General features: G+C 66.5%; 53 protein-coding genes (2 of these 53 cut by a window edge). 27 read left to right on the top strand and 26 right to left on the bottom strand.

What is annotated here, in order from left to right; translation table 11 throughout:
- Positions 1-815, bottom strand: the 5' portion of a protein-coding gene (gene pncB / locus H3H36_RS08320; RefSeq protein ID WP_182216163.1) for a nicotinate phosphoribosyltransferase. Its footprint begins 379 nt before the window's first position; only the first 815 of its 1,194 coding nucleotides appear in the window; the start codon lies at positions 813-815; its stop codon lies beyond the left edge, outside the window.
- Positions 816-859: 44 nt separating this feature from the next.
- The gene (locus H3H36_RS08315) at positions 860-1,729 is read right to left on the bottom strand and encodes a cysteine hydrolase family protein (RefSeq protein WP_182216160.1); all 870 of its coding nucleotides are present in this window, start codon (positions 1,727-1,729) and stop codon (positions 860-862) included.
- Between the two features lie 85 nt (positions 1,730-1,814).
- Between H3H36_RS08315 and H3H36_RS08310 the strand changes: the two genes are divergently transcribed.
- Both H3H36_RS08310 and H3H36_RS08305 read left to right on the top strand, forming a co-directional pair.
- Complete coding sequence (locus H3H36_RS08310; protein ID WP_182216158.1) at positions 1,815-2,300, top strand: GNAT family N-acetyltransferase; 486 nt, start codon at positions 1,815-1,817, stop codon at positions 2,298-2,300.
- Positions 2,301-2,368: 68 nt separating this feature from the next.
- Positions 2,369-3,316 (top strand): LysR family transcriptional regulator, encoded by a 948-nt coding sequence (locus H3H36_RS08305; protein ID WP_182216156.1) that lies wholly within the window; start codon positions 2,369-2,371, stop codon positions 3,314-3,316.
- A gap of 97 nt (positions 3,317-3,413) precedes the next feature.
- On the opposite strand, the gene H3H36_RS08300 is transcribed toward H3H36_RS08305, so the two are convergent.
- Together H3H36_RS08300 and H3H36_RS08295 are read right to left on the bottom strand one after the other, a co-directional pair.
- Entirely contained in the window at positions 3,414-3,725 is a 312-nt protein-coding gene (locus H3H36_RS08300) for a chaperone modulator CbpM (protein ID WP_182216153.1), read from the bottom strand.
- 3 nt (positions 3,726-3,728) lie between these two features.
- Positions 3,729-4,658 (bottom strand): DnaJ C-terminal domain-containing protein, encoded by a 930-nt coding sequence (locus tag H3H36_RS08295; protein WP_182216151.1) that lies wholly within the window; start codon positions 4,656-4,658, stop codon positions 3,729-3,731.
- Positions 4,659-4,816: 158 nt separating this feature from the next.
- On the opposite strand from H3H36_RS08295, the gene H3H36_RS08290 reads away from it, so the two are divergent.
- The 3 genes from H3H36_RS08290 (at position 4,817) to H3H36_RS08280 (ending at position 9,254) form a co-directional block, all read left to right on the top strand.
- On the top strand, positions 4,817-6,247 hold the full coding sequence (locus tag H3H36_RS08290; protein ID WP_182216148.1) for an MATE family efflux transporter: 1,431 nt from the start codon (positions 4,817-4,819) through the stop codon (positions 6,245-6,247).
- Between the two features lie 109 nt (positions 6,248-6,356).
- Positions 6,357-8,567 (top strand): S9 family peptidase, encoded by a 2,211-nt coding sequence (locus H3H36_RS08285; protein ID WP_182216146.1) that lies wholly within the window; start codon positions 6,357-6,359, stop codon positions 8,565-8,567.
- Between the two features lie 192 nt (positions 8,568-8,759).
- Positions 8,760-9,254, top strand: a complete 495-nt coding sequence (locus H3H36_RS08280) for an Hcp family type VI secretion system effector (RefSeq protein WP_182161270.1) — start codon at positions 8,760-8,762, stop codon at positions 9,252-9,254.
- A 62-nt stretch (positions 9,255-9,316) separates the two neighbouring features.
- Here the strand turns inward: H3H36_RS08280 and H3H36_RS08275 are convergent, their stop codons facing one another.
- From H3H36_RS08275 to H3H36_RS08265, 3 genes are all read right to left on the bottom strand, one after another.
- Positions 9,317-9,514, bottom strand: a complete 198-nt coding sequence (locus H3H36_RS08275) for a CsbD family protein (protein ID WP_182216144.1) — start codon at positions 9,512-9,514, stop codon at positions 9,317-9,319.
- A 118-nt stretch (positions 9,515-9,632) separates the two neighbouring features.
- Positions 9,633-10,274: a class I SAM-dependent methyltransferase gene (locus tag H3H36_RS08270; RefSeq protein ID WP_182216142.1), complete on the bottom strand. Its 642-nt coding sequence runs from the start codon at positions 10,272-10,274 to the stop codon at positions 9,633-9,635.
- 66 nt (positions 10,275-10,340) lie between these two features.
- Positions 10,341-12,422 (bottom strand): M13 family metallopeptidase, encoded by a 2,082-nt coding sequence (locus H3H36_RS08265; RefSeq protein ID WP_182216140.1) that lies wholly within the window; start codon positions 12,420-12,422, stop codon positions 10,341-10,343.
- A 247-nt stretch (positions 12,423-12,669) separates the two neighbouring features.
- On the opposite strand from H3H36_RS08265, the gene H3H36_RS08260 reads away from it, so the two are divergent.
- Positions 12,670-13,497, top strand: a complete 828-nt coding sequence (locus H3H36_RS08260; protein ID WP_182216138.1) for an HDOD domain-containing protein — start codon at positions 12,670-12,672, stop codon at positions 13,495-13,497.
- 192 nt (positions 13,498-13,689) lie between these two features.
- Positions 13,690-13,974: a flagellar protein FliT gene (locus tag H3H36_RS08255; protein ID WP_182216136.1), complete on the top strand. Its 285-nt coding sequence runs from the start codon at positions 13,690-13,692 to the stop codon at positions 13,972-13,974.
- Between the two features lie 426 nt (positions 13,975-14,400).
- On the opposite strand, the gene H3H36_RS08250 is transcribed toward H3H36_RS08255, so the two are convergent.
- A complete protein-coding gene (locus H3H36_RS08250) occupies positions 14,401-15,570 on the bottom strand; it encodes a type IV pilus assembly protein FimV (RefSeq protein ID WP_182216134.1) in 1,170 nt (389 codons plus the stop codon).
- A gap of 116 nt (positions 15,571-15,686) precedes the next feature.
- Here H3H36_RS08250 and fumC point away from each other — a divergent pair, with 116 nt between their 5' ends.
- Positions 15,687-17,084, top strand: coding sequence for a class II fumarate hydratase (fumC, locus tag H3H36_RS08245; protein ID WP_182216132.1), 1,398 nt, complete (start codon positions 15,687-15,689; stop codon positions 17,082-17,084).
- Between the two features lie 7 nt (positions 17,085-17,091).
- Here the strand turns inward: fumC and H3H36_RS08240 are convergent, their stop codons facing one another.
- The gene (locus H3H36_RS08240; protein WP_182216130.1) at positions 17,092-18,231 is read right to left on the bottom strand and encodes a hypothetical protein; all 1,140 of its coding nucleotides are present in this window, start codon (positions 18,229-18,231) and stop codon (positions 17,092-17,094) included.
- A 178-nt stretch (positions 18,232-18,409) separates the two neighbouring features.
- On the opposite strand from H3H36_RS08240, the gene H3H36_RS08235 reads away from it, so the two are divergent.
- Together H3H36_RS08235 and H3H36_RS08230 are read left to right on the top strand one after the other, a co-directional pair.
- The gene (locus H3H36_RS08235; protein ID WP_182216128.1) at positions 18,410-18,628 is read left to right on the top strand and encodes an RNA-binding S4 domain-containing protein; all 219 of its coding nucleotides are present in this window, start codon (positions 18,410-18,412) and stop codon (positions 18,626-18,628) included.
- Between the two features lie 157 nt (positions 18,629-18,785).
- Positions 18,786-19,076, top strand: a complete 291-nt coding sequence (locus tag H3H36_RS08230; protein WP_182216126.1) for a DUF883 domain-containing protein — start codon at positions 18,786-18,788, stop codon at positions 19,074-19,076.
- A gap of 25 nt (positions 19,077-19,101) precedes the next feature.
- Here H3H36_RS08230 and H3H36_RS08225 read toward each other — a convergent pair whose 3' ends face one another.
- The 7 genes from H3H36_RS08225 to H3H36_RS27510 all read right to left on the bottom strand — a co-directional run bounded on the left by H3H36_RS08225 (position 19,102) and on the right by H3H36_RS27510 (position 25,311).
- Positions 19,102-19,572 carry a DoxX family protein gene (locus tag H3H36_RS08225; RefSeq protein WP_311196603.1) on the bottom strand — a complete coding sequence of 157 codons (471 nt, stop codon included), beginning with the start codon at positions 19,570-19,572 and terminating at the stop codon, positions 19,102-19,104.
- Between the two features lie 102 nt (positions 19,573-19,674).
- The gene (bufB, locus tag H3H36_RS08220) at positions 19,675-21,366 is read right to left on the bottom strand and encodes an MNIO family bufferin maturase (RefSeq protein WP_182216124.1); all 1,692 of its coding nucleotides are present in this window, start codon (positions 21,364-21,366) and stop codon (positions 19,675-19,677) included.
- A gap of 27 nt (positions 21,367-21,393) precedes the next feature.
- Positions 21,394-21,669: a BufA1 family periplasmic bufferin-type metallophore gene (locus H3H36_RS08215; protein ID WP_182216122.1), complete on the bottom strand. Its 276-nt coding sequence runs from the start codon at positions 21,667-21,669 to the stop codon at positions 21,394-21,396.
- A gap of 371 nt (positions 21,670-22,040) precedes the next feature.
- Positions 22,041-22,241 carry a YjfB family protein gene (locus H3H36_RS08210; protein ID WP_182156023.1) on the bottom strand — a complete coding sequence of 67 codons (201 nt, stop codon included), beginning with the start codon at positions 22,239-22,241 and terminating at the stop codon, positions 22,041-22,043.
- A gap of 75 nt (positions 22,242-22,316) precedes the next feature.
- Positions 22,317-22,853: a molybdopterin-guanine dinucleotide biosynthesis protein B gene (gene mobB, locus H3H36_RS08205; protein ID WP_182216120.1), complete on the bottom strand. Its 537-nt coding sequence runs from the start codon at positions 22,851-22,853 to the stop codon at positions 22,317-22,319.
- Between the two features lie 64 nt (positions 22,854-22,917).
- Positions 22,918-24,363 carry an esterase-like activity of phytase family protein gene (locus tag H3H36_RS08200; RefSeq protein ID WP_182216118.1) on the bottom strand — a complete coding sequence of 482 codons (1,446 nt, stop codon included), beginning with the start codon at positions 24,361-24,363 and terminating at the stop codon, positions 22,918-22,920.
- Between the two features lie 96 nt (positions 24,364-24,459).
- Positions 24,460-25,311 carry a general secretion pathway protein GspB gene (locus H3H36_RS27510; protein ID WP_182216116.1) on the bottom strand — a complete coding sequence of 284 codons (852 nt, stop codon included), beginning with the start codon at positions 25,309-25,311 and terminating at the stop codon, positions 24,460-24,462.
- Between the two features lie 142 nt (positions 25,312-25,453).
- Here H3H36_RS27510 and H3H36_RS08190 point away from each other — a divergent pair, with 142 nt between their 5' ends.
- Positions 25,454-25,876: a MarR family winged helix-turn-helix transcriptional regulator gene (locus tag H3H36_RS08190; protein ID WP_182216114.1), complete on the top strand. Its 423-nt coding sequence runs from the start codon at positions 25,454-25,456 to the stop codon at positions 25,874-25,876.
- Positions 25,873-27,615: a chloride channel protein gene (locus H3H36_RS08185; RefSeq protein ID WP_182216111.1), complete on the top strand. Its 1,743-nt coding sequence runs from the start codon at positions 25,873-25,875 to the stop codon at positions 27,613-27,615. The genes H3H36_RS08190 and H3H36_RS08185 overlap by 4 nt, the downstream gene beginning before the upstream one ends.
- Before the next feature lie 38 nt (positions 27,616-27,653).
- On the opposite strand, the gene H3H36_RS08180 is transcribed toward H3H36_RS08185, so the two are convergent.
- Genes H3H36_RS08180 through H3H36_RS08170 form a run of 3 tightly spaced genes read right to left on the bottom strand, consistent with a single transcriptional unit; the run spans position 27,654 to position 30,225 of the window.
- Positions 27,654-29,474 carry an AAA family ATPase gene (locus H3H36_RS08180; protein WP_182216109.1) on the bottom strand — a complete coding sequence of 607 codons (1,821 nt, stop codon included), beginning with the start codon at positions 29,472-29,474 and terminating at the stop codon, positions 27,654-27,656.
- Between the two features lie 18 nt (positions 29,475-29,492).
- Complete coding sequence (locus tag H3H36_RS08175) at positions 29,493-30,020, bottom strand: hypothetical protein (RefSeq protein ID WP_182216107.1); 528 nt, start codon at positions 30,018-30,020, stop codon at positions 29,493-29,495.
- A gap of 19 nt (positions 30,021-30,039) precedes the next feature.
- Positions 30,040-30,225, bottom strand: a complete 186-nt coding sequence (locus tag H3H36_RS08170; RefSeq protein ID WP_182216105.1) for a hypothetical protein — start codon at positions 30,223-30,225, stop codon at positions 30,040-30,042.
- A gap of 296 nt (positions 30,226-30,521) precedes the next feature.
- On the opposite strand from H3H36_RS08170, the gene H3H36_RS08165 reads away from it, so the two are divergent.
- Both H3H36_RS08165 and H3H36_RS08160 read left to right on the top strand, forming a co-directional pair.
- Positions 30,522-30,938 (top strand): hypothetical protein, encoded by a 417-nt coding sequence (locus H3H36_RS08165; RefSeq protein WP_182216103.1) that lies wholly within the window; start codon positions 30,522-30,524, stop codon positions 30,936-30,938.
- Between the two features lie 131 nt (positions 30,939-31,069).
- The gene (locus H3H36_RS08160) at positions 31,070-32,401 is read left to right on the top strand and encodes a head GIN domain-containing protein (protein ID WP_182216101.1); all 1,332 of its coding nucleotides are present in this window, start codon (positions 31,070-31,072) and stop codon (positions 32,399-32,401) included.
- Between the two features lie 84 nt (positions 32,402-32,485).
- Here H3H36_RS08160 and H3H36_RS08155 read toward each other — a convergent pair whose 3' ends face one another.
- Positions 32,486-32,767 carry a hypothetical protein gene (locus tag H3H36_RS08155; protein ID WP_182161225.1) on the bottom strand — a complete coding sequence of 94 codons (282 nt, stop codon included), beginning with the start codon at positions 32,765-32,767 and terminating at the stop codon, positions 32,486-32,488.
- A gap of 304 nt (positions 32,768-33,071) precedes the next feature.
- Between H3H36_RS08155 and H3H36_RS08150 the strand changes: the two genes are divergently transcribed.
- The 12 genes from H3H36_RS08150 to H3H36_RS08095 all read left to right on the top strand — a co-directional run bounded on the left by H3H36_RS08150 (position 33,072) and on the right by H3H36_RS08095 (position 46,464).
- On the top strand, positions 33,072-33,953 hold the full coding sequence (locus tag H3H36_RS08150; RefSeq protein WP_182216099.1) for a glucosamine kinase nucleotide-binding domain-containing protein: 882 nt from the start codon (positions 33,072-33,074) through the stop codon (positions 33,951-33,953).
- Positions 33,954-33,956: 3 nt separating this feature from the next.
- Positions 33,957-34,691: a GntR family transcriptional regulator gene (locus tag H3H36_RS08145; protein WP_182216097.1), complete on the top strand. Its 735-nt coding sequence runs from the start codon at positions 33,957-33,959 to the stop codon at positions 34,689-34,691.
- Positions 34,688-35,785, top strand: coding sequence for an N-acetylglucosamine-6-phosphate deacetylase (gene nagA, locus H3H36_RS08140; protein ID WP_182216095.1), 1,098 nt, complete (start codon positions 34,688-34,690; stop codon positions 35,783-35,785). The genes H3H36_RS08145 and nagA overlap by 4 nt, the downstream gene beginning before the upstream one ends.
- A gap of 5 nt (positions 35,786-35,790) precedes the next feature.
- Positions 35,791-36,804, top strand: coding sequence for an SIS domain-containing protein (locus H3H36_RS08135; RefSeq protein ID WP_182216094.1), 1,014 nt, complete (start codon positions 35,791-35,793; stop codon positions 36,802-36,804).
- A gap of 19 nt (positions 36,805-36,823) precedes the next feature.
- The gene (locus H3H36_RS08130) at positions 36,824-38,083 is read left to right on the top strand and encodes an ABC transporter substrate-binding protein (RefSeq protein WP_182216093.1); all 1,260 of its coding nucleotides are present in this window, start codon (positions 36,824-36,826) and stop codon (positions 38,081-38,083) included.
- A 1-nt stretch (position 38,084) separates the two neighbouring features.
- The gene (locus H3H36_RS08125) at positions 38,085-38,948 is read left to right on the top strand and encodes a carbohydrate ABC transporter permease (RefSeq protein WP_182216092.1); all 864 of its coding nucleotides are present in this window, start codon (positions 38,085-38,087) and stop codon (positions 38,946-38,948) included.
- Positions 38,945-39,754, top strand: coding sequence for a carbohydrate ABC transporter permease (locus H3H36_RS08120; RefSeq protein WP_182216091.1), 810 nt, complete (start codon positions 38,945-38,947; stop codon positions 39,752-39,754). Before H3H36_RS08125 ends, H3H36_RS08120 begins: the two co-directional genes overlap by 4 nt.
- Positions 39,751-41,244 (top strand): beta-N-acetylhexosaminidase, encoded by a 1,494-nt coding sequence (gene nagZ, locus H3H36_RS08115; protein WP_182216089.1) that lies wholly within the window; start codon positions 39,751-39,753, stop codon positions 41,242-41,244. Before H3H36_RS08120 ends, nagZ begins: the two co-directional genes overlap by 4 nt.
- A gap of 43 nt (positions 41,245-41,287) precedes the next feature.
- Positions 41,288-42,595 carry an MFS transporter gene (locus tag H3H36_RS08110; RefSeq protein ID WP_182216086.1) on the top strand — a complete coding sequence of 436 codons (1,308 nt, stop codon included), beginning with the start codon at positions 41,288-41,290 and terminating at the stop codon, positions 42,593-42,595.
- Between the two features lie 4 nt (positions 42,596-42,599).
- The gene (locus H3H36_RS08105; RefSeq protein WP_182216085.1) at positions 42,600-43,769 is read left to right on the top strand and encodes an ABC transporter ATP-binding protein; all 1,170 of its coding nucleotides are present in this window, start codon (positions 42,600-42,602) and stop codon (positions 43,767-43,769) included.
- Between the two features lie 134 nt (positions 43,770-43,903).
- Positions 43,904-45,214 (top strand): tetratricopeptide repeat protein, encoded by a 1,311-nt coding sequence (locus tag H3H36_RS08100; protein ID WP_182216084.1) that lies wholly within the window; start codon positions 43,904-43,906, stop codon positions 45,212-45,214.
- 134 nt (positions 45,215-45,348) lie between these two features.
- A complete protein-coding gene (locus tag H3H36_RS08095) occupies positions 45,349-46,464 on the top strand; it encodes an acetyltransferase domain-containing protein (protein ID WP_182216083.1) in 1,116 nt (371 codons plus the stop codon).
- On the opposite strand, the gene H3H36_RS08090 is transcribed toward H3H36_RS08095, so the two are convergent.
- A complete protein-coding gene (locus H3H36_RS08090; protein ID WP_182216082.1) occupies positions 46,412-47,467 on the bottom strand; it encodes a glycoside hydrolase family 18 protein in 1,056 nt (351 codons plus the stop codon). The genes H3H36_RS08095 and H3H36_RS08090 overlap by 53 nt on opposite strands.
- 110 nt (positions 47,468-47,577) lie before the next feature.
- Positions 47,578-50,271, bottom strand: a complete 2,694-nt coding sequence (locus tag H3H36_RS08085; RefSeq protein ID WP_182216081.1) for a TonB-dependent receptor — start codon at positions 50,269-50,271, stop codon at positions 47,578-47,580.
- Positions 50,272-50,634: 363 nt separating this feature from the next.
- Between H3H36_RS08085 and H3H36_RS08080 the strand changes: the two genes are divergently transcribed.
- On the top strand, positions 50,635-51,375 hold the full coding sequence (locus tag H3H36_RS08080; protein ID WP_182216080.1) for a GntR family transcriptional regulator: 741 nt from the start codon (positions 50,635-50,637) through the stop codon (positions 51,373-51,375).
- A gap of 98 nt (positions 51,376-51,473) precedes the next feature.
- Here the strand turns inward: H3H36_RS08080 and H3H36_RS08075 are convergent, their stop codons facing one another.
- The 4 genes from H3H36_RS08075 to H3H36_RS08060 all read right to left on the bottom strand — a co-directional run.
- Positions 51,474-54,209, bottom strand: a complete 2,736-nt coding sequence (locus H3H36_RS08075) for a M16 family metallopeptidase (RefSeq protein WP_182216078.1) — start codon at positions 54,207-54,209, stop codon at positions 51,474-51,476.
- A 195-nt stretch (positions 54,210-54,404) separates the two neighbouring features.
- Positions 54,405-54,854, bottom strand: coding sequence for a CBS domain-containing protein (locus H3H36_RS08070; RefSeq protein WP_182216076.1), 450 nt, complete (start codon positions 54,852-54,854; stop codon positions 54,405-54,407).
- 143 nt (positions 54,855-54,997) lie between these two features.
- Complete coding sequence (locus H3H36_RS08065) at positions 54,998-55,342, bottom strand: DUF3579 domain-containing protein (protein ID WP_182216075.1); 345 nt, start codon at positions 55,340-55,342, stop codon at positions 54,998-55,000.
- A 245-nt stretch (positions 55,343-55,587) separates the two neighbouring features.
- Positions 55,588-56,306, bottom strand: the 3' portion of a protein-coding gene (locus tag H3H36_RS08060; protein ID WP_182161188.1) for a CobD/CbiB family protein. It continues 241 nt past the right edge of the window; the window shows 719 of its 960 coding nt (coding positions 242-960); its start codon lies off the right edge, out of view; its stop codon occupies positions 55,588-55,590.

Below are 56,306 nucleotides of genomic sequence, written 5' to 3'. Positions count from 1 at the left end.
AGGTCGAAGTCGTCGAGGAAGGCATCCATGCCCACCACGTCCGTCAGCGCAATGCCCAGGTCGCCCCGGTATTCCTGCACCCAGTCCTCCAGCGCCGCCTTCTGGAAATCGCGCAGCCGCACGCCGAAGGCCTGGAACGACTGCATGTATTCATGGGCCATGGTGCCGATCGGCACCAGCCCGAACTTCTTGGCCAGGTAGACGTTGGAGGTGCCCTTGAAATACTGCGGCACTTCGGTCGTCAGCTTGAACACCACCTCATCATGCCAGGCCGACGAAAAGCGGCGCCGCAGGCCGAAGTCGGAAAACTCGAACGGATGGCGCAACGCCGGCTGCACGCTGAATGCCTTGAGCCGGGCGATCTTGGCCGCCAGCCGCTGGCGCCCTTCGGCCAGCGCGCCGTCGCGTTCAAAGCGGCGGAAATACAGCTCGTTGACGATGTAGAGCACAAAAATCTCGAACGCCATCACGTGCACTTGCGGGCCGGCCGCGTGGATCACCAGCGTATCGCCGTCCGTGCTGACCTGGATGAACTTGCGCTGGAAGCGGAACACGGTGAGGAAATCGACGAAGTCGCTTTTCATGTAGCGCAGCGTGCGCAGGAAGTCGAGCTCGTCCTCCGCGAACGACAGCGTGCACAGGTGGTCCAGCTCGCGCTCCACCTCCTCCTTCAGTTCGGCCAGCGGAAACACGGGTGTGTTGCGGCACACGAATTCGTACTCGGTGTGGGAATTCGGGTGACCATGCAGCAGCGCCTGCCACATGGTGAATTTGTACAAGTCAGTTTCCAGCAGGCTGCGGACGATGGGCGTCATCGGGTGTATCCAAAAAATTGAAGATCAGCCTGCATCTTACGCCACTAGCGCCCCGCGTTGAGCAGCAACTCCTGCAGCACGTCGCCGGACTGGGCCAGCCGTACGCCGCGGGCCTGCATCGCGGCCAGGAACTCCTGGTAGGCCGGCTCGAAACCGGCAACCGGGCTCATGCAATCGGTCAGCAGCACCAGCTTGCCCAGCCGATCGTCGCCGAACTGCTGCACGATGTGCTCGGTGGTGGCGCGCACGCAGTGGCTGCCGGCTTCGCCGGCGATATAGACCTGGTCGGCCTCCGCCAGCGAGGTGATCAACGCCGCGTTGACCTGGGTGGCGGGGTCGTCCGGGTCCGGCACTTCGGCCTGCACGGCCGAATAATGCTCGGTCCACGGATTGGCACCTTTGTGCACCTTGGCCACGATGGACTGGGTGGCGTCTTCCCAGCGGTTGTAGGCGGCGCGCACGTCGTCGTGCACATTGGCGCCCCAGCTGCCGATCTCGCAGTGCACGGGCCACGCCATCAGCTGGTAGCGTCCGACCGCTTCCAGCGCGTCCAGGTAGGCCAGCGCACGCGGCAGCGCGGCCGGCTGGCGCGGCAGGAACGTGCCGCCACGCACATCGGCCGCCGCAATCTGCGTGAACGGCGGCACCGGGCTACCGTCATGGGTCAGCCAGAACGTGGGGTGGGCAATGTCGAGCCGGTGATGGGAATCGAGCGTCACGGTGATCGCCGTCAGACCGTGGCGGCCACGGTTGATCAGACCGGCCAGGCGCAGCATGTCCTGGTGGGCGCCCGGCACGGGCAGCGCGGGCGCACAGGGCTGGCGGGTAGCGGGATTGTCCGGCAGATAACCAGGGGGCAGATCGCAAAAATCGTTCTGCGGATCGATGACGAGCAAGTGCAGCTGGCGTTTCATGTCGTGCTCCCTGGAGGGCCGAGAATTCAATATAAACAATATTACAGTATGATACACGGCACCACCTCCACCACCACGGCGCACCATGGAAACCACGCCCCCAGCAGACCCGCGCAGCAATCTCACCATTCGCCCCGTGCGGCCGGCCGATTTCGCGGCCTGGTCCGTGCTGTGGGCTGGCTACAATGCCTTCTACGGCCGCTCCGGCCCCACGGCGCTGGCAGCCGCCATCGTCGAGACGACGTGGTCGCGCTTCTTCGACGCCAACGAACCCGTGCACGCCCTGGTGGCCGAGCGCGACGGCGAGCTGCTGGGCCTGGCCCATTACCTGTTCCACCGCAACACCATCCTGATCGAACCGATCTGCTACATGCAAGACCTGTACACGCTGGACACGGCCCGTGGCCAGGGCGTGGGCCGGCGCCTGATCGAAGCCGTGTACGCCGGGGCGGCGCAAGGCGGGGCCAAACGCGTCTACTGGCACACGCGGGAGGCGAACAGCACGGCGCGCGCCCTGTACGACCAGGTGGCCGACTTCCCCGGCTCGGTGGTGTACAGCAAGACCTTGTAAGCGCCGTGCAAGCCGGTTAGCATCGACGGATTCATACAATCACCGTCGATCACATCGACTTCCTGAATATGCGCGACCCCGGCCTGCCCTCGCTCGAACAATTGCGCGTCTTCATCGCCGTGATCGACCATGGCGGTTTTGCCCATGCGGCACGGGCCCTGCACCGCACCCAGTCCGTGATCAGCTACACCATCGCCAACCTGGAGGAACAGCTCAACGTGGTGCTGCTGGACCGCGGCAAACGCAAACCCGTGCTGACGGAAGCGGGCAAGGCGCTGCTGGCCGACGCGCGCGCCGTCTCGCTCAAGGTCGACAGCATGCGCTCGCGCGCCAAGGCGCTGTCGTCCGGGCTGGAGGCGGAAGTGTCGCTGGCGGTGGAAGTGGTGTTCCCTACCTGCACGCTGGTGCAGATCCTGCACGCGTTCCAGCGCGCGTTCCCGACCGTGGCGCTGCGCCTGCGCATGGAGGCGCTGGGCGCCATCGCGGAACTGGTGCTGAACGGCGAATGCCACGTCGGCATCAGCGGCTGGATGCCCAACCTGCCCGACAGCATCGAGCGCCAGCACCTGGGCCACATGACCATGGTGCCGGTGGCCTCGCCGCTGCATCCGCTGGGGCAGCTCAAGGGCAAGATCGCGAGCGCCGAATTGCGCGAACACACGCAACTGGTGATCACCGACCGCAGCCAGCTCACCAAGGGCCAGGATTTCGGCGTGATGGCGCTGCGCGACTGGCGCCTGGGCGACCTGGGCGCCAAGCACGCGCTGCTGCGCAGCGGTATCGGCTGGGGCAATATGCCCGAACACATGATCCAGGACGACCTGGCGGCGGGCCTGCTGGTGCGGCTGGACCTGGCCGAAGGCAGCGCCCAGCAGTTCCCCCTGTTCCTGATCCATCGCGGCGACCGGGAGCCGGGCCCGGCCGGCAAGTGGCTGATGCAACAATTCCTGGCGGCGCAAGCGACCGGCGCGCCCGTCACGGACAGCGACTGGCGGCCCGGTCCCGCGCCCGCATAACGCGGTTGACGCGGTTGACGCGATTGATGCCCTTGATGCGGCTGGCATGCTTTGCACACCTGGCGAACCAGGCACGCCAGGCCGCACGCGCGGCGCCCTAGCGCAAGCCGGCCGTGCGCATCCTGGCCCGCAGGCGCCGGATCTCGTCGGACAAGTCGACCACCAGCGCGGCCACGTCGTCATTGGCGTCGAAGTCGCACTCGACCTGGCGCAGCCGGCGCGCCCGCACCAGGTCCACGCTGGTGAAGCGCCACGCTGCGCTTTCCTCGGGCGCACTGTCGAGCAGGATGCCGGTGCGCACGCGCTGCACCACCCAGTCCGGCTCCACGTCGCAGGCGCGCGCCAGTTCTTCCAGCGTCAGCGCCACGTCATCGAGCAGCACGCCGCTGAGGTTGTTGTTCTGCCCCATCGCCTATCCTCCCCGCGGTTTGAAAGCCAGGTCGCGCGCCATCGCCTGGTACAGCTCGCGCGCCCGGGCGCTGTCGGCCGGCGGCAGCACCACCTCCAGCAGCAGATACAAGTCACCGGCCGGATTGCCGGGAATCCCACGCCCACGCAGGCGCAGCTTGCGCCCGGCCTGCGAACCGGCCGGCACCGTCACCGTCACCTTGCCCGACGGCGTGGGCAGGTTGATCTCCGCCCCCAGCGCCGCCTCCCATGGCGCCACCGGCACCGTCTCGTACACGTCGCGCCCGTCCACGCGGTAGCGCGCATCGGGCGTGAACTGGATTTCCAGGTACAAATCACCCGGCCCGGCCGCACCGGGCTGCCCCTGCCCGCTCAGGCGCAACTGCTGGCCCGCCGTCACGCCCTTGGGAATGTTGACGCTCAGCGTGCGCTCGCGCGTGATGATGCGGTCGTGCGCGTCGCGTTCGGGAACGTAAAGCGTGATGTGGCGGGTAGCGCCTTGATAGCTGTCGGCCAGGTCGATGGCGATGCTGGCGTGGCTGTCCTCGCCGCGGGTGGGCGCGGCACGGCGGCGCCCACCGAGGTGGGCGAACAGGTCGGCGAAGAAGTCGCTGGCGCCGGCGCCGCCATTGCCAAAGCCGTTGCCGGCGAAGTCGCCGGTGCCGTAGGTGCGGCTCCAGTCCGGCGGCGGCCGGAATTGCTGGCCGGCGCGGTAATGGTGTCCTTGGCCCAGCTCGTCGTAGGCGGCGCGCTTTTCCGCGTCACCGAGCACGCCGTAGGCTTCGTTCAGCTCCTGGGTCTTCTTCTGCGCGTCGGGTTCCTTGCTGACGTCCGGATGGTACTTGCGCACCAGCTTGCGGTACGCCTTCTTGATCTCATCCTCGGTGGCCGTCTTCTTCACGCCCAGCGTCTGGTAGTAATCCTTGTATTCCACGGTTCACACTCCCGGTGGTTGGCAGCAGCACAGGCTAGCATACTCCGATTGACGGTGTTTTCACTCCGCGACATCAAGCCGCGGTGCCGCCAGCCGAAGCTTCGGCAGGAGCGGGGTTTTCTTAGTAAAATCGTACGTTTCCCCATCCTGGTGCATCCATGTCCTATTCCTTCACCTTACCCAATATGCGTGCCGAAGCGGCGGCCCTGTGGCGCCTGGCCTGGCCCGTACTGGTCGGGCAACTGGCGTCGGTGGGCATGGGGGTGGCCGACGTGGCCATGACGGGCCATGCCAGCGCCGATGAACTGGCCGCCGTGTCGCTGGGCGCGTCCGTGTGGTCGATCGTGATCGTCACGGTGATGGGCATCATGATGGCCATTAACAGCATCGTGGCGCACGACGTGGGCGGCGATGAGCTGGGCAAGATTCCGCACGCCGTGCGCCAGTCGCTGTGGATGGGGCTGGGCGTGGGCGTGCTGGCGGCCGCGCTGGCCAACCTGGCCACGCTGCTGTTCGACCACCTGTACCTGACGCCGCACGTGCAGGCGCAGGCGTCGCGCTTCGTGCACGTGATCAGCATCGGCCTGCCCGCGTTCGCCGCCTACCGCGCGCTGTACGGCTACAGCGCCAGCATCAACCACACCAAGCCGGTGATGGTGATCGCCATCCTGGGGCTGTGCTTCAACGTGGTGGTCAACTGGCTGCTCATCTTCGGCAAGCTGGGCTTCCCGGCGCTGGGCGGGGTGGGCTGCGCCGTGTCCACGGGACTGTGCATGTGGCTGATGCTGGGCACCATGCTGCTGTGGATGCGCTTCGCGCCCGCCTACCGCGCCACCTATCCGTTCACCCACTGGGAATGGCCGCACTGGCCGGAGATCCGCTACATGCTGCGGCTCGGCCTGCCGATCGGCATCACCCATTTCGCCGAAGTGAGCGTGTTCGGTTCCGTCAGCCTGCTGATCGCGCGCTACGGCGTGGTGCAAGTGTCGGCCCACCAGATCGCGCTCAATTTCGCCTCGCTCGTGTTCATGGTGCCGCTCAGTTTCGGCATCGGCCTGATCACGCGCGTGGGGCAGGCCATGGGTGAAGGCAATCCCGAACGGGCCCGCTTCGCGGCTTGGGTGGGGGTGGCCATGTCGCTCTCGTTCGCCATCGTGTCGGCCCTGTTCATCCTGGTGTTCCGCCAGCAGATCGCGCAAGCCTACACCTCCGATCCGGCCGTGCAGCAACTGTGCGCCCACCTGCTGCTGTACGCGGCCCTGTTCCAGCTGTCCGACGCGACCCAGGTGGCCACCTCGTGCGCCATTCGCGGCTACAAGGTGACGCGCCCGCCCATGCAGATCCAGCTGTTGTCGTTCTGGGGCTTCGCGCTGCCGCTGGGCTACGTGCTGGGCATGGCCCCGGCCGGGCTGCCATGGGCGCCGGCCGCGCCGATGGCGGCCGATGGATTCTGGATCGGCCTGGTGGTGGGCCTGACCATCGCGGCCGTGCTGCTGAGCTGGTCGCTGGAGCGGCTGTCGCTGCAGCGCGTGCGCCAGGCGCTGCGCACGGCGGCCGTCAGCGCCGCCGGCCGCGAAGCGCTGCACTGACGGCAATCCGGGCGGGCGGCCGAGCGCCAGCCGGCCCAGGGCCGGCCGCTCGCTATCACCGCCGTACTCTGGTATCGTCTTGCGCTAAGCAAATCACCATGAGACTCCGATGCGTTTTATCCTGTGCTTCCTCGCCGCCCTCGCAGCCGTGCCGGCCACCGCCGAACAGCTGACGCTGGACCGCATCCACGCCGATCCGGCGTTGAGCGGGCCTGGCGTGCGCAACCTGAAAGTGTCGCCCGACGGCGCCCGTGTCACCTTCCTGCGCGGCCGCGCCGACAACCAGTTCCAGCTCGACCTGTGGGAATACAACCTGAAGGACAAGAGCGCCCACCGCCTGGTCGATTCCAAGCTTCTCGTGCCCGAGGAAGACCTGTCAGCCGCCGAAAAGGCCCGCCGCGAGCGCGAGCGCGTGGCCAGCCTGAAAGGCATCCTCAACTACAGCTGGTCACCCGACGGCAAGCAGTTGCTGGTCCCCATCGCCGGCAACCTGTACCTGATTGACGTCAGCCAGCCGGACCAGGCGCGCCTGGTCGCCTCCGGCAATGTGTTCGATCCCAAGATTTCCCCGCGCGGGCGCTACGTCTCCTTCGTGCGCGACCAGAACCTGTTCGTCATCGAGCTGGCCACCGGCAAGGAACACCAGCTGACCACGGACGGCGGTGGCACCATCCACAATGGCGAAGCGGAATTCGTGGCACAGGAGGAAATGGGCCAGACCACCGGCTACTACTGGGCGCCCGACGACAGCGCCATCGCCTACAAGCGCTATGACGAGTCGCCCGTGCCGGTAGCGCGCCGCTTCGAAATCTTCGCCGACCGCACCGACGTGGTCGAGCAGCGCTATCCGGCCGCCGGCGATCCCAACGTGCAGGTGCAGTTGCGCATCGTGTCGCCCGCCACGGGCGAACAGCGCAAGGTGGACCTGGGCCCCAACCCGGACATCTACCTGGTGCGCGCCGACTGGAGCGCCAGCGCCAGGGCGCTGCTGTTCCAGCGCCAGAGCCGCGACCAGAAAACGCTGGAGCTGGTGTCGGTGGACATGGCCACGCTGGCCCAGCGCGTGCTGGTGACGGAGACTTCGCCCACCTGGGTCGGCATCCACGACGACTTGCGCTTCCTGGCCAACGACGCCGGTTTCATCTGGTCGTCCGAACGCAGCGGCCGCAACCACCTGTACCTGTACGACATGGACGGCAAGCTGCTGCACCCGATTTCCAGCGGCAACTGGGGCATCGACAACCTGCTGGCCGTGGATGAAAAAGCGGGCAAGGTCTATGTGTCCTCCAACCGCGACGCCGTGATCGACCGCCAGACCTACGCGCTGGCCCTGGACGGCAGCACGGCCGACCACCCGCAGCGCATCACCCAGGCCGACGGCTGGCACGATGCCGCGTTCGCCCGCAACGGCGAAGTGTTCGTCGACACCTGGTCGGACCCGGACACGCCGCCGCAAGTGAGCATCCGCCATCCGGACGGCAGCATGGTGGCGTGGCTGGAACACAATGAGCTGAACGCCCAGCATCCCTACGCGCGCTACAAGAACGCCCACCTGCACACGGAATACGGCACGCTCAAGGCCAAGGATGGCCAGACGCTGTACTACTCGCTGCTCAAGCCGGCCAACTTCAACCCGTTCAAGAAATACCCGGTGTTCCTGTCCACCTACGGCGGCCCGCATGCGCAGCACGTGGCGCGCAAGTGGGGCAACCTGTTCGACCAGTACATGGCGCAGCAAGGCTTCGTCGTGTTCCGGCTCGATAACCGCGGCTCGTTCCGGCGCGAGCGCGCGTTCACGGACGCCATCTACCGCCAGCTGGGCAAGGTGGAAGTGGAAGACCAGCTGACAGGCATCGCCTGGCTGGGCCAGCAAAGCTATGTGGACGCCAGGCGCATCGGCGTGTTCGGCTGGAGCTACGGCGGCTTCATGACGCTGCGCCTGCTGGCGGCGGCGTCGGACAAGATCGCGCTGGGCGTGTCGGTGGCGCCCGTGACGGACTGGTCGCTCTACGACACCCACTACACGGAACAGTTCATGAGCACGCCCAAGGACAACGCGGACGGCTACCGCAACAGCGGCGTGTACGCCCACCTGGACGGCCTGAAATCGCCGCTGCTGCTGATGCACGGCATGGCCGACGATAACGTGCTGTTCACCAACACCACGCGCATGATCGACGCGCTGGTCAACCGCAACGTCCACTTCGAGCTGATGACCTATCCGGGCGGCAAGCACGGCATGTCCAGCCGCACCCAGCAGCGCCACGTGTACGGCAACATCGAAGCATTCTTCAAGAAGCACCTGCTGAGCGGCAAATAAGCCGCCCTGCCCTGCCCCGTCCGGCCAGCCCTGTTCTGGCCGGACGGCGCTCCCCTCCCCGTCTCCCGCCCCGTCTGGGCTAGCGCCTCAGACATGCAATTTGATAGTCCACAAATGCCATTTTATTAATCCCGTGAATAATGCGGACTGCGGGACGATTCCGCCCCGCCTTGTTCATTGTCTGGAGGAATTATGGCTATCGACGTATATCTGCACATAGACGGCATCCGTGGCGAATCGGCGGACGACCGCCACAAGGACTGGATCGAATGCAAGTCCGTGAACTGGGCCGTGACCCAGCCCAAGTCGGCTACGGCCTCGACCGGCGGCGGCCACACGGCCGAGCGCTGCGAGCACCAGGACATCGTGCTGTCCAAGCTGGCCGACCTGTCCTCGCCCGTGCTGCTGCAAACCTGCGCGTCCGGCAAGACCATCCCGAAAGCGAAGTTCGAGTTCATGCGCGCCGACGGCCAGGGCGAGCGCGTCAAGTACTACGAGATCGAGCTGGAAAACGTGCTGATCGGCGCCGTCACCCCCAGCGTGGAAGAGGGCGACATCCTGGGCGAGAGCGTGGCGCTCAAGTTCTCCAAGGTCAAGTGGCGCTACATGCAGCAAAAGATCAGCGGCGGCGCCGGCGGCAACACGGCCGGCGGCTGGGACCTGTCGACCAACCGCATCGCCGCCTGAACGGTTCATCCTGATGTGCAAACAGCCGCAAGCGCGGCTGTTTCTTCCTGCGTGGACCAACTTTACTGGCGGTTGCCGCGATTTTTCATCATGTCTTCCGCCGCCTCGCGGGCATCGCCCATCGTTTTTTCCAGCTTGCCTTCGGACTGCTTGTTCAAGCCCTTGACCTGCTGCTGGGTACTGCCGACCAGCTTGCCGGCTTCTTCCTGGATCTTGCCACCGATTTCCTTGGCTTTCCCTTTGACCTGGTCCTTGTTCATCGCGCACTCCTTGGTTGTGAATGAGAGCGAAACGCACGTGTCCGTGTATTCGCGGTCCCCATGCTATGCCCGCCAACCGCGCCACTCCGTGCGCTGGCGTACAGAAACGGGCAATTCCTCAGGATGCCGGTTTGCGCCACACGCTGGCCAGCCACGGCTGCTGCGCGCGCGGCAGGCCGGGCGGACGGTAGTAGTGCTCGACGGCGAGAAAGCCAGCCGCCGTCAGTTGCCGTTCCCAGGTCGGGTAATCGTAGTAGCTGCCATAGCGGGGGCCGTTCCAGCCTTCCTCGTTGTGGCCGCGCGGGTTGGAACTGAACAGTACGCCGCCGGGTTTGAGCGCGTCGTGCAGGGTGCGCAGCACGGACGGCAAGGCCGCGCTCGGCACATGGAACAAGGAGGCGTTGGCATACACGCCATCAAAATAGCCAGCCGGCAGATCGAGCGCGAGGAAGTCCTGATGCCACACGGTGCAGCCGCTCCACGCGCGCGCCATCTCGGTGAAGCGGGGACAGCCATCAATGCCGATGGCTTCATGGCCCAGCTCGGTAAAAGTCTTGAGGTCACGTCCCGGCCCGCAGCCCAGGTCGAGGATGCGCAACGGCGCGGGAGCGGCGATGGCGCGCAACAGCGCAGCGATATTCTGGCTGACGTCGTGATCTATGGTGCCGGCGAAGAACTGCTCGGCCGTGCGTTCGTAGTGCTGCAGCGTGCGCTGCGTGATCTGCTCCAGTTGCGCGCGCTGCCCTGCTTCGTTCTCCATGCCGTCCCCATCGAGGCGGGCGCCACACCGCGTGGCGCCCCGCCCTGCTACTTTACCAGACCGGAGTTACCAAACCCGTACCCGCTGTTCCGGCGCCAGGTACAGCGTCTGGCCCGGCTGCACGTTGAAGGCCTTGTACCACGCGTCCATATTGCGCACGGTGGCCGTGCGCCACTTGTCGGGCGCGTGGCCATCGGTCAGGATGGCGCGGCGCAAGGCGGCGTCGCGCGCCTTCTCGCGCCAGCTCATCGCATAGCCGGTGAAGAACTGCCGGTCGGCGTCGGCCACGGGCGCCTTGCCGGCCATGGAGGCGAGGTAGGCGTCGTGGGCCGCCGCCAGGCCGGCCAGGTCGGCCAGGTTTTCGCTCAGCGTCTGCTGGCCGTTGATGGCCAGGTCGGGGAATGGCTTGTAGGCCGAGTACTGGGCCGCCAGCGCCGCCGAGGCTTGCTTGAAGTGGGCGCCGTCGGCCGCCGTCCACCAGTCGCGCAGCAAGCCCCTGGAATCGAACTGGGCGCCCTGGTCGTCGAAGCTGTGGCTGATCTCGTGGCCGATGGTGGCGCCGATGCCGCCGTAGTTCATGGCGTCGCTGGCGTTCGGGTCGAAGTATGGCGGTTGCAGGATGGCGGCCGGGAAGTTGATCGCATTTTGCATCGGCATGTTGACGGCATTCACCAGCTGGGCCGGCATGCACCACTCGGCGCGGTCCACCGGCTGCTTGAGCTTGGCCAACTGGCGCTGCGTTTCCGCCAGTTCGGCGCGCTGCAGGTTACCCAGCGCATCGCCGGGCACCACTTGCAGCGCGTCATAGCTGGCCCATTTTTCCGGGTAGCCCACGCCCACGTACAGGCTCTTGAGCTTGGCGTGCGCTTCCTGCTTGGTGGCGGGCGCCATCCAGTCGAGCTGGTCGATGCGGGCGTGGAAGGCGTCCACGATCTGGACCACCATCTGCTGCAGGCGCTGCTTGGATTCGGGCGGGAAATACTTGGCCACGTAGATCTTGCCCAGCGCATCGGGCATGGCCGCGTTGACGGCGGCCAGGCTGCGCTTCCAGCGCACGGCTTGCTGCGGCGTGCCGTTCAGGGTACGGCCGTAGAAATCGAAATGCTGGTCGGCCAGGGCCTTGGGCAGCGCACTGTGCGCGTGGTTGATGCGGTGGAAGGCGAGGAAGTCCTTCCACGTTGCCAGCGGCATGGCCTGCACCAGCCTGGCCGCGCCGATGATGGCGCTTGGATGCCAGACGATGAACTTGTGCTGGCCAGCCAGGCCCGCGCTCTGGAAATACGCCTTCCAGTCCATGCCCGGCGCCTTGCGCCCGAAATCGGCCGCCTGCCACAGGTTATTGGCTTTCAGGACGTCGGCCGAATCCTCGCGGTTGGCATGCGACTGGGCGATCTTGCGTTCCAGGTCGAACACGCGGGCCGCACGGGCGTCCGCATCGTCCATGCCGGCCAGGCGGAAGGTGGCGGCGATATGGGCCAGGTATTTGCCGCGCAGGGCCACCATCGAGGGCGTGTCATCCAGGTAATAGGCGCGGTCTGGCATGCCCAGGCCGCCCTGCAGCAGGTAAGGCGTGTAGTGGGTGGCGTCCGTCAAGCCCTGGGCCACCCACAGGCCGAACAGGTTTTCGGTGAAGAAGTTGGTGGCGTTGAGCGGATCGACGTCGGCCCGCAGCGTGGCGCCCAGCGCGCGCGTCAGGGCGGCCTTGTCCTTGATCGCGGCGATGTCCTTGAGCTGGGCTTGCAACGGCGCCAGGCCGCGCGCCTCGATGCCTGCCTCATCCATGAAGGTGTTGTAGTAGGCCACGATCTTCTTCGCCTCGGCGTTGGCGGCCGGGTCGGCGGCCAGGCCCTCGATCAGCTTGACGATGCGGGCATTGGTGTCCTCCACCAGTGCCGCGCCCACGCCCCAGCTGCTGCGGTCGGCCGGAATCTCGACCGACTTGAGCCATGCGCCATTGACGTAATCGAAGAAGTCGTCGCCGGGCAGCGTGGCGGCGGGGGCGTTGGCGTTGGCCGCGATGGCGGCCACGGGTGCCGTATCGTCCGGCGCCGCGTGGGCGGGGGCCAGCGCGAACGTGGCGCCGCACAGGGCCAGGCTGAGAGCGGTCCTGCGGGCGGTGCGCCGCAGCGGTCGGGAATGAGCTTGCATGGTTGTCCTTTTATAGTGGATCTGGATGAAGGATTGGCGTGATGGGCCAGCGTGCACTGTAGCGCCAACTCCGTGCGCCCACGCGCACGATGCGACGAACTGCAGGATCACCGGCATGGATGGTAAAAATGCACCGCCTGATGCCATCGGCAGAAAAGATACGCCAGAGCATCAAAATGTCTTTTTTGATCGCTGGAATCGCTATATAGTTCACTGGTAGCAACGCGAAACCAACGAGGAGAAGAAAATGAAGCTTGATGCCCTGTTCCAGAATCCGACTGCGTTGCCCACCGCGCCCAAGGTCGTGGAAGAGCTGATCAGCAGTTTTGACAAAGCCAGCGTATCGACCGAAGAGATCGCGAAAAAACTGTCCACGGATCCTGTTCTGAGCGCCAAGCTGCTGCGTCTGGCCAACTCGGCCTACTACCACGTGTCGCGCAGCATCGGCACGGTGGAGGACGCGGTGCTGATGCTGGGCTTTGTCACCGTGCGCACGCTGGTCATCAGCTCCGGCCTGGTGAGCGGATTCAAGACCGTGCCGGGCCTGGACCTCAAACAATTCTGGCGCTACAGCCTGCACACGGCCGTCTCGGCCAAATGGATCGCCAAGCAGACCGGCGAGAACACCGACCTCGCCTTCACCATCGGCATGATGCACGCCATCGGCCAGCTGGTGATCCACTCGGCCATGCCGGAGCAGGCGCTGGCACTGGACAAGGTGGCCGGTCCGATGGACGCACGCCGTCTCGACGCGGAACAGGCCTCGCTGGGCTACACCTTCGCCGACGTGGGCGCGGAACTGGCGCGCCGCTGGAAATTCCCGACCACGTTCTCGGAAACCATCAGCGCCTTCGCCGCCCCGCTCAGCCACACCCCGCCCAACCGCCTGGCCGCCGTGGTGCACCTGGCCGCCTGGCGCGCGCGCGTCGAGCAGAACAAGCTGAGCGAGGATGAAATCGCCGCCTGCTACCCGACCGAGATGGCCGACGCCCTCGGCCTGGACGATGGCGACCTGATCGACAAGATGCCGCCGCCCGAAGAACTGAGCGCCGGCCTGGAAGAACTGATCAAGTAATCGAATTTGCAAGATTGCATGCGGCCGCCGCCCATTTTTTGGGCAGGCGGCCGTTTTTCATGGCGCCGGGCCCCCGCTTTTGAAAATATTTTCGATTTTTCGCAAAATATTTTCAAAAAACCCTAAAGTTCTTCCCGCAGCTGACGTTACCCCAGACAAGCGGTAGTCTTTTTCCACTTTTCAGGGCGCGCCATGACCTCCTCCGAAGTCCTCTCGATGTACGAAAATATTGCCGGACTGAGCAACCAGATGGTGGCCGCCGCCCGCGTCAGCGACTGGGACAGCCTGACCCGCCTGGAACACCAGTGCGCCATCGCCGCTCGCCCCGCCGCCAGCGACATGCCGGCCCTGAGCGGCGCCCCGCGCCAGCGCAAGATCGACCTGCTCAAGCAAATCCTGGCCAACGACCGCGCCATCCGCGACGTGACGGAACCATGGATGAACCAGATGCCTGGCATGAGCGCGCCACGCCAGTAAGCATTCCTGCCTGAATCAAAAAAATGCGCCTGCGGGCGCTTTTTTATTACCCCAAAGCAAAATCGGGGACGTAACACCATTTTCCCAGCGAGCAAAATGGTGTTACGTCCCCGATTTTTCTATGCTGCATGAAAAAGCCCGGCGGCGCGGTGGGCGCGGGCCGGGCTCGTTCGGGAATGGGTGGAGAGCGAACACCAGGTATCTCCTGGCGTCGCCCCGCTTCCGGTTGCCTCCGGAGTCCGCGCACACATTGCCGGCGCGCAGACCGCTTCCAGGCCAAGTCGTTTCATCAACGCTCATTCTGAATGCGCGCCACACTATCGTTGGTGACTGCGCCAGATCATGGCCTGTTTATTCGTAGTATTGAAACTACGGGTTTAGTATAGCTCAGTTCGCCAACGCATGCATAGCCCGCGCCGACTTTCGCTATTGGGCTTGATCTAAAGCATCTTTTTCTGGCTGCGCCGCTTCGGCGGCGCTGTCTGCGCCCTGCTTGCGGCGCCAGCCTTGCCAGATTTTCAGCGGCGTGCGCGCGGCCCCACCCTGCTTGCGGCGGCGCAGCCAGTAATAGCCGCCACCGGCCAGCGCCAATAACAAGGCGCCACCGACCGCCAGCATCGTCACATCCGGCCCGGTTTCCGCCGGCGGCTCCTTCTTGAACTTGAGCTTGCTTGAGGCGGGACGGCTGGCGCCCGCCCGGGGCGGCACATGGGCGCGCAAGGGCTTGCTGTCGGACGCGGGTTTGCTGTCGGACGCGGCTTTGTTGTCCAGTGCACTCTGCAATACTTTGACCTTGTCTTCCAGCGCCACCAGTTTTTCCGTCAACGCGGCGCTGCGGCGATCGAGCAGCACGCACTCCCGGGCGCTGGGGCGGCTGGACTGCGGTGCGCAGGCGGCCTCGGACTGGCCGTGGGCCGCCGGCGGCACGGCTGGCGTTCGGCGCCGGGCAGTGGCTGCCATCGCCGCAACGCCACGCGTGTCCGCCACGTCGCCATCGGCCGCCTCGGCCGCAGTGGCATGATATGGCGCGCGCACGGCTGCGGCGGCCGCCGGACGGGCGGCACGTGCCCTGGCCGCCCGCAACGCCGCTTCGGCCGCCGCCTCCAACTCAGCGGACGATGCCCCGGCCGGCTGCGCGGCGGGCGTGGCCATCACCGGCGCCGGCGGCGGCGCGGGATGGGGATCGGGCTGCAGCCACAGCGTGGCGGCGCGCACGTCGTAGTGTCCCGGCACACCGAGCTCGAGGAACAGGTGGACGTAGTTGGCGTCGATCGCCTTGAGCGTGGTGATGTGCAGGAACTGGCGCTGGTCGCGCCGCACCACGGACAGGTGGACGGTAGCCAGCGCCGGGTTCATGGTGATGCTGGCGCCCTGGTAGACATCGACCGGCGCCAGCCGTACCTGCAAGCCAGCCACCTCGTCCGGCGTGAGCGACACCAGCTCGATATCGGCCGCCAGTTGCTGGCCGATGAAGGAGCGCACGCTCGCCTCGCCCAGTTCGGCCGCGTGCACGGCCGGCGCCAGCGACGCCGCACAGGCCAGCGCGCACAGGGTGGAAACGAGTCGGAGTTTGCGCTGCATGTTCAAGTCGGTCATGGCCTATGCTGGAGTGTAATGACTATAACGGCTGAATTTCGCCGATTTGTAGCCCTGCATCAATTTTCACATTCCACGCTACACTTTTGCCATCACGTCCGAACGGAGCGCAGACCATGAGCAGCCGAACCGAATATGACAGTTTTGGTCCCATCGCAGTGCCGGCCGGGCAGCTATGGGGCGCCCAGACCCAGCGCTCGCTGGAACATTTCCGCATTTCCAGCGAACGCATGCCGCCCGAACTGATCGCGGCGCTGGCCAGCGTCAAGCGCGCCGCCGCCCGCGTCAACGTGGCGCTGGGCCAGCTCGAGCCGGCCAAGGCCAATGCCATCGTGGCCGCCGCCGACGAAGTGCTGGCCGGCCGCCACAATACCGAATTTCCGCTGGCCGTGTGGCAGACGGGTTCGGGCACGCAGACCAATATGAACATGAACGAAGTGCTGGCCAACCGCGGTTCGGAACTGATGGGCGGCGAGCGCGGCGAACGGCGCCTGCTGCATCCGAACGACGACGTGAACCGGGGCCAGTCGTCAAACGACATCTTCCCCACCGCCATCCACGTGGCGGCGGCCCAGGCGCTGGACCACGCCGTCCAGCCGGCCCTGCGCCAGTTGCGCGCCACGCTGCTCGCCAAGGCCATCGCGTTCGACGGCATCGTCAAGATCGGCCGCACCCACTTGCAGGACGCCACCCCGCTGACGCTGGGCCAGGAATTTTCCGGCTACGTGGCCCAGCTCGACCATGCGGCGCACGCCATCGCCGCCACGGTGCCCGGCCTGCTGCAACTGGCGGCCGGCGGCACGGCCGTGGGCACGGGCCTGAACGCCCATCCCGAGTACGCGGTGCGCATCGCGGCCGAACTGGAACAGGTGCTGGGCTTGCCGTTCCGCACGGCCGACAACAAATTCGCCGCGCTGGCCGGCCACGAGGCGCTGGTGGCGGCCCATGGCGCGCTCAAGACGCTGGCCACGGCGCTGATGAAAATCGCCAACGACGTACGCTGGATGGCGTCCGGCCCCCGCTCCGGCCTGGGCGAGATCACCATACCGGAAAACGAGCCGGGCAGCTCCATCATGCCGGGCAAGGTCAATCCCACCCAATGCGAGGCCGTCACCATGCTGTGCTGCCAGGTGTTCGGCAACGACGTGGCGATCACGCTCGGCGGCGCATCGGGTAATTTTGAGCTGAATGTGTACAAGCCGCTGCTGGCGCACAATTTCCTGCAAAGCGCGCGCCTGCTGGCCGACGGCATGGCCAGCTTCGAGCAGCATTGCGCGCGCGGCATCGAACCCAACCGGCCCCGCATCGCCGAGCTGATGGAACGCTCCCTGATGCTGGTGACGGCGCTGGCGCCCCACATCGGCTACGACCGCGCGGCGCAGATCGCCAAGCAAGCGCAGCATGAAGGCACGACGCTCAGGCAAGCCGCGCTGGCCCTGGGCTACGTGACGGCCGAGCAGTTCGACCAGTGGATCGTGCCGCTGGACATGACCCGCCCGGGCGCCACCGGATAACGATGCACTAGAAGCCGCGCACGTAGCGCACGCCCAGCATCCAGTCCGGCTTGGCCGTCGCATCGTGGCCGGGGTTGACGCGCCACATCATGGCGCCGGTCACCCGGCCTTGGCGCGCATCGGGCCCCACGCCCGTGCTGTAGGTCATCTCGAGGTCGCGCTCGGTGGCCGTCGGATGCAGGTTCAGCGGCTGGGTGACGTCGCCCAGCGCGCCCGTCAGCGGCGATTGCAGGGCCGGCCCGCCCAGCGCCAGCGCGCCCGAGCGCACCTTGGCCGGCATCGAGAACGTCAGGCCGAAACGGTCATCCGTGCGCCACAGTTGCTTGGCCGAATAGCCGAAGCTGTAGGCCACGGTGCGCACTTCCGACACTTGCGCCAGCAAGCTGTCCGTCGCCCCCAGCCCGGCCGTGCGCCCGGACGAAGCCATCGCCACCAGCGAACTGGACGGCGACAACGCGTAGCCCACCGACAGCGACGTGAACGTGGTGGTGGGGTTGGTACTGAACGCCAGCGCCTGCACCAGCTGGCTGCCCAGCATGGAACCATTCTCGCGCAGCACGCCCACGCTGACGATGCCCACGGCCCGCCCCATCTTCTGTTCGAATTCGGCGCTGCTGAGGAAACGCTTGCTGCGGTCGTTGATGGCTTGCCCGAATGGATCGGCCAGCACGACGCCCTGCCCCGACAGCGCCCCGAAACGCAGCCGCCCGCCATCGCCGGCCACGATGCTGACGCCGGCATGGCTGGCGTCGCGCACCATGCCGTAGTACGGCGCGTTGAAGCGGTCGATGGCGGCGATTTCCAATGGCGTCAGGCCGGACGCCTCCAGGCCGAAGAAGCGGCCGCTCATGCCGCCCGCCCCGACACCGACCACGGTGCCGCGCGCGTCGCGCCGCGCCGCGGCCAGGGCGCTGCCGTCGCCGAGGTAACTCAGCGACAAACCATTGCCCTGGCGCTCCAGCATGGCCGCCTGGCGGTCCATGGTGGCGAACCACTGCGCCGACATGCCCCACAGCGGCGGCGGTGACAGCGTGGCATGGTCGTTATCGGATGGGGGAAAATGGGACGACTCTGGTCCGGCGGCCCACACCGGCCCACAGGCCAGCGATATGGTGGCGAACGAGACGGCGCGCGCGAACGGTTTCATGATACTTCTCGCTGACGGGCACTGCGCGATGCAGTTAATTCAGCATAGCAATCAATTTTCCCGCAAGCAATATAAAAACATCATCAGCGGTAGGGTAAACTACGGCCCCGTCAAATTGACGCTAAACTAGCCGGTGGCACAGCACACCCGCTAGTCACTATCGTAACAGAGGATCAAAATGCAGAAGGTTAGTTTCGAATTGAACGGTGAGTTCGTTGAGTTGAACCAGTTGTTGAAACTGGTGGGCCTGTGCGACAGCGGCGGCGCCGGCAAAATCATGGTGGCCAGCGGCGCCGTCAAGGTGGATGGCAAGCAGGAGTTGCGCAAGACGGCCAAGATCCGCGCCGGCCAGCGCGTCAAGGTGGGCGATATCGAAATCAACGTGCTCGCCGCTTGATGTCACCACGGATTTTGCTCTTGCGTTTGAGCAATAACCTCCTAAGCTGATAGCATGGCCGGGCAGGTTTGCTCCGGCGCATACCGCCGCGGCGTCCGGTCGCCAGACTGGACTGCACCGCCGGGCGGCCAGATCAACCGACCACAAGGGGAACGCCATGGACGGCCCTGAGCACAACATGCAGACCCAGGAAAGGCTGATCGGCGACCTGCGGCAAGTGATCGAGAACGCGGAAGAACTGCTGAAGAACACGGACCAGTACGACAGCGCCCTGTACCAGAACGCCAGGGCCAGGCTGGCCCAGGCGCTGCATACGGCCACGGAAGAACTGAGCCGTTTCGAGGATGCGCAATTGCTGCGCATGATAGCGGCCACCAATGCGGCCAGCGCCGCGCAAGGCGACGCGACGGGCGAGGCGCGGGTGCTGCGCGCGTTCCACACGCGCTGACCCCGGCCCGCGCCGGGACCCCGTCCTACTTGCCGGCGCGCTTTTCCTCGATCACTTCATCGACCGAGAAGCGGCCCGGCCCGAACGCGGCCAGCACCAGCAGCAGCAAGCCCCAGTACAGGTGATCATTGAGCGCGGCCGGGCAGTCGTAGCTGAACAGCACCGGGTAGGAAATCACGGCCATCACATTCACGGCCAGCAAGCCCAGCGCCGCCTGGCGCGTGAACAGGCCGGCGAACAGCAGCACGGGAAACAGCAGCTCGCCGCCCGCGCCCATCCAGGCCGCCAGTTCGGGCGGCAGCACCGGCACCTTGTATTCATCGTGAAACAGCGCCAGCGTGGTGGCCCAGTCGCCCACCTTGATCATGCCGGCCTTGAAGAACTGGCTGCCCACATAGAAGCGCAAGGCCAGGTTCAGCAGGGAGCCGCCCCACTCCGTCAGGTTGGCGTCGAAGCGGGAGAATTGCTGGTGCAGCCCAAGTATCATTTTCATCATGTTGTTCTCGTTCATTGATAAAGAGAGGGACAACCTCGCTGGTGGCGAGGCGGGTACTGCTGTTGCGCTTGCTGTAAGTGTTACATTGAATGGACGTGAAAATCAACCTCCCGTATCGACAATCAAACGCTGTTCCAGCCACAGGCCCAACTGGCCGCCGATATCGAAGTCCTCATCCAGCGCGAACGCGGCATCGAGCGCCGCGCCGAACGTGGCGCCAGCCGCCAGCTGCGCCAGCGCCGCGTGCGCGGCCGGGCAAAGCGGCAGCAGCCGCACCTGCCATTGCGGGCGCAGCACGATGGCGTGGCTGGGCTGCGCCATCGCGGCCGGGAAATCCTGTTCCGCGCCGGGCTGATGCGCCAGCCACAGCGGCACCACGGCCCACGATGACGCGTGCAGGCTGCAGGCCGGATGCAGCCGCATCGTGCATTGTTCCAGCCGCGCCGGCGCGATCGCCGCCAATTGCCCGGCGCTGACGGCCTCGGCGTCCGGTGCGTAGTGGGCGCGGTGCATGGCCCATTCCAGCCGCGCCATGTCCGGCAAATAGGGCAATGGCGCCGCAGGGGGAAAGCTGGCGAGGAACGTGGCGAAGTGTGCCCCGAAGCGATTCAGGTCGGCGTTGTCAGACGGATGGGCCAGGCCGTAGGCCCGGCTCAGGCCGCCGAAGAATTCCGCGCCGACCAGCTGGCGGATCACGGGGTAGGCGTTGGCCAGGGTCTTGTCCCAGGTCGCCGTCAGGTTGCCCCGGTATAAGCCGAAACGGCGGCCATCCTGTCCCGCCCGGAAGCGCGCTTGCACCGCCGCTTCCTCGGCCGGATCGAACAGCGCGGCGGCAAATTCGTGCTGGGTGTGCGCAAACACGGGGAGCGCCGGGGCGTCAGCCGCCACCTCCGCGGCTGGCGCGATCGGCCTGGCCGGCGCCGCGCGCGCGGCGCAGATGGCGGGCGCAGCGGGCGCCAGGCGGTTGGCCAGCGCGCGCGCCTTGTCCGCCTCGCCCAGCAATACGTCCAACGCGGGCAGGTCGGTGTCCCATTCAATCAGCGTGGGCACGCGGCCGAAGCGGCGCAGCGCCGCCTCGTACAGGCGCCACACCGGCTCGGCCACCGTGTCGCCATGGTGGTCGATCACGGCCAGCGGCGTGACCAGGTGCCCGGCCAGGTGGATCTCGCCCACCGTGCCCGGTGCAATGGCGGCCATGGCCTGCAACGCATCCTCACCGTGGTTACACTGATTAACGTATAAATTGTTTATATCAAGGAGCAAGCCACACCCCGTGCGCGCGGCCAGCGCGGCCAGGAACGCTGTCTCGCTCATGGCGTCGGCCTCGAAGCGCACATAGGTCGACACGTTTTCCAGCAGGATCTGGCGCTGCAGCTTGTCCTGCACCCGCTGCACGCGCGCGCACAGCAGGTCCAGCGCAGCCTGGTCCAGCGTGACCGGCAGCAGGTCGTTAAGCTGGCGGCCGGCCACGGCGCCCCAGCACAAGTGCTCGGACACCAGCGCCGGTTCGACGCGCCGCACCAGGCTGGCCACGCGCTCCAGGTGGTCGCTGGAAAAGCCGCGCGCCGACCCCAGGCCCAGACCCACGCCATGCAGGCTGAGCGGATAATCGCGCCGCAATTGCGACAGCACGTGCCAGTCCCAGCCCGCCTGGTCGAGATAGTTCTCCGTGTGCACCTCCAGCCAGCCGATGGCCGGCCGCTGCGCAAGGAACTGGCGGTAGTGCGGCGCCCGCAAGCCCACCCCCACGTCCAGCGGGGCCGTGGCAGCCGCGTGAGGCCGGGCAGTGGACATGGACGCGCTCGCTGACGTCAACCTCGATTACTTGGCCGGCGCCGTGGTCTTGCCGCCCATTTTCTCGCACGTGCCCTTGGCCACGTATTTCCAGTCAGCGGCGCCGTTATCGACCTTGGCCTGGCCGGCGCAGGAGTGGGCGCCGTTGGCGGCGGCGCAATCGTTCTGGCCAGCCTTGGCGATGCCGAAGCACTTTTCTTTTTCGCCGGCGGCCGGTGCGGACGCGGCGGCGCTGCTGGCCGTGCTGGCGGTGGCGCATACGGTGGCGAGGGCGGCGGCGATCAGGGCTTGACGTTTGTTCATGGTAAGTCTCCTTGCAGGAAAAGATAACGGGAAAAATTCAAGTGTGTGATGCGACGGCTATCGTCTGCATCTGGACGGTAGTCGCCTCACCGGGCGCGAACCTTACACGCTTATGTATTTTTTATTTTATTGCGACAGGGATGCTCCCCCACGCAAGCCTGGGCGATTTTACGCAGAAAGCGGGAAAAGCATAGCGTAATCCCATACGGAAAACGAAATAAAGTCGTCAGCCGGGGTAACGCAGCGTGCGCAGGAAACCGGGCGCCGCGGTGCAGAAAAGCGGGGAAACGGGCGGGAAAATGACGATGGGGCCGCGCACGGCCCCACCACGCGCCCGCGGGGGCGCGGCAAACGACGGCGGCGACGACCGCTCAGGCCGTGGTGTTGATCGTGTTGCCCAGGTGCGAAGGCAGATTCGGCGTGGATGGCACGGGGGGAATCGCTTCGATCAGGGCAGCGGCGCTGGAGGCCTGGATGTCCTGGGCTTTTTTCAACACGGCAACGCCGACGGCCTGCTTGGTGCCGGTGTCCGCGATCGTGGTTGATGCTTGAGCAATACCTGTGACGTCCATGTGAGTCTCCAATAAGGCGTATCACCTTCTTTTACGGACACTCCGCGCGGAACTTTAGCCCCGCCGCACAAATATTTAGCAGCCCGTGTGGCGGCGCAGCCAGGCCAGTACGGTGGCCGGCTGGGTCAGGTCCAGCCAGGCGAGGCCGGGGCGCAAGCCGTCCGGCGCCGGGACGTCCGATGCCACGGCGATCACGTGCCCGTCGTCCGGATACAAGGGGGCGTTGCCGGAGGCTGGCCGGAAGACTTCCAGCTTGGCGATGGGATAGGACTTGAATCCTTCGACCAGGGTCAGGTCGGCCGGCGACAGGCGCGCCAGTTGCGCGTCCAGCGCCGGCTCCGGTGCGCCGCGCAGTTCGCGCACGATGGCGTAACGGTAAGGCGAAGCCACCAGCACTTCGGCCGCGCCGGCGCGGCGCAGGCGGGCGCTGTCCTTGTGGGGCGGCTCCAGCTCCAGGTCGTGGTGGCTGTGCTTGATGACGTTGACCTTCAGCCCGGCAACAGCCAGTTGTGACACCAGCCATTCCAGCAAGGTCGTCTTGCCGCTGCCGGAACGCCCCACCACCCCCAGCACCTTGTGCGTCAGCGCCAGCCCAACCGAATCGCCCTGCATAGTTACCTTGCTCCGCCTTGTTGTCGTGCCGCCATTATACGCACGGCGGCCGCGACGGCGGGGCTCACACCTCCTTGCGGAATACCTCGTTGCGCTGGCGGCGGCCCACCAGGCAGATCATGCCCACGCCAGCCAGCAACATGCCGTAGCCGGGCGATTCGGGCACCGGCGACAGGGCCTGCGCCGTGTAGCTGGCGCCAACGCGGGCCAGGTCGGCGTCCGTCACGCCGAACACGAAGAACTTGTTGTCGCCGCTGTCGGCGCTGAAGTCGTTGTCGTTGGCCACGTACAGGGTGTGGGTCAGCACGCCGCCGCGCAGGATGTCGGCGCCGAACGCCAGCCCCTCGATCTTGGACGGAATCTGTTTGGCGTTATAGCCGTTAGCCACCAGCACAGGCACCAGGTCCAGGAACAGCTGCTTGTTCAGCGAGGGCGTGCCGGCGTTGATCGCGGCCAGGCCGCTCACGTCCGTGGCGCCGGCCAGGTCCACCATGTACAACTGCTTGTTGACGGCCTTGCTGCCGTCGCCCAGGCCCTTGCCGTCGCGCTCGTCGACGAGGAACTGGTGGTCGTTCAGGGCCACGATCTCGCTCACGCCGGTGCCGGTGCTGAGCTGGTAGGCATACTCGTGGGTGGCCTTGGTGGCGATGTCGATGGTGACGATGCGCAGCGTGCCCTTGGCGTCCTGCTCCAGGTTGGCCTGCATGGCGCCCACCAGCGTCTTGCCGTCGGGCGTGATGGCCAGCCCTTCCATGCCCTTGTTGGCGATGCGGCCGCTGCTGTTGCCGGCGATCTCGGCGTCGCCGCTGGACGACAGGCGGGACGCGGCCAAATTGCCCGGCAGCGCGAAACTGCCGGTGCGCTGGCCCGTGGCGCGGTCGAACTGATACACATAGGGGCCGTATTCGTCGGACACGAACACGCTCTTGCCGTCACGCGACACGCGCACGGCTTCCGGATCGAGGCGGCCGTTGTTGGGGTTGGCGCTGCCTTGCGACGGATCGAAGTTGTCAGAGCGGCCCGTGAAGTAGTAATGGCCGGTACTGTTGAGCGAGGGCGTGCCGCTGCCCAGCGTGTAGCCGCTGCCCGTACCGAGCGCGCCGCTGCCGTAGCTGAGCGGCGTGGCGCTCGACAGCAAGGTCGTCGCGCTCAGCGTGGGCGTGAGCGTGTAGGCCAGGCCGGGGCCGGCGTTGGCCGTCAGCACCATGTTGATGGTCTGGAAGCGGTTGATGTAGGACGTGGTGTTGTCCACCAGCGGGTTGTAGACGCTGGCGTTGGGGCCACGGTCCGGCGTGGCGATGAAGGTATTGCCACCGGCATAAGCCAGCCCGGAACCGAGGCCGCCCAGCAGATTGCCGGCCACGCCGTTTTCCAGCGGCCCGGCCGTGGCCGTCGACAGGTCGAACGCCAGCCCGCTCAGGCTGCCCACGGCGATCAGTTCCACGGCATGGGCGCGCGGCATGTAAAACGCGGCGGCGATCAGCAGCGGCATCAGCTTCAGGTGCTTCATGATATCTCCGGCATAGTTGACTATGCGGTAAAAATATCATTGAGACATGACGCAATGATGACATAACAATCACATTGCCAGCCGCCAGGGATGGGATCAGTACGGCACGCGGTAGCGGTAACCCTTGAAGGTGAACACGGCCGCCTTGGGCAGCAGCTTGTCGAGCACGAGGCCGGGCGCCACCTCCTCCCCCTCGTGGCGCAACACCTTGTCGATCAGCAGCAGGCGGTCGGCCGGGTTGCGCGAGTACATATAGCCGCCCAGCGTGATGGGCGGGATGGCGCGCTGTATCGGTTCAGGCAAATCGCGCACGTTCTGCACCGCCTCGTCCTGCGCGGCAGGCGCGGACGCCGCGGCCACCGCGCCGGCCGCTGGTTCGGACGGTGCCGGCTTGGCAGCCACGTCCGGCGCTCCCGCATGGTGGCGCGGCAGCGCTTCGCCGGCCAGGGCGGACGCGGGCGCCGCCACGCGCGCCGGCGCCGTGCGCTGCGGCGCGGCGACTGACAAGCCAGGGCCCGGCGACGCGGCGACGGCTTGGGCGGGGACAGGCAGGGACGCTTGCGCAGCAGGCGCTGACGCCGGTGCCGGGGATGGTTGCGCCGGCGCCACAGCCATGGGAGCGACGGAGGTCACGACGGCCGTTGGTGCCGGCGCCACGGGCCCAGGAGCAGGGGCCGGCGCAGCCATGGCCGTTTGCGCCACCGCCACGTTCGCCCGCGGCGACGCGGGCGCGCCACCGGCAGCCGCCTGCGGCGCCGGTCGCCACACCAGCGCCAGCAAGCCGGCCGTCACCAGTCCCAGGGCGGCCAGCGCCAGTACCAGCGGCTTGTTGCGCAGCCCTGCCCCGCTGGCCGGCGCGGCGCCGATGGCGGGCGCATGGATGGTGGGCAGGTCGCCCAGCTGGCGTTCCGCCTGCGCCTTCTTCAATGCTTCCAGGATGTAGGACATGTGTGATCGGCTGGTCCGGCCGGCCCGAGGTGAGTGGTCGATCCCGCGATTGTACGGCCTGCCGCCCCGAATTTCATCCCGACGCAGACATTACATCATAATGTGATATATTAGCTTTCCCCATATCACTTTTACTGGTCTCATGTCCCCCCGTTCCCACGAACTGAGCAAGAGCGACTTCGAAACGCTCTCCAATTTCCGCTATCAGATGCGGCGCTTTGAACACTTTTCCGAATCGGCCGCGCGCGCGGCCGGCATCACGCCGCTGCAATACCTGCTGATGCTGCATGTAAAAGGCTTTCCCGGCCGTGAATGGGCCAGCATCGGCGAGCTGGCCGAGCGGCTGCAATCGCAGCAGCACGGCGTGGTGGCGCTGGTGTCGCGCTGCGAAGCGGCCGGACTGGTGCAGCGGCGCGTGAGCACGACCGACAAGCGCCAGGTGGAAGTGCATCTGCTGCCCCATGGCGAGGCGCTGCTGGTGCAGCTGGCCGATTTGCACCGGGCCGAGCTGCAATCGCTGGAAGGCAAGTTCACCGTGCCCGTGGTCGATTGGGAGGCGCCATGAGCCGGCGCGATTTCGCCGGCGACTTGCGCCTGTTGATCGTGGCCGTGGCGGCCCTGGTTGGCCTGCTGAGCACGCTGGCCGCCTGCGCCCTGCTGCGCCTGATCCACTTCTTCACCAACCTGTTCTTCTTCCAGACCCTGTCGCTGGACGAGCGCTCCCCGGCCCTCAATACGCTGGGCTGGTGGGTGCTGGTGGTGCCCGTGATCGGCGGCCTCATCATTGGCCTGATGGCGCGCTACGGTTCCGAGAAAATCCGCGGCCACGGCATCCCGGAAGCCATCGAAGCCATCCTGTTCGGCCAGAGCACCATGTCGCCCAAGGTGGCCATGCTCAAGCCGCTGTCGTCCGGTATCGCGATCGGCAGCGGCGGGCCGTTCGGCGCCGAAGGCCCCATCATCATGACGGGCGGCGCGCTCGGCTCGCTGGTGGCGCAGCACCTGCACCTGACGGGCGCCGAGCGCAAGACGCTGCTGGTGGCCGGCGCCGTGGCCGGCATGACGGCCATCTTCGGCACCCCGATCGCGGCCGTGCTGATGGCGGTCGAACTGCTGCTGTTCGAACTGCGCCCGCGCAGCCTGCTGCCGGTGGCCGTGGCGTGCGCCGTGGCCGGCTTCGCGCGGGGGCTGGTGCTCGATAACGGCCCCCTGTTCCCGTTGCAGACGCTGGTGCCCACGGCGGCCGAACTGCCGGGCTGCCTGGTGGCCGGCGTGGTGGCCGGCGCGCTGGCCTGGCTGCTGTCAACTTCGCTGTACCGGGTCGAGGACTGGTTCCACCGCCTGCCCGTGCACTGGATGTGGTGGCCGGCCATCGGCGGCGTGGCGGTCGGCATCGGCGGCTACCTGGAGCCGCGCGCGCTGGGCGTGGGCTACGACGTGATCGGCGACCTGCTGCACAGCCACCTGACGCTGCAGTTCATGCTGGGCCTGCTGCTGTGCAAGGCCGTGATGTGGGTGCTGGCGCTCGGTTCGGGCACCTCGGGCGGCGTGCTGGCGCCGTTGCTGATGCTGGGCGCGGGGCTGGGCGCACTGCTCGGCCCTTATCTGCCCGGCCACGATCCGGCCCTGTGGCCGCTGGTGTTCATGGCCGCCACGCTGGGCGGCATGATGCGCGCGCCCGTGATGTCGGTGGTGTTCGCGCTGGAGCTGACGCACGACGTGAACGCCCTGCTGCCGCTGCTGACGGCCTCGGCCGTGGCCTATGGCTTCACGGTGCTGGTGATGGGCCGCTCCATCCTGACGGAAAAGATCGCGCGCCGCGGCTACCACATCTACCGCGAGTACGGCATCGATCCCATGGAACAGCACAGCGTGGCCGAAGTGATGACGGCCCAGCCCGTGTGCGTGGACGCGCAGGCGCGCGTGGCGGACGTGCTGGTCAGCCATTTCGGCGATGGCCAGGTGCACCGGGCCTATCCGGTGCTGCATGGCGACCGGCTGGTGGGCATGGTGGACCGGGCCGCGCTGCAACGGGGCGCGGCGCAGACGGTGGGCCAGTTGTTCGGCGTGAACGTGCCCAACGTGGCGCTGGGCACGGAGACGTGCCGCGCCGTGGCCACCCGGCTCGCCGTGCACGGGCTGGAACGCTTGCCCGTGGTGGAGGATGCGCAATCGCTCAAGCTGATCGGCGTGGTCAGCCGCAGCGACCTGATCAAGCCGGCCGCCACCCTGTTCGGCGACGAGCAGCAGCGCCAGACCATGCGCCGCGCCATACCGGCCCGCTTCAAGGCGCGCCAGCCGTAAGCGGTGCGCGGACGAACCGCAGGCCGGGCCTGCCGTGCTCAGCGCGGCGGCGCCAGCCGCGGTTCACGCACGCCGGCCAGCTGGTGCAAACGGATGAAGGTCTTGGGCCCGGCCACGCCATCGGCCTTCAGATGCTGGGCCGACTGGAACTCGCGCAGGCGGCGCAGCAGGGCCGCGTCGAGCGGCTGGTTCCCGGCCGGCTGCTTCAGGCCGTATAACTGGGCCAGGTGCTTGGCCAGCCAGTCCACGTCGGGGCCATGGTCGCCATCGGACACTTCGTCGCGCCAGCTGCGCGGGGCACGCCAGAACGTCAGGTAACTGCCGTCGTAGCGTTCGGCCAGCGCGGCCAGGCTCAGGTGCTGAAGCTTGCCATCGAACGAGACGGTGGCGCCGCTGGCATCGAGCGCCGTCAGCAAGGCGTAGCGTGGCGTGGCGGAATCGTCGTGCAGGCTGAGCACGGCGGGACGGTCGAGCTGGCGCAATTCCTCCACGCCGCCGCGCGTCTGCAGGCAGCGCAGATTGAGCCTGGCCGCCACCTGGCAAGGCTCGCCGGGCGGCAGGGTCTGCCCCCACAGCGCGGCGAGCTGGCGCAACAACGCTGCCGGCCGCGCGCCCCCTTCACCGACTGGCGCGCCGGGCACGCTGGCGACGGCTGCCGCTGGCGCCGCGCCGGATGCAACGGTGGTGGCGGCTGCCACGGGCGCCGCACTGGATGCACCGGGGGCGGCAGCGGGCGGGACCGCGCCCGCCCCGGCGGCGCGCGCCGGCGGCACAGGTGCGGCGCCACCAGTTGCCGCCGTGCCCGACAAGGTGGACATGGCGGCGTCCGCCCGCGCGCTGGCGACGCCACTGCCAGCCGCCGCCTTGGCGGTTGGCACGACCAGGTTCGCTTGCCCTGATACCATTTTGGTATCACGGGCCGGCAACCATTGCCAGGCCGCCGCGCTGATGGCCACGCCGGCCAGCGCGCCGGCCGCCAGGCCCGCGCCCCACTGCGGCCAGGCGCGCCGGACCGTGTCCCCGGCGGCGGCCGGCGCGGCGAACACTTCCGCCGCCGCGCGCCGCACGATGGCGGGCGTGACTTGCGGCAGGTTCTCCACGTACGCCCCCAGCAAGGCCCGGTCGCACAGCAGGTTGATACGGCGCGGCACGCCCTTGGCCAGCTTGTGCACCAGCCCCGTGAGCCGGCGCGGGAAAGGCGAACCGGCCACGGCGCCGGCCACAGCCAGCCGGTGTTCGATATAGCTGCCCGTTTCGGCCGCCGTCAGCGACCCCAGGTGATAGCGGGCGATGACGCGCTGGGCCAGTTGCTCCAGCTCCGGCCGCGCCAGCATGGCGCGCAGTTCGGGCTGGCCGATCAGGATGATCTGCAACAGCTTGCGCTCGTTCGTCTCCAGGTTGGTCAGCAGGCGCAACTGTTCGAGCACGTCGGCCGACAGGTTCTGCGCCTCGTCGATGACCAGCACGTTGTTGTTGCCCTGGGCATGGCTGCCGAGCAGATAGCCGTTGATCGCATCGACATACCCCTTGACGCTGACGGCGCCCGGTCCCCCTGCCAGCTGCGCCAGCCCGATGCCGAACTCGTCGCACACGGACTGCAGCAACTCGGCCACCGACAGCTTGGGATTGAAGATGTAGGCCAGCTTGCAATTGGCGGGAATCTGTTCCATGAAGCAACGGCAGACCGTGGTCTTGCCGGCGCCGATCTCGCCCGTCAGCAACACGAAGCCGCCGCCGCTGCCCACGCCATACAGCAAGTGGGCCAGCGCCTCGCGGTGGCGTTCGCTCATGAACAGGTAACGGGGATCGGGCGCGATCGAGAACGGCGCTTGCTTCAGGCTGAAAAATTGCGTGTACATGAAACCCCAGGGTGGCGTTCAGCGCGTGCGCACGGCCTTGGGCTGGACCGGCGGCAACGGCTGGAACTTGGCGCAGTATAGCTTGGACTTGCGATCGAAATAGACGATGCGGCTGGCCGGTCTGGCTTCGCGCACCGGGTAGGCCGAGCTGTCGATTTTCGCATATTGCATCCCCACCTGGGTGGCGATGGCCTGTTCCAGTTGTTCCGGCGTGGTCTCGGCCACGGCGCCCACGAACACGAAGGTGCTGGTGTCGTCGCTGACCATCAATTCGGACATCTCCACGCCCCACAGGGTCGCGCCATCGGACTTGAACCAGTAGGCGCCGCCGTCGTGCTTGTAGGCGGGGCCGAAGGCATTGAGCAGGTAGTTGTAGAAATATTTGTTGTCAACCTGGTCGCGGCACAGCAAGGCGTTGCCGACGATGGTGCCAAATGTGGTGGGAACGGCCGCCTGCGCGCCGGTGCAGCCGAGCGCGAGCCATGCGGCGAGCAAGGATGCCAGCAACGGCGCCACGCGGCCAGCCCGGCTGCGGCGCGCTGACATGTTCAGCCCCGCCGGCATGCTACAGCTTCTGCATCCATGCCCGGTTGGCCATGATGCGTGCCTTGGCGGCGGCCGGGAGTGCTTCGTAACAGCCGGGATATTGCTTCAATGCACTTTCGCGCACTTCCTTCTGCAAACCATTGATCAGAAAAATATACAGTACCCCGCCATCGTCCGTTTTCTTGGTTCCCATATATTTGATCATGCTGACTCCCTTCACCCGGTCGGCGGCCCGCGCGTTGGCCGCCTCTAGGATGGCATTATGACATTGCGCCTTGAAATCACATACTGTTTCGCCAGCGGTACAGGGTAGATATCGGCTTCCCAGTGTATAAACTGTAGCGTATGGGGATGTTGATGGGGCGCGACTGTGGTTCATAGCTCAAACATTCAAGTTCGACAACGTCCATTATGAAATTCTAGTATCCAGTGCCAGCTTCGTATGCTCTAATAAAAAAGTGACCATCGCGTTAGAGCGCGTAACACTTTGTGGAGAGGGAAATGACTCGCATCATCACAGCGGCTGCCTTGACGCTGTCCCTGCTTGGTTCGGCCAGCGCCGTTGCAGGGGATGCCGTTGTTATCGACAACAACACCACCGACGCCATGAGCCAGGCGCCGCACGGCTTCATCGAAGTCGACGATCCCATGCACGTGCTGCAGCCTTATCTGGCCGACGACATGATGTTGCCGCGTCAGCAAGCCTCGTATTGGGTACGGCCCCGCTTGACGGCCGCCAAGGTGGAAACCGCCGGGCGCGTGCCCATCACGGGCAAGAAGGAAGCGCGCGCGACCGCGCTCAAGAGCAAGTATTCGGATTTGCCGGAACCGCCGATGGCGTCCATGTTGCTGATCGGCCTCATCCTGCTGTTCCTGACCGTGCAAGATGAAAAGGACGAGAAGTTCACCGAGCAATGAGCTGGCGGCGCCGTCCAGTACCCCATTTTCGCAGTTGATGCCGTCGATCCGTGCATCCATCCTTTTCCCATCGCAGGATGAGGGCAGATGGCTTATCTTTTCGCCATCCCCAACACGTGCTGCGAGAGAACATGAACCCGCTGATCCAACGTACCACCCTGGCCGCGGCGCTGACGCTGGCCAGCGCTCCCCTGCTGGCTGCGACGGCCCAGCCCGACAATAGCGACGGCACGGAAACCCGCACCGTGGCGCCATTTAACGCCATCGCGCTGGAGGGGCCGTGGCACGTGGTGGTCACGGCCCAGGGCGAACCGGCCCTGGCACTGAGCGGGCCACGCAAGGAAATGGCCAACGTGGAAACCGTCGTGACGGGCGACACCCTGACGGTCCGCCCGCGCCGGCGCGCGGGCTGGCATTTCTCGTTTGGCTGGGGCAAGCAGACGCCACTGACGGTGCACATCACGGCGCCCCACCTGGCCAGCCTGAAGGCCGGCGGCAGTGGTGACGTGGAATTGGAACAATTTCATGGCCAGCAACTAGCGCTGTCCACGGCAGGCTCCGGCGCCTTGCACGCCAGCGGCGACGCGCGCGACCTGACCTTGCGTACCGGCGGCAGCGGCAACGTCAACCTGCGGGCCATGACCGTTGGCAAGCTGAACCTGCGCCTGAACGGTTCCGGCGACGTGGCGGCCGGCAGCATCGACCAGGACGTGAATGCGGAGCTGAGCGGTTCGGGCGACCTGGACGTGGACAAGGTGCGCGGCGGCCGGGTGAACGCCATCTTGCATGGCTCAGGCTTGATGCGCGTGCACGGCGCCAGCAAGGAACTGCGGGCCGAGGTATCGGGTTCGGGCGACTTGCAGGCGTGCGAGTTGCAGACAGAAGCGGTGACGGCCGTGCTGCGCGGCTCGGGCGACGCCTGCGTGGCCGGCACCATCGGCCAGTTCGACGCCGAAGTGCATGGCTCGGGCGATCTCACCGTGCGCGGGCTGCAGGCGCAGAATGTCCATGCCATCCTCACCGGCGCCGGCAACATGGTGCTCTCTGGCAGCGGCGGCACACTGAGCGCCGAAGTGACGGGCTCGGGCGACCTGGACGCGAAAGGCCTGCAAGTGATGCGGGCCGTCACGCGCAGCCGCGGCCCCGGCAACATCTACCTGAACAAGGTGAGCGACTCGCTCGACGCGGAGCTGAGCGGATCGGGCGACCTGAACGCCGGCGCCGACTGCAAGCAAGTCAAGCTGACCATGAACGGCCCCGGCCAGGTCACGCTGGCCGGCAAGACCGACAAGCTCGATGCCCAGCTGAGCGGATCGGGCGAACTGCACGCGCGCCAGCTGTGGGCGGGCCAGGCGGCGGTGGTGGTGCGCGGTCCCGGCAGCGCCATGGTCAACGTGAAAACGGCCGACAAATCGCGGCTCGTGACCATCGACCGCAGCGGCGCGCGCGAACGCACCAACTGAGGACAATGGGGGACGCAGCACAATAAGCATGCAAAAATTGTGCGCCGTGCCCAATTGCGGCCCCTTGGTCGGGGCCAACTTCGCTTAGTCGAAGCAGAGGCGCTTCTTGGTGGCGGCGATCAGCTTGGCGTCGTACGGGTACAGGTTCTCGATGAACAGCAGTTCGCTTTCATCGGGTTCTTCCAGGCACATGGCCAGCATCACCGGACCATCCTCCATGCGGCCCAGGAAATGCTTGGGCCAGCGATTCTTGCGGTGCGCGCGCAACACTTCCATGCCGAGCTTGGCCAACGCCGGCTTCACCCCGGCCGCCAGCGCCTCGCGCTGCCATTCATCCCAATAGTCCTTCTGTCCTGCCTTGTTCATCTGCGTGATTCCTGAAGCGAAAGACGCCAGTGTACCCCGACCGTCACGAAGCTACCACAACAAGACCAAATTGGCATTCAACCACACAAAATACCATACCATTTTTAAAAACACACAAATCCATATAAAACAATGATTTACGAAAAAAATAAAGACAAATGCGAGCAGTCCACTTTAAGAATTCACAATACCAGTTAAATACCTGTTGACAAGCTGGTTTTGCAACCATATAGTGCCCCACAACTCCCCGGTTCGAAGCGGTATGCAAGCCCGGCCGGGATGGCACAACAGCGTGGGCAAAATCATGATCGAATTCTTCATCGGTGTGGATGGCGGCGGCAGCGGCACCCGGGTGCGGCTGGCGGACCGCGATGGACGCGAACTGGCCGAAGGCGCCAGTGGCCCGTCCGGCCTGATGCACGGCATCGCACGCGCCTGGGGCGCCGTGCAGGACGCAGCCGCGCAAGCGTTCCGCACCGCCGGCCTGGCCATTCCGGACAAGCAGCACACGGCCATCGGCCTTGGCCTGGCCGGCGTCCATAACAAGCAATGGGCGGCCGAATTCCTGGCCGCCAATCCCGGCTACGCCAAGGTGGCGCTGGAGACGGACGCCGGCACCACCCTGCTCGGTGCGCACCGGGGCGAACCGGGCGCCATCATCGCGCTCGGCACGGGCAGCGTGGGCGAAGTGCTGCTGGCCGACGGCAGCCGCTACGAAGTGGGCGGCTGGGGCTTCCCGTCCGGCGACGAAGCCGGCGGCGCGTGGATAGGCTTGCGCGCCGTGAACCACATCCAGCAGGTGGTCGATGGCCGCGCCACCGGCAGCCCGTTCGCCAGCGCCGTGATCGCGGCCTGCGGCGGCACGCGCGACGCGATCCAGGTCTGGCTGGCCAACGCCACGCAAACCCAGTATGCGCAACTGGCGCGGCTGGTGCTGCAATACGCCGACGCCAACGCCGACGCCGATCCCACCGCCCGCGCCATCCTGCTCGAGGCGGGCCGCCAGGTAGACCTGATCGCGCACGCGCTCGACGCCGGCGCCAGCTTGCCGATCGCCCTGTGCGGCGGCCTGGCCGCGCCACTGCGCCCCTACCTGCCGGAGGCGCTGTTGAAGCGCGTGGTGGCGCCACACGGCGATTCCGCCGCCGGCGCACTACGACTGATACAACAACATAGCAAGGAGTAGCCAGTGCTAGCACAGTTGAGCGATTTTCGGCCCGACGCCAGCAGCGACACCCCGCTCTATATGCAGTTGGCCAACAAGCTGTCCGACGGGATCACCAGCGGCGACTGGCGCGCCAACGAGGCGCTGCCGTCCGAGCGCGTGCTGTCGGAGATGCTGACCATCTCGCGCGTGACGGCGCGCAAGGCGATCGACATGCTGTGCGAGCGCGGCATGCTGACCCGCAAGCGCGGTTCGGGCACTTACATCACGCCCAAGCTGGAGCAGCCGCTGTCGCGCCTGACGAGCTTTTCCGAAGAACTGAGCCAGCGCGGCTTCACGGCCGGCTCGCGCTGGCTGCAGCGCGAGATCGGCGTGGCCTCGCCGCAGGAGCTGCTGTCGCTGGGCCTGTCGCCCAACATGCCGGTGGCGCGCCTGAAGCGCCTGCGCACGGCCGACGACGTGGTGATGGCGATCGAAACGACCACCATCCCGGTCGCCTACATGCCCAATCCGCACCAGGTGACGGAGTCGCTGTACGGCTACCTGGAGGCGAGCGGCGCGGTGCCGATGCGCGCGCTGCAGCATATCCGCGCCGTCAATGCCAACGCCGAGCAGGCGCGCCTGGCCAACATTGCCGCGGGTGCCGCCATGCTGCACATCACCCGCGTCAGTTATCTCGACAACGGCAACGCGGTGGAACTGACCCACTCGTTCTGCCGGAGCGACTATTATGAATTCGTAGCGGAGTCACGCAGATGAGCGGTGCAATCAAAGGCAATATCCTGACCTCGGCGGGCTGGGTCCGCGGCGAGATCGCGTTCTCGCACCGTATCGGCGCCATCCACGGCACCACCACCGATCCGGCCACCAACGGCGACGATTACGTCATCCCCGGCTTCATCGACCTGCACGTGCACGGCGGCGCCGGCAAGGATGTGATGGAAGGCGGCGACGCCGTCCACGCCATCGCCGCCATCCACGCGCAGCACGGCACCACCAGCCTGCTGGCCACCACCATGACGGCGCCGCCGGAAGACATTGACCTGGCCTTGAAAGCCATCGGCGAAGCATGCGCCAACCGCCGCCCCGGCTGCGCGCGCGTACTGGGCGCCCACCTGGAAGGCCCGTACATCAATTCCGGCAAGCTCGGCGCCCAGCCCAACTTCGCGCGCGCCGCCAAGCTGGCCGACGTGCAGCGGCTGGCCGCGTTCGCGCCGCTCAAACTGATCACGGTGGCGCCCGAAATCGCCGGCCATCTGCAACTGGTGCGCGAACTGGCCGATGCCGGCATGCGCGTACAGATCGGCCACACGCTCGGCTCCTACGAGGACGGCGTGGCCGCGCTGGAACACGGCGCGGCCGGCTTCACCCACCTGTTCAACGCCATGAGCGGCCTGCACCATCGCGAGCCGGGCATGGTGGGCGCGGCGCTGGCGCACGCCCAATACGCGGAATTGATTCCCGACCTGCTGCACGTGCATCCGGGCGCCATCAAGGTGGCGCTGCGCGCCATCCCCCACCTGTACTGCGTGACCGATTCCACGGCCGCCACCGGCATGCCGGACGGCGAGTACCTGCTGGGCCGGCACACGGTACAAAAGTGCATGGGCGGCGTGCGCCTGCCCGACGGCACGCTGGCCGGCAGCACCCTGACCATGGACCAGGCGCTGCGCAACCTGGTGGGCCTGGGGCTGGACCTGGCCGACGCCTCGGCCCGCGTCTCCACCTATGCGGCCGACTACCTGGGCCTGGAGGAACGGGGCCGGCTGGCGCCCGGCGCCTACGCCGACATGGTGGTACTGGACCGCGACCTGAATCTCAAAGCCGTTTATATCGAAGGAGAACTGTTGTGACCTCAATGATGCTCAAAGAAGCGCTGTCGGCCGCCGACTGCGTGGCCCTGCAACTGGCCAGCGACACCGACCGTTATGCGGAGCTGGGCCGCAAATTGAGGAGCACCTCCTTCTCGACCGCGCTCACCATCGCGCGCGGCAGCTCGGACCACGCCTGCTCGTACGCCGCCTACCTGATCATGGCGCGCCTGGGCCGGGTGGTGGCGTCGCTGCCGATGTCGCTCGTCACGCTCAACAAGTCGCCGCTGATCACGCGCGATACGCTGGCCATCTCCATCTCGCAGTCCGGCCAGAGCCCGGACGTGGTGGAACCGATCCGCTACTTCCGCGACGGCGGCGCCACCACCGTGGCGCTGGTGAACGACATCGACTCGCCGCTGGCCCACGCGGCCGAATGGGCCATGCCGCTGCGCGCCGGCAAGGAGCAAAGCGTGGCCGCCACCAAGAGCTTCATCACCAGCCTGGTGGCCAGCGCCCGCATGGTGGCCCAGTGGCAGAACGATCCTGAGCTGCTGGCCGGCCTGGAAGCGCTGCCCGATTCGCTGCGCGCCGCCACCAGCGAGGACTGGTCGCAGGCGATCGACATCCTGGCCCCGGCCCGCAACATCATGGTGGTGGGACGCGGCATCAGCTTCCCCGTGGCGCTGGAGGCGGGCCTGAAGTTCAAGGAAACCTCGGCCCTGCAGGCCGAAGCGTTCAGCGGCGCCGAAATCAAGCACGGCCCGATGGCGCTGATCGAGGACGGCTATCCGCTGATGATCTTCGCCACCCGCGGCCCGACCCAGGCCAGCCTGCTGCAACTGGCGGCCGAGATGCGCGGCCGGGGCGCGCGCGTGCTGCTGGCCGCGCCGGCCGACGTGGCCGAGCGCGACCTGACCCTGCCCACGGCCGCCACCCCGGACCTCGACCCCATCGTCGCGATCCAGGCCTTCTACGTGATGGCAGCCAAGCTGTCGGCGGCGCGCGGCATGGACCCGGACCGCCCGCGCCACCTGAGCAAAGTCACCAAGACCAACTAAACGTCCCACTACGCCAGCCATGAAGATCAAGTTACTGCTGACAGCATGGCTGGCGCTGGGCGCATGCGCGGTACACGCGGCGCCGCCGCAGAAAATCGAATTCTGGACCTTCAGCATGAAGCCCAGGTTCACACCCTACTTCGAAGCGCTGGCGCGCCGCTACGAAGCCGCCAATCCCGGCGTCAAGCTCGAATGGGTGGACTTTCCGTGGGACGTGATCCAGACCAAGCTGGTCACGCGCATCGTGGCCGGCACGCCGCCGGCGCTGGTCAACCTGAACGTGCCGTGGGCCGAGGAATTCGCCCGCGACGGCCTGCTGGCGCCCGTCGATGGGCTGCTGGCCGGCGAGCGCCAACGCTATGTGCCGGCCGCCCTGCAAGACCTGACCTTCGGCGGCAAGACCTATGGCTTCCCGCTGTACAGCAACGTGGCCGTCATCACCTACAACAAGCAACTGTTCGCGGCGGCCGGCATCGCCCATCCGCCGCGCGACCTCGACGAGCAGCTGGACTACGCGCGCCGCGTGGCGGCCCGCACCGGCAAGGCTGGCCTATGCCCCGCCCTGTCCAAGATCGACGGCCTGATGATGCAGCAGGGGCTGGACGTGATCCGCGACGGCCGCGCCGTCTTCAATTCGCCGCGCCACGTGGCGCTGGTGCGCAAGCTGGCCGACACCTACCGCGCCGGTGGCCTGCTCAAGGACAGCCTGTTCGCCGAGGATAATTTCCCCGCTGCGATCGACGCCTACAAGGGCGGCCGGCTGGCCATGCTGCTGGCGCCGCCCACGGCGCTCAAGCGCATCGAGGCCGACGCCGCCGACATCTACGCCATCACCGGCGTGGCGCCCGCACCGCTGGGGCCGACGGGCATCGCCGACGGCGGCTGGCTGATCCACTTCGCCGTCCCCAACAACGTCAATCCCGCGCTGCTGCCGGCCGTGGGCAAGTTCGCCCGCTACCTCACCAGCGACGAGAACGCGCTGGCCTTCGCGCGCCAGGCCAGCGTGTACCCGGCCAGCGCGCGCGCCGCCAGCGACACCTTCTTCACCACCGTGCCTGCGGGCGCGGGCGCGTCACAACAGGCGGTGGCCGCCGGCGCCGTCTCCATGCCGCACGCGCATACGCTGTACGTGGCCGGCGTGACGGACTACGACGAACTGCGGCGCTACCTGGTGAAAGCCGTGGAAGCCGGCGTGACGGGCAGGCAGGACATCCAGCAGGCGCTGGACCAGGCCGTGGCCATCTGGAACCGCAAGCTGGCCGCACAGCGGAGCCACTGACATGACGCGCCGCGCCCTGCTCCCCTGGCTGTTCCTCGCGCCCGCGCTGGCGCTGCTGGCCGTATTCGCGCTCTGGCCCGTGGCCTTCGGTTCCTGGCTGGCCTTCACCGACTACAGCCTGATCCGCCCCACCCACTGGGTCGGACTGGACAACTTCCGCGCCATCTTCGACAACGAGATGTTCGTCACCGGCCTGAAAAACTCGCTGGCCTTCCTGCTCATCGTGCCGTGCGTGCAGGTGGGCGCGCTGGGACTGGCCGTACTGGTCAACAACCGCCTGCCCGGCATCCGTTTGTTCCGCGCCGCGTTCTACGTGCCGGTGGTGACGACGGTGTCGGTGGTGGGCATCATGTGGGGCTTCATGTTCCACGAACAGGGTGCGCTCAATTACGTGCTGCTGGCCATGCACCTGGTGGGCGCGCCCGTGGGCTGGCTGTCGAACGATACGCTGGCCCTGTTCTCCATCATGTTCGTCACGCTGTGGCGCGGGCTGGGCTGGTACATGGTGATGTACCTGGCCGCATTGCAGGCCGTGCCGGCCGACATGCAGGAAGCGGCCATCCTCGACGGCGCCACGCGCTGGCAGCGCTTCTGGAAGATCACCGTACCCATGCTGCGCCCCACCATCATGGTGTGCACCATCCTGTCCGTGCTGGCCGCGCTCAAGGCTTACCAGGAGGTGGACGTGCTGACCCAGGGCGGCCCCATGAACTCCACCTTCACCGGCCTGTATTACGCCTACGACCAGGGCCTCAAGCATCTCAAGCTGCCGCGCGCGCTGGCCGCCAGCTTCGTCGTCTCGCTGTTCTGCGTGGCCATCGCCGTGCTGTGCCTGCGCTACCTCAAGCCCCGGAGCCGGCAATGAAACTTCGTACCGCGCTCCATTACACCGTGCTGTGCGCGCTGGCCCTGCTGTGCGTATTCCCGTTCTGGTGGACGCTGGTGACGGCCCTGTCCACCGAGGGCAACATCTTCGCCTTCCCGCCCACGTTCTGGCCGCGCGCACCGTCGCTGGCCAATTTCGCCGAAGCGTTCCGCGCCATTCCCATGCTGGCTTTCTTCCGCAATTCCGTCTTCATCGCCGCCTGCACCGTATTCTGGAAACTGACCCTGTGCTCGATGGCGGCCTACCCGCTGGCGCGCATGCGCTTCCGTGGCCGCCAGCTGGTGTTCGCGCTGATCCTGGCCACGCTGGTGCTGCCGTCGGAAGTGAACTTCCTCGTCAACTTCATCACCGTGACCAAATTGAGCCTGGTCGATACCTACACCGGGGTGATCCTGCCCAACGTGGTAACGGCCGTCGCCATCCTGCTGCTCAAGCAGGCGTTCGAGGACGTGCCGCAGGATCTGGTCGACGCGGCCCGCGTGGACGGCGCCTCGGAATGGACCATCTTCAGCCGCATCATGCTGCCCCTGATCGCGCCGTGGCTGGCCACGGTGGGCATCCTGACGGCGGTGGAATCGTGGAACGAATATATCTGGCCCTCGATCGTGATGAGCAAGCCGGACGAATTTCCCCTGTCGGTCGGCGTGCTGTACTTGCGCGGCACCTTCGGCAGCAGCACCCGCGTGATCGCGGCCGGGACCGTGCTGACCATCCTGCCCACGCTGGCAGTCTTCCTCTTTACCCAACGATTCTTCATGCGCGGCATGGACGGAGCAGTGAAATGACTATGACCTTGAACGAACTGAGAAAAATCGCCGGACAGCTGATCATGATCCGCTTCCCCGGCCCCGTGCTCGATGCCGCCACGGCCCGCTTCATCGAGGCCAACGGCATCCGTGCCGTGTGTCTGTTCCGGGGCAATATGACGGACGCCCACCAACTGGCCACGCTGACGGGCGAACTGCGCGCGCTGATGGGGCCAGAATCGCTGATCGCCATCGACCAGGAAGGCGGCGCCGTGGTGCGCTCGACCTGGGTGCCTGCGCCGCCCGCCGCCATGGGCCTGGGCGCGGCCAACGATGCCAACCTGGCCGAGCGCACCGGCGCCGCCGTGGCGCGCGCCGTCAAGGCGCTGGGCTTCAACTGGAACTTCGCGCCCGTGCTGGACCTGAACAACAACCCGCACAACCCCGTCATCGCGGAGCGCTCGTTCGGCGCCGAGCCGCAGCGCGCCGCCGAACTGGGCATGGCCTGGATGGCCGGCAGTCACAGTGAAGGCGTGGCCTGCTGCGTCAAGCACTTCCCCGGCCACGGCGACACCCACGTCGATTCGCACCGCGACCTGCCCACCGTGGACAAGCCGCTGTCGCAACTCGAACAGTTCGAATTCGCCCCGTTCCGCCAGGCGGCCAGCCAGGCGCCAGCCATGATGACGGCGCATATCGTCTATCCGGCGCTGGACCCCGATTATCCGGCCACCATGTCGCGCCGCATCCTGCACCAGCTGCTGCGCGAGGAATGGAACTACCAGGGCGTGATCATCACGGACGGCATGGACATGCACGCCATCGCCGGCCGCTACGGCGTGGGCAAGGCGGCCGTGCGCGCGCTGGCGGCCGGCGCCGACATGGTAATGGCGCTGGGCACCCCGGAAACGCAGGAAGAGACGCTGAACGCCATCGCCGACGCGCTGGCCTCGGGCGAGCTGGCAATCGATGCAATGCGCGCCCGCCTGGCGCGCCTGGCGGCGCTGGCGCTCAATTACCCGTGCCAGCCGCGCGACTACCTGGAAGAGGCGGCCGACCGCGTGCTGATGGCCGAAGGCTGGCGCCGCGCCCTGAGCGCGCGCGGCAATCCGCAGCGTCCGCCCGCCGGCGCCAGGGTGCGCCTCGTGATGCGCCAGGATGTGGTCAGCGACGGCGTGTCCGAAGCGGGCGTGCCGGCCGCCACGGTGGCCGCCTCGCTGGGCCAGCTGTATGAGGTGGACCTGGTCACCTTCGACGACGCGGAAGCATTCGACTGGGCCGCGCTGCCGCACGACGGCCGCTACACCATCCTGGCCTCGACCTCGCGCCTGCGCTACGGCCCGCGCGCGCGCGACAGCTGGCGCCCCGACCTGCACCTGGCGCTGTGGAACCCGTACCAGGCGCTCGACATCGCCGCGCCGGCGCTGATGACCTACGGCTTCGCCGCGCCGGCGCTGGAAGCGGTCAACGCATGGCTGGCGGGCGCGCTGGAAGCGACGGGCCGGGTGCCGGTGCCCGGCTTCGACTGAAACGCCACGCCCACACAAGAAAACCAGAAAAGCAGAGACAACGATGGAACACACCAAACCGCACGTCCGCAATCCCAAACTGTGGGTGCCCAGCCTGTACCTGGCGCAGGGCTTGCCGTTCTTCGCCGTGGCCATCGTGGCCAACCAGATGTTCAAGAGCATGGGCGTGCCCAACGACGAGCTCAATCACTGGACCGCGCTGATCGGCTTCGCCTGGGTGTTCAAGCCCTTGTGGAGTCCCTTCCTGGAACTGGCCAGCAGCAAGAAGCTGGTGGTGGTGGGCTTCCAGCTCGTCGGCGGCCTGTGCCTGGGCGCCGTGGCGCTGGCCTTGCACGCGCCGTTCTGGTTCGCCGCCTGCCTCGCCATGCTGGCCCTGGTGGCCATCGCCTCGGCCACCCACGACATCGCGTGCGACGGCCTGTACATCACCAGCCTGTCCGAGAAAGGCCAGGCCGCCTACGCCGGCTGGACCGGCACCTTCTTCAACGCCGGCAAATTCTTCACCACGGGCGCCCTGCTGCTGCTGGCCGGCCACTTCGAAAAGACGCTGGGCGTGGTGCCCGCGTGGACCATCAGCTTCGCCATCCTGGCCGCCATCATGGTGGCGCTGGCCCTGTACAACAGCTGGGCGCTGCCGCAGGCGAAGAACGTGGTGGATGCGGACACCAACGCGGCCGCCATCGCGCGCACGCTGTGGCAGGTGATCGTCGAGTACTTCCGCAAGCCCGGCATCTGGGTGTCCATTTTGTTCATCATCCTGTTCCGCGCCGGCGAGGCGCAGGTGCAGTCGATCGGCCCGCTGTTCCTGCGCGAGGCGCGCAACCTGGGCGGGCTCGGTCTGAGCACGGCCGAAGTGGGCGCCGTGTACGGCACGGTCGGCACGGTGGCCTTCATCGTCGGCAGCATCGCGGGCGGCTACTTCACCTCCTGGCTCAGCCTCAAGCGCGCCATCCTGTGGCTGATCCTGGCGCTGAACCTGCCCAACGTGGCGTTCTACTGCCTGGCCACGTGGCTGCCCACGGACCTGACCGTGATCGGCGCGGCCCTCAGCCTGGAGATGTTCGGTTACGGCTTCGGCTTCGTGGGCCTGATCCTGTACATGATGCAGGTGGTGGCGCCCGGTAAATACCAGACCGCCCATTACGCCTTCTCGACCGGCATCATGCAGCTGGGCTTCGTGCTGTTCAAACTGGTCAGCGGCGACATCCAGATCGCGCTCGGCTACCAGCACTTCTTCGTGTGGGTGATGCTGAGCGCCATTCCGGTGGCCGTGCTGTCGCAGCTGATCCCCATGAGCGCCCGGCCCCAGCCCGAAGCGCAAGCGGCGCCGCACGCGGCCACGGCGGGCTGAGGCCATGGCCAGCGTCAGCCTGCAAGGCATCGTCAAGCGCTACGACGCGCATCCCGTGATCCACGGCGTGGACCTGGAGGTGGCCGACGGCGAATTCATGGTGTTCGTCGGTCCGTCCGGCTGCGGCAAGTCCACGCTGCTGCGCATGATCGCGGGGCTGGAGGAAATCAGCGCCGGCCAGCTCAGGATCGGCGAGCGCGTGGCCAACCATGTGCCGCCGGCCGACCGCAAGCTGGCCATGGTGTTCCAGTCCTACGCGCTGTACCCGCACATGACGGTGTACGAGAACATGGCCTTTGCGCTCAAGCTGGCCGGCCAGCCGGCGGCCGCCGTGCGGGCCGCCGTGGAGCGGGCGGCCGACATTTTGCGCATCGCGCCGCTGCTGCAACGCCGGCCCAAAGAGCTCTCGGGCGGCCAGCGCCAGCGGGTGGCGATCGGGCGCGCCATCGTGCGCACGCCGGAGCTGTTCCTGTTCGACGAGCCGCTGTCCAACCTGGACGCCAGCCTGCGCGTGCAGATGCGGGTGGAACTGAGCCGCCTGCACCGGGAACTGGGCACCACCATGATCTACGTGACGCACGACCAGGTGGAGGCGATGACGCTGGGCCAGCGCATCGCCGTCTTCAACGGCGGGCGCATCGAGCAGGTGGGCACGCCGCATGAACTGTACAACGCGCCGTGCAACCTGTTCGTGGCCGGCTTCCTCGGCACGCCGAAGATGAACTTCATCCCGGCCGAAGTCCTCGCCACGGGCGCGGACCACGCCAGCGTGCTGCTGCCGGGCGGCGCCATCGCCGAAGTGGCTGTCGATGGCGCCGCGCTCAGGCGTGGCGACGCCGTCACCGTGGGCGTGCGCGCCGAGCACCTGGCGCTGCGCGCACCCGGCGCGGACGCGCACGACAACGCCATCGAGGCGCTGGTAGGGCATGTGGAATACCTGGGCGACCAGTCCATCGTCTATGCCACGTTGACCGGCGCGCCGGACCTGATCGCCACGCGCCTGCCAGCCGAGACGGCGATGCCGCGCGCCGGCACGCGCGCCAGCATCGCGCTGCCGCCTGCGCGCTGCCTGCTGTTTGGCGCCGATGGCCGCGCCCTGCCCCGCCCCGCCGCCAGCGGCGCACGGGAAGCGGCACGCACGGATGATTTGGCGGCGGCCAGTCAATTTATGTAACAATACGCGGGTTTGACCGGACCGCCCTTCTCCCGCCCGCCAAGGAGTGGCAGAATGCGCGGTTTGACCACCCTTTTCGTGACGGCGCGGCGCCAACCGCCACGCCTCCATTGTCTTTGATTGAAGGATTTACAATGTCCCAATTTCGTTTCGCCCGTATTAGCCTGATCCTGGCCGCCCTCGGCCTGAACGCAGCGCCGGCCATGCTTGGCATGACGGCCGTCCACGCCGAAGAAAAGGCCGCGGCGGCGCCCGAAGCGCCGAAGGACACGGTTCGTCCGGAGATCTTCAAGCTGATCGATCCGGCCCAGATCAAGGACCTGATGGCGGCGAAAAACTACGCGGAAGTGAAGAACCGCATCGACCAGTGCGCGGCCATGCCGAACCTGACCCCGTTCGAGACCTTCGTGCTGAACCAGATGCGCGTGCAGGTCGGCTCGGCCAGCTCGGACAACGCCCTGATGCTGCCGGCGCTGGAAGCGATGATCGACTCGGGCCGCCTGTCGCCCAAGGACAAGACCAACTTCATCGAAGCGATCGGCAACATCTACTACACGTCCAAGGACTTCGACAAGGCCATCGTGTGGTTCAACCGCTACCAGACCGAGACCGGCAACACGAGCAAGGTGCGCCCGCAGATGCTGCGCGCCTACTTCTTCAAGAACGACTACGCCACCGTCAAGACGGAAGTACTGAAGGACGTGGCGGCCGCCGAACAGGCAGGCACGGCGCCCACCTCCGACGAGCTGGCCCTGCTGGGCAACGTGGGCATCAAGAGCAAGGACAACGCCCTGTACCTGCAGGCCGTGGAATACCTGGTCAAGTACTATCCGACCGAAGCCTACTGGTTCGACCTGCTCAACCGCACCCGCGGCAAGCCTAACTACAACCAGCGCCTGGACCTGGACGTGCTGCGCATGAAGGCGCTGGTGGTGCCAGGCCGCATGGAGCCGGACGACTATGCCGACCTGGCCGAACTGGCGCTGCTGGGCGGCTTCTACACGGAAGCGAAGAACGCGCTGGACAAGGGCTTCCCCAACGGCCAGATGGGCAGCGGCCCGGATGGCGCCAAGCGCAAGAAGCTGCATGACCAGGCCACCAAGGGCGCGGCCGACGACGCCAAGAACATCGGCAGCGGCGAAGCCTCGGCCGCCAAGTCCAAGGATGGCGTGGGCCTGGTCAACCTGGGCTACGCCTACGTGACCATGGGCCAGTTCGACCACGGCCTGGAGCTGATGAACAAGGGGATCGCCAAGGGCGTGCTGAAAAACCCCGAAGACGCCAAACTGCGCCTGGGCTACGCCTACGTGATGGCCGGCCGCAAGGACGACGCCATCAAGACGCTGGAAACGGTGACCGGCAACGACGGTCGCGGCGACCTGGCCCGCTACTGGATCATGTGGGCCAAGAACCCGTCCGCCCCGGCTGCACCAGCGGAAAAATAAGGCGGACGCCGGCCCCGGGCCGGCCTCCCCAACGGTGAAACAAGCCAGGCGGCGCCACCGCCTGGCTTTTTTTTGCCCTTGCATTCCTGACAATCCGCCAGCACAATGGGCATCCTGGACGACAGGAGGCCGACATGGGCAAGACTGCGAGGCTAGCCAGCATCGACATGCTGCGCGGGCTGGTGATCGCCGTGATGGCGCTCGACCACGTGCGCGATTTTTTCGGCCCCGCCAACTGGGGGCCGGAACAGCTGGACCAGACCACGCCCGCCTGGTTTGCCACGCGCTGGATCACCCACCTGTGCGCCACCACCTTCGTGCTGCTGGCCGGCAGTTCCGCATGGCTGCGCGGCAGTGGCGGCGGCAGCGGCGGTACGGCGGCCCTGTCGCGCTACCTGGCCACGCGCGGCGCGCTGCTGCTGGTGCTGGAAGCGACCTGGATCAGTTTCAGCTGGCAGTTCGGCTACGGCGTCCTGATCCTGCAAGTGATCTGGGCGCTGGGCATGGGCATGGTTTTCCTGTCCGCGCTGGTGTGGCTGCCGCAGGCCGCCATCGCCGTCATCGCCGCGCTGCTGATCCTGCCCCACAACCTGCTGGACGCGATCCAGTCCAGCCATCCCCTGTGGCTGGCCTGGCACCAGGGCGGCTTTCTGCCGTTGGGGGCCAACTTCGGCATCGTCTTCATCTACCCGCTGATGCCGTGGCTGGGATTGATGGCGGCCGGCTACGCGCTGGGCCCCGTGTTCCGCTGGGATGCGGCGCGCCGCCAGCGCTTCCTGTGGCTGGCCGGTGGGGTGCTGCTGCTGGCGTTCGCCGTCCTGCGCAGCGGGAATTTCTACGGTGATCCCGATCCCTGGTCGCCGCAGGGACGGGGCTGGGTTTGGGATGCCATTTCCTTCCTGCGCGTGCACAAATATCCGCCATCGCTGCTCTACCTGTGCGTCACGCTGGGCATCGCCCTGCCGCTGCTGGCCGTCTTCGAACGCGTGCGTCCCGTGCCGGTGCTGCTGCTGTTCGGCGGCGCACCGCTGTTCTTCTACGTGGTGCATATCGCGCTGGTCCACGCGCTGGCGGGGCTGTACTTCCTGCTGCGCTTCGGCGCCCTGCCGCAAGGCACGCCGATACACTTCACACTGCCGCCGGGGTACACGCCCTCGCTGCCGGTAGTGTATGCGGCGTGGCTTGGCGTCCTGCTGCTTATGGCTGGCCTGACGACGCTGTGGCGGCGCCGCCAGGCGCCACGGCCGTAGCGAACGCGCGCGCATATGCCCCGCCCGGCGTGCCTGGCATGCTGCTGCACGTCGCTTGCGCGTCAATGATTGGCGTGGGACACGGCGTATCGCGATCCAGCGACCAGAAATGCAGGCCGGCCAGCTTCATGCGCCGCGCGGCCTGCGCCACCAGGCGCGCGTCGGCCACGGTGAACACGTTTTCCCGCACATCGTTCACGCCTACCATGGCCGTCAGCTCGATCCGGTCATACGGCACGCCGTACCTGCGGTGCACATTGCGGGCGGCCTGGATGGCCGACAATCCCATCTGGCAGCGCCGCGCGCGCACCACGCAGGCGGACGGACTGGCCGGGCCGTAATCCATCACCATCAGGTTCAGCGCGTAGTCGCGCAAGCCACTGCGGCGCGCCGCCGCCAGCACGGCCACGCCCGTTTCGTTCAGGCTGCGCAGGCTGCCATCGGAGGCGGCGTGGGTGGGCACCGTCAAGCTGAATCGCAGCGCCGGACGGTGCGCCTGCACTGAAGCGGCCGCGCCCAACAGCGCGGCGATCTGCTGCACGCTTTGCCCGGCCTCGATATCGAAGTCGATGCCGGCCAGGTGCGGTGTATCGTAGCGGGCGATGAAACGCTCCATGCCCTCGGCGCTGGCGCAGGTGAACACGGCGCCCTGGCCGCCGGTGGAAATCAGGTAGCGGATGCCGGCCCGGTCGAACGCGGCCACGTTGGCGTCGGCCACGTCCTGGCCGCGCTGCGTGCCCCACAGCTCGTCGCCGCATTCGCCGCTGGCGAAGGCCCAGGTCAGCGCCTGCCGCCCGAACGGGCTGTTGGCGCCGTCGATGTAGGGCGTGCGCACGCCATCCGGCGCGGCCGTGATGACGTTGCTGGCCGGGTCGTTCCACATGGCCAGGTGCTTGTAGGGGCTGTAGACAAAGGGTGGCGCGGCCTGTGCCCACGGCGCGCCCGCCGCCAGCGCCGCCGTCGCCGTGATCAGGGCCGCGGCCCGCTTTGCGTGTTGTGTCATGTCGAATCTCATGCATGAAAAAAGCCCGCTGCCGGCAAGTTGTGCTTGCGCGGCAGCGGGCCGGGTGCCGCTACGGCCAGGCGTGTCAGCCTGGCCTGCGAGGCGACGGATCAGTACTTGATGCGCACACCACCGTACACGGTCTTGCCGTTCTTGTACACGCCGGCGATCTGCGTGGTATCGGTCTTGTACACGGTCAGCAGCGGGTCGTTCAGGTTCTGCGCTTCCAGCGTGAACATGACGGACTTGTTGAGCGTGTAGTTGAGCGAGATGTTCAGCGAGCCGTTGGCGCTCTGGAAGTAGTCGGCGCCGCCGCGGTTACCCAGCTTGTAGGTGGAACGGTGGCTGTAGCCGATACGGGCGCTGAAGTTGTCGGCCTCGTAGAACGCGCCCACGTTGTAGGAGTTCTTCGAGGTGCCGTACAGCGTGCAATCCTCACCGGCCTTGCCGTTGCAGGTACCCTCGGCCAGCTTGCCGGTCTGTTCGCCATCGGCGTAGGTGTAGTTGGCGCTCGCGCCAAAGCCACCCCAGATGTTCTGCTCATACGCCAGGTCCATGCCTTTCAGCTTGCCGTCGGTGTTGACCGGCGAGGAGATGTCGTAGTTGGCGATCGCACCGCCATGGGCGGCGTCGGCGTACGGCAGGATGCTGTGGCCGTAGGCGATCACGCCATCGAGCTTGCTGGCGAAGAAGCCAGCCGACAGCAGGGCCTTGGGCGCGAAGTACCACTCGGCGCTGAAGTCGATGTTGTTGCTGCGGATAGGCTTCAGGTAAGGGTTGCTGCCTACGCCGTTGTGCTCCGTGTCGCGCAGGTCGTTACCGGCCAGCTGGCCAAAGTCGGGACGGGACATGCCGCGGTTCAGGGCGAAGCGGCCCACCAGGTTGTGCGCCAGGTCGGCACGCAGGTTCAGGCTGGGCAGCACGTCGTTGAAGCTTTGCTCGTACTCTGGCTTACCACCGGGCAGGAAGGCGTGGATATCCATCTTGGTGCGCACGAAGCGCAGGCCCACGTTGCCGCTGATGGCTTCCGATGGCTGCAGGTTGGCCATCACGTAAGCGGCGTTCGTGTCTTCCTTGATGTTGAACTCCTGCTGCGTGGCGTGGGTGTTGAAGGTGGCGTACTTGGCGACCCACGAGGCGACATAGTCATTGCTGATCTTGAACGGGTTGAAGCCTGGCGTCGGGTTGACGGGCAGGTTGCCATACCAGTTGCTGCCATAGTTGCCGATGGCGCTGTCGGGGATCTGGGTGTCGTCGGTGGCGCCGGCGCCCAGCACCATGTTCAGCTTGGTCAGGCCGCGCTCATGCTTGGCCATGCGCACGCCGAACTGGATCGAGGGCACCACGTCCGAGGCCAGCTTGTACTCGCCGTCCACCTGGCCATAGTTTTCCTTGTCGTCCGACGAGGTGTAGCCGCCCCAGCCGCCGATGCCGCCGCCGGCGCGCACGAACTTGTCGCCGCCTGGCACGTTGAGCACGAAGATGCCGTCCGGCGTCAGCGAGTAGCCGGCGCCCTGGTTCCACGCGCTCAGCACTTCGAAGCCCACGTCCGTCGTCTTGCCGCTGCCGCTGGTGTGGCCCAGTTTGCCGTTCAGGGTCAGGTCCCGGTTGACCACCCATTTGCCGTCGAAGTTGAGGAACTTGGAATCGGTCTTGGCGTCCGGACGGGCCGCCACGTCTTCCACCACCGACCAGGCGCCGGCCGAATTGGCGCCGAACGCGTCCTTACCATAGAACACGGAGGTGATGGTGTTGCCCACCACGGTGGCCGGCTGGGTGGGCTTGACGGCGTTGCCGTTCCAGCCCGGGCCGTTGACGGCGTTGATGGTGTCGGCCATGTAGTTGGTGTTGTAGTTCTTCGCATCGACGGTCGACAGGAAGCCCGACAGATCCAGCGTCACGTTCGAGGCCGGCTTCCATTGCGCTTCCAGGTAACCGCCCTGGCGCTTGCGCTCCTGCTGGAACAGCACGGCGCCGCTCAGCAGGCTGATGTTCTTGCCGGCCAGCGCAGGATCGGGGTAGTTGGCGCCCGTCTTGTCCCACCACACGCCTTCCGAACCGGCGCGCTGCAGCTTGCGGGTCTGCGAGAACACCTGGCCCAGGATGCCGAACTTGTTATCGTCGCTCTTCCAGTTGACCAGGGCCGTGACGGCCGGATCGGTCGATTTGGCGGCCGTCGAATAAGCCGCTTCCACCGAGGCGGAGGTGGTCAGCTTGTCGCGGAACTCCAGCGGCTTGCGGGTCTGGATGTCGACCGTGCCGGCCGCGCCGCCTTCGAGCAGGTCAGCCTGCGAGGACTTGTGCACGACGATGCGGCCCACCAGGTCCGACGGCAGCAAGGTGTAGGACACGCTGCGGCCACCGCTGGCGATGTTGGGACCATACCAGTCGCCGCTGGAGACGGTGTGGCCGTTCAAGGTGGTCAGCGTCATCTGCGACAGCATACCGCGCATCTGCACGTGTTCGTTCTCGCCGAACGAACCTTCGGCCGAACCGGCGCTGGTGGTGGTCACGCCGGCCACGCGCGAGAGCGAGTCGGCCACGTTCTTGTCCGGCATCTTGCCGATGTCTTCGGCCGTGATCACTTCCACCATCGATTCCGCGTTCTTCTTCTGGTTCAGCGACTGCTGCAGCGAGGCGCGGATACCCGTCACCACCACCACTTCGCCGTTCTGCTGCTGGTCCTGTGCGTAGGCCGGCATGGCCACGCTCATGGCCAGCAGCGCCACGGCCGACGCGATCGGCGTCAGATGGCTGGAGCCTTGTTTCAGAATCCGGTGCGTCGTTGCGATATTGCTTTTCATGTAGTCCCCCTTGATTGCGGCCTGACAGCGCAAGCCTGTTAGCGTTCTTATCGATCGGCTCCCGCTGCGATCGCCGCCGCGATCTTCGCAAGAGCCTCTTTACAACCACTTACAAAACCAATTGAACGCCAATATACCCCAATCCAATACCAGAACACTACCAGTTTTGCGATTTTTTTCGCCTGTTGTGCATGCCACACAGACCACTTTGTTTTCTTTTATGCAATTAATTGCAGCGTACCGCAGGGAAGTGGCCTGATACCACGACAATACCAACGGCACGGCCTTTTTGGTATGATCAGACCACACACAGACATGCAAGGCCGCGCCAGGTACGCGGCCGGCCACGGGAGACATCACCGTATGACTACGCTAGCCCAGCTCATGCACAACCTGGGGCAGCACAGCAGCCTGCCCCTGTACCAGCAACTGCAGCGCGCCTTGCGCGAAGCGATCGACAAGCGCCTGTACGGGCCGGACGAAGCGCTGCCGGCCGAACGCCAGCTGGCGGCCGACCTGGGCATCTCGCGCATCACCGTGCGCAAGGCCATCGACGGCCTGGTGGAGGAAGGCTTGCTGGTGCGCCGGCCCGGTTCGGGCAACTTCATCAACACCCGCATCGAGAAGAACTTCGCCAAACTGACCTCGTTCTCGGAAGACATGCGGGCGCGCGGGCGCACGCCGCGCAGCGTGTGGCTCAAGCGCTCGGAAGGGACGGTGACGCCGGAGGAAGCGTTGCGCTTGCGGCTCAGCCCGGGCGCGCCCGTGTACCGCTTCCACCGCATCCGCTACGCCGACGAGATACCAATGTGTCTGGAATACGCCACCATCGTCGCCACCGCCCTGCCCTCGCTGGAGGCGGTGCAGGTGTCGATGTATGAAGCGCTGGAACAGGCCGGCAACCGCCCCGTGCGGGCGCTGCAGCGGCTCAGCGCGCTGTTGCTCAACGCCGAGCAGGCCGAACTGCTGCAAGCGAAGCCCGGCGACGCCGGCCTGGCCGTGGAACGGCTGGGCTTCCTGCGAGACGGACGGGCGGTGGAATTTTGCCGCTCCATCTTCCGCGGCGACATGTACGATTTCGTGGCCGAACTCAACACGGCCTAACATTCCCGGCAAACAAAATCGGGGACGTAACACGGTTTTCCTGTACGGAAAAACCGTGTTACGTCCCCGATTTTGTTTGCCGGGAATATTGGCGGGCTTTACTGGGGCTTGGCGGCGGCCTTGGCGTCGTCGCCGGCTGTCACCACGCTCAGCTTGGCCGGGTCGATGAACTTGCGGAACGCGGCGTTGACCTGCTCCACCGTGAGCGCCTTGACCTTGTTTTCGAACGCCAGGCTCCACGCATAGCTGCGGCCCAGGAACAGGTTGCGCGACCAGCCGGACGCCAGCACCTCGTCCTTGGCGCGGTTCTGCAGCCGCTGCTGCAAGAGGCCGGACTTGGCACCGGCCAGCTCGGCCGCCGTGAAGCCATCCTTGAGCGCGCGCTCCAGCTCGTCGCGGATGGCCGCTTCCAGCTTGCCCAGGTTCTGCGGCGCGGCGATGGCGCCCATGCCGAAGCCGCCGGCGCGGTCGATCTCGCCGGCGCCGATGTCGGCCCCGCCGCCATAGGACAGGCCATCCTTCTGGCGGATGCGGTCCATCAGGCGCGACTTCAAGCTGCCGCCGCCGAAGATGTAGGTGGCCACTTCCAGCGCCGGATAGTCAGGATCATTGACGTTCAGGTCCAGGTTCAGGCGCGCTTCATAAAAGCCGTTTTCCTTGTCCGGCGTGTTGATGTGCTGGTGCAGGGCCGGCTTGTCGGCATTGGTGTTGGTGATGCGCGCGTACGCCACCTGGCTGTTCCAGCCGTTGAAGCTGTCGGCGATGGTCTTGCCGGCGGCGGCCGGATCAAAATCGCCCACGATGGACAGCTCGCCATGCGAGGCGCCGTAATACTGGCGGTGGAAGGCCACCACATCCTCCAGCTTGAGCGCGCGGATCTCGGCCAGCTGCTCGTCCACCGTCTTCACGGCGCGCGGGTCGCCTTTCGGATAGTGGTTGTAGTACTCGGACATGGCCTGGTGCGCCAGCGACTGCGGTTCGTTGCGCGACGATTCGATGGCGACGATCCACTGCTGGCGCATCTGCTCGAACTCGGCGGCCGGGAAGCTCGCTTCCTTGAGCACGTGGCTCACCAGGCGCAGCGCCTGGTCCAGGTTGGGGCCGGTCGTGTCGAAGTGGTACAAGCTGCCTGAAATCTTCAGCTTGGCGAACGCGTCGGCCAGTTCCGTGCGGCTGTACTTGCTCGTGCCGCGCATCAGCATGTCGCTGGCGGCCGCCATGATGGTGCTCTTGCCGAACAGGTTGTGCTCATCGCCCCAGTGCAGGTGCAGGTCCACGGACACGGCTTCGCCGCGGTTCTTCTTGGGCAGCATGGCCACCTTCAGGCCGCCGATGGTCTGGATCTTGGTGCGGGCGTCGATGTTGGCTTGGCTGGGATCGAACGCTTCGGAACGGAGCGTGGCGGCCTTGCCCTTGAAGTCCTTCATCACGTCGGCCACGGTGGGCGCGGGCGGCATCTCGGCCCGCTGCGGCGCATCGTCGGGCAGGAACTCGCCCACGGTGCGGTTGTCGCGCCGCAGGTAGCGGCCGGCGGCCGCGCTCACCTGCTCGGGCGTGATGTGATCCAGCTTGTCGCGGCCTTCGAACAGCAAGCGCCAGTCGCCCAGCGCGATTTCCTCGGACAGGGTCACGCCCACTTTCTGGGGATCGTTCAGGGCTTTCTCGATGCCGTTGGCGAAGTTACGGCGGGTGCGTTCCATTTCCTCGGCCGTGGGCGGAGTCTTGGCGAAGTTCTCCACGGTGGCGATCAGGGCGTCGCGCACGGGCGCAATCGGCTGGCCCGCCTTGACCACGGCGCCGATGATTTCCAGCCCCGGCGCGTAGCCGGTCTGGCCAAAGCTGAACACTTCGGCCGCCATGCCCGTTTCCACCAGCGCCTTGTGCAGGCGGCCGGTCGGCGTGTCGCCCAGGATTTCGGACATGAACGACAGCGGGTCGGCATCGGCCTGCAGCGCGGACGGGATCTTGTAGCCGAGCGCGACGATCTGCATGTCGCCCTTGCGCCGCACGGTGAAGCAACGCTCGCCATCCTGGGTCGGCTCCACGGTCCAGAACGGGGGCAGCTTGCGCTTGGGCTTGGGGATGGCGCCGAACGATTTGCTGATCCAGGCCAGCGTCTGGCTCGGGTCGAACTTGCCGGCCACCAGCAGCACGGCGTTGTCGGGCTGGTAGTAGGTGCGGTAGAACGCTTGCAGGTTTTCGATGCGCACGTTCTCGATATCGCTGCGGTTGCCGATCGTGGAGCGGCCATAGCTGTGCCAGTCGTAGGCGATGCTCTGCATGCGCTTGAGCAGCACCGAGAACGGCTGGTTCTCGCCCGACTCGTATTCGTTGCGCACCACCGTCATCTCGGAATCGAGGTCCTTGCGGGCGATGAAGGAGTGGACCATGCGGTCCGCTTCCATGTCCAGCGCCCACTTCAGGTTATCGTTCCCGGCCTGGAACACTTCGTAGTAATTGGTGCGGTCGAACGAGGTCGTGCCGTTGAACTCCATGCCGCGTTCGTTGAATTCCTTGGGGATGCTGCGGTTCTTGGGCGAGCCCTTGAACATCATGTGTTCAAGCAGGTGGGCCATGCCCGTCTCGCCGTAGTTCTCGTGGCGCGAGCCGACCAGGTAGGTGACGTTGACGGTCACGGTGGGCTTGGAGGCATCCGGGAACAGCAGCACCTTGAGCCCGTTGGGCAGGTGGTATTCCGTGATGCCTTCCACGGACGGCCCTTTGGTGACGCCGGCCGGCAGCGTCTGCGCCCAGGCGCCCTGCGGGGCCAGGAACGACAGGCTGCACACCAGCAGGCCGCAGACGGCGACACGCTTCGCATATGGAGTATTCATAAATTCTCTACGGAAATTCAGAAAACGCCAGCATAACCGCAAGCGGGCCGCCGTGGCGGTGTAAAAACGTAAAATATTGTTATATACCTATCGCCGGCGCCGGAATGCAAGCCGACCTGCCCGTGCCCATGGCGGGGAACGGGCGCGTGGTCGCCCGCGCTGGTGGCGCTGGCGGTCCGGCGGGGCCGGGCACCGTCAGTGCCGCGCCTGCTTCTCGTGTTCGAGCTGGCTGGCGCTGATGCGCGACAGTTCGCCCATTTCCTGGGCCAGGAATTCGATCAGGTCGTCGATACTGACGATGCCCGACAAGCCGCCCAGGCTGTTGACGACGGGCAGCCGTCGGATGCCCTTGAAGCGCATGCGGTCGATGGTCTCGTAGACGTCGTCTTCCTCGTTGGCCGTCATCAGCTCGCCGCTCATGACGTCGCCCACCAGCAGGCTGGCCGGATCGAGGCCGAGCGCGATGACGGAGACGACGATGTCGCGGTCGGTCAGGATGCCCACCGGCACCCGCTCGCCGTTGGGCTGCTCGACCACGACCAGGTCGCCCACATGATGGTTACGCATCAACAGCGCCGCGTCCTGCACGGTGACGTCGCGCTTGCAATGCACAGTTTGTACGGTACAGATGTCGCCGATACGCATGGCCGCTCCCTCCTCCGCAAAAATTCCAGTGTAGCGCGATCCATGGCGAATGGGCGTTCACTAGCGCGGCCGGAATGACTTGGAGCAGGTTTCAACAGGATACGACCGCGTGGTGGCCAGGGCGGCACACGGCGGGCGGCCGTTCAGCCTTGCTTCGGTTCGGGTTCGGGCACCAGGCAGGCGTCCACGATTTGCAGGTCGTTGTCCTTGGCGAACGAGACGACGAAGTGGTAAGCCAGCGGCTCCAGGTCGCGCAGGCGGTTGTTGACCACCACCGACTTGACGCCGTTGATCACCGTCGGGCAGACATAGGGGGAAAACTGCAGATGGGAATGGCGTCCAGCCGTGCCCTCGGGACGGAAACAGGACATGACACCGCACAGGCGTTCGGCCCAGTCACTGGGACGAAACTGTCTGCCATTGCTGGTGACGCCAAGGATAAAGAACTCGTCGTGCAGTTCTTTCTTGTTGTGAGCTGACTCGGCCATAGGCGGCTTGTGGGTAACAAGGATGCGTGGAAGATCCCGGCAGGTGCGCCGGGTGGCGGTACGATTCTGTAAGAACTTCAGGTATTATATCTTATAGAAGACCTATCCACATAAACCCTTGATTTCAAACGAGCTTTTCAGGATGGGCGCCGGGTCGGTGCAGGGCCGCACCAGCGCGGTGCGGCCCTGCCCCAAGCAAGCTCCATTGTAAGCCGGTTGTCTGGCCGTTGGATGCCGGGACCGGGTCAGCCGAGCCAGACGGCGCCGGAAAGCAACAGCAGCAACAGCATCCACAGCAGCAGCGCGCGCCACACCAGGCCCACCGTGCTTTGCAGGGCGCGCACGTTCGGCTCCTCGCCGGGCAGCACTTCCGGCTCCACGTCCGTCGTATCGACGGTGGAAGCGTCGGCCAGCACCACCTTGGCCGCGTTCTCGGCCGGCGTGCCCAGGCGCACGCCCATGGCGCCGCCGCCGGCCGACAGGATGATGCCGATCGCCTCGTCCTGCCAGCGGTCGGCGAAATTGCGCCAGGCGTAGATGGCGTCCTCGAAGTTGCCAACCACGGCGAAGGCCACGGCCGTCAGGCGCACCGGGATCCAGTCGATCCAGTAGAACGCGCGGGCGGCGAACTGGCCGAACGCTTCATTGCGCATGTGCTCGGGTTCGTTCCACGCGCGCGCCAGGTGCTCGGCCACGCGGTACATGACGGCGCAGGCCGGGCCGAGCGGCATGAGGAACCAGAAGAACACGCCGAACACATTGCGGTGCGTGGTGATCAGCGATTTTTCGACGGCGATGCGGGCGATCTCGGAAGTTTCCATGCCCACCGTGTCGAGCTTGGTCCATTCGGCCAGCAGGGCGCGGGCCGTGGCCTCGTCGCCCGCGTTCAGGGCCAGCTGGATCGAGGTGAAATAGTGGCTGTAGTGGCGGAAGCCCAGCGTCAGGTAGACGATCAGGATGTTCC

It is taken from the genome of Rugamonas fusca, from assembly GCF_014042365.1.
Classification (GTDB): Bacteria; Pseudomonadota; Gammaproteobacteria; order Burkholderiales; family Burkholderiaceae_D; genus Rugamonas; species Rugamonas fusca.
This window is presented reverse-complemented; position numbering and strand designations above follow the sequence as displayed.

Coding starts and splice junctions, on each gene's coding strand:
- H3H36_RS08315 (WP_182216160.1), bottom strand. CDS start 1,729: ATGAAACGCCAGCTGCACTTGCTCGTCATCGATCCGCAGAACGATTTT.
- H3H36_RS08310 (WP_182216158.1), top strand. CDS start 1,815: ATGGAAACCACGCCCCCAGCAGACCCGCGCAGCAATCTCACCATTCGC.
- H3H36_RS08305 (WP_182216156.1), top strand. CDS start 2,369: ATGCGCGACCCCGGCCTGCCCTCGCTCGAACAATTGCGCGTCTTCATC.
- H3H36_RS08300 (WP_182216153.1), bottom strand. CDS start 3,725: ATGGGGCAGAACAACAACCTCAGCGGCGTGCTGCTCGATGACGTGGCG.
- H3H36_RS08290 (WP_182216148.1), top strand. CDS start 4,817: ATGTCCTATTCCTTCACCTTACCCAATATGCGTGCCGAAGCGGCGGCC.
- H3H36_RS08285 (WP_182216146.1), top strand. CDS start 6,357: ATGCGTTTTATCCTGTGCTTCCTCGCCGCCCTCGCAGCCGTGCCGGCC.
- H3H36_RS08280 (WP_182161270.1), top strand. CDS start 8,760: ATGGCTATCGACGTATATCTGCACATAGACGGCATCCGTGGCGAATCG.
- H3H36_RS08275 (WP_182216144.1), bottom strand. CDS start 9,514: ATGAACAAGGACCAGGTCAAAGGGAAAGCCAAGGAAATCGGTGGCAAG.
- H3H36_RS08270 (WP_182216142.1), bottom strand. CDS start 10,274: ATGGAGAACGAAGCAGGGCAGCGCGCGCAACTGGAGCAGATCACGCAG.
- H3H36_RS08265 (WP_182216140.1), bottom strand. CDS start 12,422: ATGCAAGCTCATTCCCGACCGCTGCGGCGCACCGCCCGCAGGACCGCT.
- H3H36_RS08260 (WP_182216138.1), top strand. CDS start 12,670: ATGAAGCTTGATGCCCTGTTCCAGAATCCGACTGCGTTGCCCACCGCG.
- H3H36_RS08255 (WP_182216136.1), top strand. CDS start 13,690: ATGACCTCCTCCGAAGTCCTCTCGATGTACGAAAATATTGCCGGACTG.
- H3H36_RS08250 (WP_182216134.1), bottom strand. CDS start 15,570: ATGACCGACTTGAACATGCAGCGCAAACTCCGACTCGTTTCCACCCTG.
- fumC (WP_182216132.1), top strand. CDS start 15,687: ATGAGCAGCCGAACCGAATATGACAGTTTTGGTCCCATCGCAGTGCCG.
- H3H36_RS08240 (WP_182216130.1), bottom strand. CDS start 18,231: ATGAAACCGTTCGCGCGCGCCGTCTCGTTCGCCACCATATCGCTGGCC.
- H3H36_RS08235 (WP_182216128.1), top strand. CDS start 18,410: ATGCAGAAGGTTAGTTTCGAATTGAACGGTGAGTTCGTTGAGTTGAAC.
- H3H36_RS08230 (WP_182216126.1), top strand. CDS start 18,786: ATGGACGGCCCTGAGCACAACATGCAGACCCAGGAAAGGCTGATCGGC.
- H3H36_RS08225 (WP_311196603.1), bottom strand. CDS start 19,572: ATGATGAAAATGATACTTGGGCTGCACCAGCAATTCTCCCGCTTCGAC.
- bufB (WP_182216124.1), bottom strand. CDS start 21,366: ATGTCCACTGCCCGGCCTCACGCGGCTGCCACGGCCCCGCTGGACGTG.
- H3H36_RS08215 (WP_182216122.1), bottom strand. CDS start 21,669: ATGAACAAACGTCAAGCCCTGATCGCCGCCGCCCTCGCCACCGTATGC.
- H3H36_RS08210 (WP_182156023.1), bottom strand. CDS start 22,241: ATGGACGTCACAGGTATTGCTCAAGCATCAACCACGATCGCGGACACC.
- mobB (WP_182216120.1), bottom strand. CDS start 22,853: ATGCAGGGCGATTCGGTTGGGCTGGCGCTGACGCACAAGGTGCTGGGG.
- H3H36_RS08200 (WP_182216118.1), bottom strand. CDS start 24,363: ATGAAGCACCTGAAGCTGATGCCGCTGCTGATCGCCGCCGCGTTTTAC.
- H3H36_RS27510 (WP_182216116.1), bottom strand. CDS start 25,311: ATGTCCTACATCCTGGAAGCATTGAAGAAGGCGCAGGCGGAACGCCAG.
- H3H36_RS08190 (WP_182216114.1), top strand. CDS start 25,454: ATGTCCCCCCGTTCCCACGAACTGAGCAAGAGCGACTTCGAAACGCTC.
- H3H36_RS08185 (WP_182216111.1), top strand. CDS start 25,873: ATGAGCCGGCGCGATTTCGCCGGCGACTTGCGCCTGTTGATCGTGGCC.
- H3H36_RS08180 (WP_182216109.1), bottom strand. CDS start 29,474: ATGTACACGCAATTTTTCAGCCTGAAGCAAGCGCCGTTCTCGATCGCG.
- H3H36_RS08175 (WP_182216107.1), bottom strand. CDS start 30,020: ATGTCAGCGCGCCGCAGCCGGGCTGGCCGCGTGGCGCCGTTGCTGGCA.
- H3H36_RS08170 (WP_182216105.1), bottom strand. CDS start 30,225: ATGATCAAATATATGGGAACCAAGAAAACGGACGATGGCGGGGTACTG.
- H3H36_RS08165 (WP_182216103.1), top strand. CDS start 30,522: ATGACTCGCATCATCACAGCGGCTGCCTTGACGCTGTCCCTGCTTGGT.
- H3H36_RS08160 (WP_182216101.1), top strand. CDS start 31,070: ATGAACCCGCTGATCCAACGTACCACCCTGGCCGCGGCGCTGACGCTG.
- H3H36_RS08155 (WP_182161225.1), bottom strand. CDS start 32,767: ATGAACAAGGCAGGACAGAAGGACTATTGGGATGAATGGCAGCGCGAG.
- H3H36_RS08150 (WP_182216099.1), top strand. CDS start 33,072: ATGATCGAATTCTTCATCGGTGTGGATGGCGGCGGCAGCGGCACCCGG.
- nagA (WP_182216095.1), top strand. CDS start 34,688: ATGAGCGGTGCAATCAAAGGCAATATCCTGACCTCGGCGGGCTGGGTC.
- H3H36_RS08135 (WP_182216094.1), top strand. CDS start 35,791: ATGATGCTCAAAGAAGCGCTGTCGGCCGCCGACTGCGTGGCCCTGCAA.
- H3H36_RS08130 (WP_182216093.1), top strand. CDS start 36,824: ATGAAGATCAAGTTACTGCTGACAGCATGGCTGGCGCTGGGCGCATGC.
- H3H36_RS08125 (WP_182216092.1), top strand. CDS start 38,085: ATGACGCGCCGCGCCCTGCTCCCCTGGCTGTTCCTCGCGCCCGCGCTG.
- H3H36_RS08120 (WP_182216091.1), top strand. CDS start 38,945: ATGAAACTTCGTACCGCGCTCCATTACACCGTGCTGTGCGCGCTGGCC.
- nagZ (WP_182216089.1), top strand. CDS start 39,751: ATGACTATGACCTTGAACGAACTGAGAAAAATCGCCGGACAGCTGATC.
- H3H36_RS08110 (WP_182216086.1), top strand. CDS start 41,288: ATGGAACACACCAAACCGCACGTCCGCAATCCCAAACTGTGGGTGCCC.
- H3H36_RS08105 (WP_182216085.1), top strand. CDS start 42,600: ATGGCCAGCGTCAGCCTGCAAGGCATCGTCAAGCGCTACGACGCGCAT.
- H3H36_RS08100 (WP_182216084.1), top strand. CDS start 43,904: ATGTCCCAATTTCGTTTCGCCCGTATTAGCCTGATCCTGGCCGCCCTC.
- H3H36_RS08095 (WP_182216083.1), top strand. CDS start 45,349: ATGGGCAAGACTGCGAGGCTAGCCAGCATCGACATGCTGCGCGGGCTG.
- H3H36_RS08090 (WP_182216082.1), bottom strand. CDS start 47,467: ATGACACAACACGCAAAGCGGGCCGCGGCCCTGATCACGGCGACGGCG.
- H3H36_RS08085 (WP_182216081.1), bottom strand. CDS start 50,271: ATGAAAAGCAATATCGCAACGACGCACCGGATTCTGAAACAAGGCTCC.
- H3H36_RS08080 (WP_182216080.1), top strand. CDS start 50,635: ATGACTACGCTAGCCCAGCTCATGCACAACCTGGGGCAGCACAGCAGC.
- H3H36_RS08075 (WP_182216078.1), bottom strand. CDS start 54,209: ATGAATACTCCATATGCGAAGCGTGTCGCCGTCTGCGGCCTGCTGGTG.
- H3H36_RS08070 (WP_182216076.1), bottom strand. CDS start 54,854: ATGCGTATCGGCGACATCTGTACCGTACAAACTGTGCATTGCAAGCGC.
- H3H36_RS08065 (WP_182216075.1), bottom strand. CDS start 55,342: ATGGCCGAGTCAGCTCACAACAAGAAAGAACTGCACGACGAGTTCTTT.